The 56,941-nt window shown below is 73.0% G+C and carries 46 protein-coding genes and 1 tRNA gene (1 of these 47 only partly in view); 29 read left to right on the top strand and 18 right to left on the bottom strand.

Going from position 1 to position 56,941, the window contains the following annotated elements:
- From tesB to BMW99_RS09645, 3 genes are all read right to left on the bottom strand, one after another.
- On the bottom strand, positions 1-883 hold the 5' portion of the coding sequence (gene tesB, locus BMW99_RS09655; RefSeq protein WP_245791320.1) for an acyl-CoA thioesterase II. 20 nt of this gene lie to the left of the window's left edge; 883 of the gene's 903 nt are visible here — the first part of the coding sequence; its start codon is at positions 881-883; its stop codon lies off the left edge, out of view.
- Positions 884-946: 63 nt separating this feature from the next.
- Positions 947-2,104 (bottom strand): acyl-CoA dehydrogenase family protein, encoded by a 1,158-nt coding sequence (locus tag BMW99_RS09650; RefSeq protein WP_069463499.1) that lies wholly within the window; start codon positions 2,102-2,104, stop codon positions 947-949.
- A 65-nt stretch (positions 2,105-2,169) separates the two neighbouring features.
- Entirely contained in the window at positions 2,170-2,790 is a 621-nt protein-coding gene (locus tag BMW99_RS09645) for an SACE_7040 family transcriptional regulator (protein WP_069463500.1), read from the bottom strand.
- 84 nt (positions 2,791-2,874) lie between these two features.
- Here BMW99_RS09645 and BMW99_RS09640 point away from each other — a divergent pair, with 84 nt between their 5' ends.
- From BMW99_RS09640 to BMW99_RS09605, 8 genes are all read left to right on the top strand, one after another.
- Entirely contained in the window at positions 2,875-4,503 is a 1,629-nt protein-coding gene (locus BMW99_RS09640) for a carboxyl transferase domain-containing protein (protein WP_069463501.1), read from the top strand.
- Positions 4,504-4,541: 38 nt separating this feature from the next.
- Entirely contained in the window at positions 4,542-6,545 is a 2,004-nt protein-coding gene (locus BMW99_RS09635; RefSeq protein ID WP_069463508.1) for an acetyl/propionyl/methylcrotonyl-CoA carboxylase subunit alpha, read from the top strand.
- On the top strand, positions 6,542-7,546 hold the full coding sequence (locus tag BMW99_RS09630) for a hydroxymethylglutaryl-CoA lyase (RefSeq protein WP_069463502.1): 1,005 nt from the start codon (positions 6,542-6,544) through the stop codon (positions 7,544-7,546). The genes BMW99_RS09635 and BMW99_RS09630 overlap by 4 nt, the downstream gene beginning before the upstream one ends.
- A gap of 2 nt (positions 7,547-7,548) precedes the next feature.
- Positions 7,549-8,715 (top strand): acyl-CoA dehydrogenase family protein, encoded by a 1,167-nt coding sequence (locus BMW99_RS09625; RefSeq protein WP_069463503.1) that lies wholly within the window; start codon positions 7,549-7,551, stop codon positions 8,713-8,715.
- Between the two features lie 221 nt (positions 8,716-8,936).
- The gene (locus BMW99_RS09620; RefSeq protein WP_069463504.1) at positions 8,937-10,403 is read left to right on the top strand and encodes a pyridoxal phosphate-dependent decarboxylase family protein; all 1,467 of its coding nucleotides are present in this window, start codon (positions 8,937-8,939) and stop codon (positions 10,401-10,403) included.
- Entirely contained in the window at positions 10,387-11,682 is a 1,296-nt protein-coding gene (locus tag BMW99_RS09615) for a lysine N(6)-hydroxylase/L-ornithine N(5)-oxygenase family protein (protein WP_069463505.1), read from the top strand. Before BMW99_RS09620 ends, BMW99_RS09615 begins: the two co-directional genes overlap by 17 nt.
- Entirely contained in the window at positions 11,679-12,230 is a 552-nt protein-coding gene (locus BMW99_RS09610) for a GNAT family N-acetyltransferase (protein ID WP_075016611.1), read from the top strand. Before BMW99_RS09615 ends, BMW99_RS09610 begins: the two co-directional genes overlap by 4 nt.
- Complete coding sequence (locus tag BMW99_RS09605) at positions 12,227-14,320, top strand: IucA/IucC family protein (protein WP_075016610.1); 2,094 nt, start codon at positions 12,227-12,229, stop codon at positions 14,318-14,320. The genes BMW99_RS09610 and BMW99_RS09605 overlap by 4 nt, the downstream gene beginning before the upstream one ends.
- On the opposite strand, the gene BMW99_RS09600 is transcribed toward BMW99_RS09605, so the two are convergent.
- A complete protein-coding gene (locus tag BMW99_RS09600; protein WP_075016632.1) occupies positions 14,284-15,909 on the bottom strand; it encodes a family 20 glycosylhydrolase in 1,626 nt (541 codons plus the stop codon). The two genes, BMW99_RS09605 and BMW99_RS09600, sit on opposite strands and share 37 nt — an antisense overlap.
- 372 nt (positions 15,910-16,281) lie before the next feature.
- Between BMW99_RS09600 and BMW99_RS09595 the strand changes: the two genes are divergently transcribed.
- The gene (locus tag BMW99_RS09595) at positions 16,282-16,557 is read left to right on the top strand and encodes a hypothetical protein (protein ID WP_069465327.1); all 276 of its coding nucleotides are present in this window, start codon (positions 16,282-16,284) and stop codon (positions 16,555-16,557) included.
- Positions 16,558-16,748: 191 nt separating this feature from the next.
- Entirely contained in the window at positions 16,749-18,563 is a 1,815-nt protein-coding gene (glmS, locus tag BMW99_RS09590; RefSeq protein WP_069465328.1) for a glutamine--fructose-6-phosphate transaminase (isomerizing), read from the top strand.
- A 73-nt stretch (positions 18,564-18,636) separates the two neighbouring features.
- Here the strand turns inward: glmS and BMW99_RS09585 are convergent, their stop codons facing one another.
- Positions 18,637-19,158 (bottom strand): universal stress protein, encoded by a 522-nt coding sequence (locus BMW99_RS09585; protein WP_069465329.1) that lies wholly within the window; start codon positions 19,156-19,158, stop codon positions 18,637-18,639.
- A gap of 827 nt (positions 19,159-19,985) precedes the next feature.
- Here BMW99_RS09585 and BMW99_RS09580 point away from each other — a divergent pair.
- The 3 genes from BMW99_RS09580 (at position 19,986) to BMW99_RS09570 (ending at position 22,071) form a co-directional block, all read left to right on the top strand.
- Positions 19,986-21,275: a GlxA family transcriptional regulator gene (locus BMW99_RS09580; RefSeq protein ID WP_069465330.1), complete on the top strand. Its 1,290-nt coding sequence runs from the start codon at positions 19,986-19,988 to the stop codon at positions 21,273-21,275.
- Positions 21,276-21,280: 5 nt separating this feature from the next.
- Positions 21,281-21,916, top strand: a complete 636-nt coding sequence (orn, locus tag BMW99_RS09575; RefSeq protein ID WP_069465331.1) for an oligoribonuclease — start codon at positions 21,281-21,283, stop codon at positions 21,914-21,916.
- Between the two features lie 79 nt (positions 21,917-21,995).
- A tRNA-His gene (locus BMW99_RS09570) sits at positions 21,996-22,071 on the top strand.
- Positions 22,072-22,353: 282 nt separating this feature from the next.
- Here the strand turns inward: BMW99_RS09570 and BMW99_RS09565 are convergent.
- Positions 22,354-25,293: a glycoside hydrolase family 48 protein gene (locus BMW99_RS09565; RefSeq protein WP_075016609.1), complete on the bottom strand. Its 2,940-nt coding sequence runs from the start codon at positions 25,291-25,293 to the stop codon at positions 22,354-22,356.
- A gap of 328 nt (positions 25,294-25,621) precedes the next feature.
- Between BMW99_RS09565 and BMW99_RS09560 the strand changes: the two genes are divergently transcribed.
- The 3 genes from BMW99_RS09560 (at position 25,622) to BMW99_RS09550 (ending at position 29,778) form a co-directional block, all read left to right on the top strand.
- Complete coding sequence (locus BMW99_RS09560) at positions 25,622-27,148, top strand: cellulose binding domain-containing protein (protein ID WP_079175996.1); 1,527 nt, start codon at positions 25,622-25,624, stop codon at positions 27,146-27,148.
- A gap of 300 nt (positions 27,149-27,448) precedes the next feature.
- Positions 27,449-29,266 (top strand): discoidin domain-containing protein, encoded by a 1,818-nt coding sequence (locus BMW99_RS09555; RefSeq protein ID WP_079138748.1) that lies wholly within the window; start codon positions 27,449-27,451, stop codon positions 29,264-29,266.
- Positions 29,267-29,493: 227 nt separating this feature from the next.
- Positions 29,494-29,778 (top strand): DUF2087 domain-containing protein, encoded by a 285-nt coding sequence (locus BMW99_RS09550; RefSeq protein WP_069465594.1) that lies wholly within the window; start codon positions 29,494-29,496, stop codon positions 29,776-29,778.
- A 34-nt stretch (positions 29,779-29,812) separates the two neighbouring features.
- On the opposite strand, the gene BMW99_RS09545 is transcribed toward BMW99_RS09550, so the two are convergent.
- Positions 29,813-30,769, bottom strand: a complete 957-nt coding sequence (locus BMW99_RS09545) for an acyltransferase domain-containing protein (protein ID WP_075016608.1) — start codon at positions 30,767-30,769, stop codon at positions 29,813-29,815.
- A gap of 74 nt (positions 30,770-30,843) precedes the next feature.
- Positions 30,844-31,866, bottom strand: coding sequence for a LacI family DNA-binding transcriptional regulator (locus BMW99_RS09540; protein ID WP_069464447.1), 1,023 nt, complete (start codon positions 31,864-31,866; stop codon positions 30,844-30,846).
- 343 nt (positions 31,867-32,209) lie between these two features.
- Here BMW99_RS09540 and BMW99_RS09535 point away from each other — a divergent pair, with 343 nt between their 5' ends.
- The 4 genes from BMW99_RS09535 to BMW99_RS09520 all read left to right on the top strand — a co-directional run bounded on the left by BMW99_RS09535 (position 32,210) and on the right by BMW99_RS09520 (position 37,136).
- The gene (locus tag BMW99_RS09535) at positions 32,210-33,565 is read left to right on the top strand and encodes an ABC transporter substrate-binding protein (protein WP_069464446.1); all 1,356 of its coding nucleotides are present in this window, start codon (positions 32,210-32,212) and stop codon (positions 33,563-33,565) included.
- Positions 33,566-33,659: 94 nt separating this feature from the next.
- Positions 33,660-34,670, top strand: coding sequence for a carbohydrate ABC transporter permease (locus BMW99_RS09530; protein WP_069464445.1), 1,011 nt, complete (start codon positions 33,660-33,662; stop codon positions 34,668-34,670).
- A 2-nt stretch (positions 34,671-34,672) separates the two neighbouring features.
- Positions 34,673-35,593, top strand: a complete 921-nt coding sequence (locus tag BMW99_RS09525; RefSeq protein WP_069464444.1) for a carbohydrate ABC transporter permease — start codon at positions 34,673-34,675, stop codon at positions 35,591-35,593.
- A gap of 61 nt (positions 35,594-35,654) precedes the next feature.
- On the top strand, positions 35,655-37,136 hold the full coding sequence (locus BMW99_RS09520; RefSeq protein ID WP_075016607.1) for a GH1 family beta-glucosidase: 1,482 nt from the start codon (positions 35,655-35,657) through the stop codon (positions 37,134-37,136).
- A gap of 192 nt (positions 37,137-37,328) precedes the next feature.
- Here the strand turns inward: BMW99_RS09520 and BMW99_RS09515 are convergent, their stop codons facing one another.
- The 3 genes from BMW99_RS09515 to BMW99_RS40660 all read right to left on the bottom strand — a co-directional run bounded on the left by BMW99_RS09515 (position 37,329) and on the right by BMW99_RS40660 (position 40,688).
- Positions 37,329-38,825, bottom strand: a complete 1,497-nt coding sequence (locus BMW99_RS09515) for a cellulose binding domain-containing protein (protein WP_075016606.1) — start codon at positions 38,823-38,825, stop codon at positions 37,329-37,331.
- 155 nt (positions 38,826-38,980) lie between these two features.
- The gene (locus BMW99_RS09510) at positions 38,981-39,688 is read right to left on the bottom strand and encodes a class F sortase (protein ID WP_069462600.1); all 708 of its coding nucleotides are present in this window, start codon (positions 39,686-39,688) and stop codon (positions 38,981-38,983) included.
- A gap of 166 nt (positions 39,689-39,854) precedes the next feature.
- Positions 39,855-40,688, bottom strand: coding sequence for a hypothetical protein (locus BMW99_RS40660; RefSeq protein WP_143080523.1), 834 nt, complete (start codon positions 40,686-40,688; stop codon positions 39,855-39,857).
- A 460-nt stretch (positions 40,689-41,148) separates the two neighbouring features.
- On the opposite strand from BMW99_RS40660, the gene BMW99_RS09495 reads away from it, so the two are divergent.
- Positions 41,149-42,417, top strand: coding sequence for a multicopper oxidase domain-containing protein (locus BMW99_RS09495; protein WP_069465126.1), 1,269 nt, complete (start codon positions 41,149-41,151; stop codon positions 42,415-42,417).
- Between the two features lie 102 nt (positions 42,418-42,519).
- On the opposite strand, the gene BMW99_RS09490 is transcribed toward BMW99_RS09495, so the two are convergent.
- Positions 42,520-44,160, bottom strand: a complete 1,641-nt coding sequence (locus BMW99_RS09490) for an FAD-dependent oxidoreductase (RefSeq protein ID WP_069465127.1) — start codon at positions 44,158-44,160, stop codon at positions 42,520-42,522.
- Positions 44,161-44,488: 328 nt separating this feature from the next.
- Between BMW99_RS09490 and BMW99_RS09485 the strand changes: the two genes are divergently transcribed.
- The 7 genes from BMW99_RS09485 to BMW99_RS09455 all read left to right on the top strand — a co-directional run bounded on the left by BMW99_RS09485 (position 44,489) and on the right by BMW99_RS09455 (position 49,813).
- The gene (locus tag BMW99_RS09485; protein WP_069465128.1) at positions 44,489-45,592 is read left to right on the top strand and encodes a SchA/CurD-like domain-containing protein; all 1,104 of its coding nucleotides are present in this window, start codon (positions 44,489-44,491) and stop codon (positions 45,590-45,592) included.
- A 40-nt stretch (positions 45,593-45,632) separates the two neighbouring features.
- Positions 45,633-46,100 (top strand): cupin domain-containing protein, encoded by a 468-nt coding sequence (locus tag BMW99_RS09480; protein WP_069465129.1) that lies wholly within the window; start codon positions 45,633-45,635, stop codon positions 46,098-46,100.
- Positions 46,097-47,365, top strand: a complete 1,269-nt coding sequence (locus BMW99_RS09475; protein ID WP_069465130.1) for a beta-ketoacyl-[acyl-carrier-protein] synthase family protein — start codon at positions 46,097-46,099, stop codon at positions 47,363-47,365. Before BMW99_RS09480 ends, BMW99_RS09475 begins: the two co-directional genes overlap by 4 nt.
- A complete protein-coding gene (locus BMW99_RS09470; RefSeq protein ID WP_075016603.1) occupies positions 47,362-48,642 on the top strand; it encodes a beta-ketoacyl synthase N-terminal-like domain-containing protein in 1,281 nt (426 codons plus the stop codon). Before BMW99_RS09475 ends, BMW99_RS09470 begins: the two co-directional genes overlap by 4 nt.
- Positions 48,643-48,739: 97 nt before the next feature.
- Positions 48,740-49,000 (top strand): acyl carrier protein, encoded by a 261-nt coding sequence (locus BMW99_RS09465; RefSeq protein ID WP_069465155.1) that lies wholly within the window; start codon positions 48,740-48,742, stop codon positions 48,998-49,000.
- Between the two features lies 1 nt (position 49,001).
- A complete protein-coding gene (locus tag BMW99_RS09460; protein ID WP_069465156.1) occupies positions 49,002-49,481 on the top strand; it encodes an SRPBCC family protein in 480 nt (159 codons plus the stop codon).
- 2 nt (positions 49,482-49,483) lie between these two features.
- On the top strand, positions 49,484-49,813 hold the full coding sequence (locus BMW99_RS09455) for a TcmI family type II polyketide cyclase (protein WP_069465157.1): 330 nt from the start codon (positions 49,484-49,486) through the stop codon (positions 49,811-49,813).
- Positions 49,814-49,899: 86 nt separating this feature from the next.
- Here the strand turns inward: BMW99_RS09455 and BMW99_RS09450 are convergent, their stop codons facing one another.
- The 4 genes from BMW99_RS09450 to BMW99_RS09435 all read right to left on the bottom strand — a co-directional run bounded on the left by BMW99_RS09450 (position 49,900) and on the right by BMW99_RS09435 (position 54,669).
- Positions 49,900-51,000 (bottom strand): methyltransferase, encoded by a 1,101-nt coding sequence (locus tag BMW99_RS09450; protein WP_075016602.1) that lies wholly within the window; start codon positions 50,998-51,000, stop codon positions 49,900-49,902.
- A gap of 75 nt (positions 51,001-51,075) precedes the next feature.
- Positions 51,076-52,284 carry a right-handed parallel beta-helix repeat-containing protein gene (locus BMW99_RS09445; RefSeq protein ID WP_245791318.1) on the bottom strand — a complete coding sequence of 403 codons (1,209 nt, stop codon included), beginning with the start codon at positions 52,282-52,284 and terminating at the stop codon, positions 51,076-51,078.
- Between the two features lie 316 nt (positions 52,285-52,600).
- On the bottom strand, positions 52,601-53,947 hold the full coding sequence (locus tag BMW99_RS09440) for a HAMP domain-containing sensor histidine kinase (protein WP_075016629.1): 1,347 nt from the start codon (positions 53,945-53,947) through the stop codon (positions 52,601-52,603).
- A gap of 32 nt (positions 53,948-53,979) precedes the next feature.
- Positions 53,980-54,669, bottom strand: coding sequence for a response regulator transcription factor (locus BMW99_RS09435; RefSeq protein WP_075016601.1), 690 nt, complete (start codon positions 54,667-54,669; stop codon positions 53,980-53,982).
- 82 nt (positions 54,670-54,751) lie between these two features.
- Between BMW99_RS09435 and BMW99_RS09430 the strand changes: the two genes are divergently transcribed.
- Entirely contained in the window at positions 54,752-55,258 is a 507-nt protein-coding gene (locus tag BMW99_RS09430) for a hypothetical protein (RefSeq protein ID WP_069463178.1), read from the top strand.
- A 54-nt stretch (positions 55,259-55,312) separates the two neighbouring features.
- Here the strand turns inward: BMW99_RS09430 and BMW99_RS09425 are convergent, their stop codons facing one another.
- Together BMW99_RS09425 and BMW99_RS09420 are read right to left on the bottom strand one after the other, a co-directional pair.
- Positions 55,313-56,185 carry a spermidine synthase gene (locus tag BMW99_RS09425; RefSeq protein WP_069463173.1) on the bottom strand — a complete coding sequence of 291 codons (873 nt, stop codon included), beginning with the start codon at positions 56,183-56,185 and terminating at the stop codon, positions 55,313-55,315.
- 65 nt (positions 56,186-56,250) lie between these two features.
- A complete protein-coding gene (locus BMW99_RS09420) occupies positions 56,251-56,694 on the bottom strand; it encodes a hypothetical protein (RefSeq protein WP_075016600.1) in 444 nt (147 codons plus the stop codon).
- Positions 56,695-56,941 lie beyond the last annotated feature (247 nt).

The raw sequence follows: 56,941 nt of genomic DNA, 5'->3' as shown, positions 1-56,941 counted from the left end.
TGACCAGGCCTTCCTGGATGACGGACACGGCCAGGCGGCCGTCCCGGGTGTAGATGCGGGCGGTGCCGAGGCCGCGGCCGCCGGACGCCGACGGGCTCTGCTGGTCGTACAGCAGCCACTCGTCGGCGCGCAGCGGGCGGTGGAACCACATGGCGTGGTCGAGGCTGGCGCCGACGACGTCGCCGATGGCCCAGCCGCCGCGCCCGTGGGCGAGCAGCACGGAGTCCAGCAGCGTCATGTCGGACACGTAGGTGGCCAGGCACAGGTGCAGCATCGGGTCGTCGGCGAGCTTGCCGCGGGTGCGGAACCACACCTGGGAGCGGGGCTCGCGGGTCACGCCCGCGGTCAGGTACGGGGGGTCCTCGACGTAGCGCAGGTCGATGGCGGCGCGGACCTCGAGGAGCCGCTCCACCACGCGCGGGTCGGGGAACTTGTCGGCGTGCCGCGGGAGCAGTTCCTCGGCGCTGGGGAGCGTCTCGGGATCCGGGGCGTCCGGCATGGGCTCCTGGTGCTCCAGGCCTTCCTCGTGCGCCTGGAACGACGCTGAGAGGTGGAAGATCGGCTGGCCGTGCTGGATGGCGACGACCCGCCGGGTGGTGAAGGAGCGGCCGTCGCGGATGCGGTCGACCTCGTAGACGATGGGCGCTCCGGGGTCGCCGGGGCGCAGGAAGTAGGCGTGCAGGGAGTGCGCGGGGCGCTCCTCGGGCACGGTGCGGCCGGCGGCGACGAGGGCCTGGGCGGCGACCTGGCCGCCGAAGACCCGCGGCACCGCCGCGGGACGGCTCACCCCGCGGAAGATGTCCTGCTCGATGCGCTCCAGGTCGAGGAGGGCGAGCAGGGAGTCCAGCGGCTGCGGATCGCCGTCCGCGGGGGTGCCGTTCACGCGTGGTCCGTTCGTTGCGTCAGGAGGCGTACTCGTGGCGGGCCTGTGCGGCCTGCGCGCAGGTCACAGGCCCATCGACTTGGCGATGATCGACTTCATGACCTCGCTGGTGCCGCCGTAGATCCGGTTGACCCGGTTGTCCGCGTACAGGCGGGCGATCGGGTACTCGTTCATGTAACCGTATCCGCCGTGCAACTGCAGGCAGCGGTCGATGACGCGGGCGGCGACCTCGGTGCAGAACAGCTTGGCGGAGGCGGCGTCGGCGGCGCTCAGCTCGTGCCGGTCGTGCGCGTCCAGGGCGCGGTCGACGACCGCTTCGGCGGCGTCCACCTCGGCCTTGCAGGCGGCCAGCTCGAACTTGGTGTTCTGGAAGGAGGCGACGGTCTTGCCGAAGACGGTGCGGTCCTGGACGTAGGCCTGGGCGAAGCGGATCGCGGCGGCGGCCTGCGCGTAGGCGCCCATCGCGATGGCCAGGCGCTCCTGCGGCAGGTTCTGGCCGAGGTAGGAGAAGCCCTTGCCCTCCTCGCCGAGCAGGTCCTCGACGGGGACCTCGACGTCCGAGAAGGCCAGCTCAGCGGTGTCGGAGGTCTTCAGGCCGAGCTTGTCGAGCTTGCGGCCGACGGTGTAGCCCGGGGACTTGGTGTCGACGACGAACAGCGAGATGCCGGCCCTGCGGTCCTCGGCGGTCGCGGGCGCGGTGCGGGCGCAGACGATGACGCGGTCGGCGTGCACGCCGCCGGTGATGAAGGTCTTCGCGCCGTTGAGGACGTAGTGGGTGCCGTCCTCCGAGAGCTTCGCGGAGGTCTTCATGCCGGCCAGGTCGGAGCCGGTGCCGGGCTCGGTCATGGCGATGGCGAACATCGTCACGCCGCTGACGAAGCCGGGCAGCCAGCGCTTCTTCTGCTCGTCGGTGGCGTAGGCAGTGACGTACGGGAGGCACAGGCCGGTGTGGACGCTGCTGCCGCCGAAGCTGACGCCCGCGCGGGCGCACTCCTCGCTGACGACGGCCTGGAACTTGAAGCTCTCCTCGCCGGCGCCGCCGAACTCCTCGGGCACCTCGATGCCGAAGACTCCCAGCTCACCGAGCTTGTAGTAGAACTCGCGGGGCGCCTGCCCCGCCTCCAGCCACTGGTCGTACACCGGGACGACCTCGGCCTCGATGAAGGCGCGTATCGTCTCGCGGAACGCTTCGTGGTCCTCGTTGTACACCGTACGACGCACAGCGCGCCTCCCATCGACGAGCGAGTGGACCGACCCACACACGGATTAAGCAAGCGCTCAGTAAGTTACCCGCCGGTCCGCGGGCCTGTCCAGGGCAGCCCGTCGTCGAGGGTGCCGAGCGCGCCCAGTGCGAGGCGGCGCAGCAGGGCCGCCATGTCGCCCCGGTCGGCCGGGATGCTGCGGGCGCCGAGGTGGGGTGTGGAGTTGATCAGGCCGAAGACGGCGTGCACGGCGGCGCGCACCTCCACCTCGGGCGCGCCCGGATAGACCTGGCACACCACGTCGACCCACACCTCGACGTACTGCCGCTGCAGCTGGCGGACGAGCTTGCGGTCGGAGTCGCGCAGCCGGTCGAGCTCGCGGTCGTGCAGGGTGATCAGCGGGCGGTCGTCGATGGCGAAGTCGATGTGGCCGCGGACGAGCGCGTCGAGCGCCGCGGGCGGGTTGTCGGACTCGGCGACGCGCATCCGGCCGGCCGACAGCAGCCGGTGGCTGATCCCCACCAGCAGCTCGGCGAGCATGGCGTCCTTGCCGGCGAAATGGCGGTAGAGGCCGGGGCCGCTGATGCCGACCGCGGCGCCTATCTCGTCCACGCCGACGCCGTGGAAGCCGCGTTCGGCGAAGAGGCGTGCGGCCTCCCTGAGGATCTGCTCGCGCCTGCCGCCGGCCGTCTTCGTCGGGTTCATACGATCGAGTCTAGACAATCGAGTTAGCGGACGTTAACGTGGAGTCATCACGTTAACGCTCGCTAACATCCGGGGGGCCGAACCATGGCAGCACCCGCCCTCTCCAGCGCCGCGGACCCGGCGTCAGAGGCGTACCGCGCCAACACCCAGGCGCACACCGCGCTCAGCGCCGCGCTGCGCGAGAAGCTGGCCGCCGCACGCCTGGGTGGCGGCGAGAAGGCCCGCACGCGGCACACCTCGCGCGGCAAACTGCTGCCCCGCGACCGGGTGGACCATCTGCTCGACCCCGGCTCCCCCTTCCTCGAACTCGCACCGCTGGCCGCCGACGGCATGTACGACGGTCAGGCCCCCGCCGCCGGCGTCATCGCCGGGATCGGCCGGGTCGCCGGCCGCGAGGTGGTGGTCGTGGCCAACGACGCCACGGTCAAGGGCGGCACCTACTACCCGATGACGGTCAAGAAGCACCTGCGGGCCCAGGAGGTCGCGCTCGACAACCGCCTGCCGTGCGTCTACCTGGTGGACTCCGGCGGCGCGTTCCTGCCCCGCCAGGACGAGGTGTTCCCCGACCGCGACCACTTCGGGCGGATCTTCTACAACCAGGCGACCATGTCGGCGCGCGGCATCCCGCAGATCGCCGCGGTCCTGGGCTCGTGCACGGCAGGCGGCGCCTATGTGCCCGCGATGAGCGACGAGGCCGTGATCGTGCGCAACCAGGGCACGATCTTCCTCGGCGGCCCCCCGCTGGTGAAGGCCGCCACCGGCGAGGTCGTCACCGCGGAGGAGCTGGGCGGCGGTGAGGTGCACGCCCGCACCTCCGGCGTCACCGACCACCTCGCGGAGGACGACGCCCACGCGCTGAGCATCGTCCGCGACATCGTCGCGACCCTCCCGGCCCGCGGCACCCCGCCGTGGACCGTCCGTGCGGCCGAACCTCCCGCGGTGGACCCGGCGGGCCTCTACGGAGCGGTGCCGGTGGACTCGCGCACCCCCTACGACGTGCGGGAGGTCATCGCCCGCGTGGTCGACGGGAGCCGCTTCGCGGAGTTCAAGGCGGAGTACGGCACCACGCTGGTCACCGGTTTCGCCCACATCCAGGGCCACCCGGTGGGCATCGTCGCCAACAACGGCATCCTGTTCGCCGAGTCGGCACTGAAGGGCGCGCACTTCATCGAGCTGTGCGACCAGCGCGGCATCCCGCTGCTGTTCCTGCAGAACATCTCCGGGTTCATGGTGGGCCGCCAGTACGAGGCGGGCGGCATCGCCAAGCACGGCGCGAAGATGGTCACCGCGGTGGCCTGCGCCCGGGTGCCGAAGCTGACCGTCGTGATCGGCGGGTCCTACGGAGCCGGCAACTACTCGATGTGCGGCCGCGCCTACAGCCCCCGTTTCCTGTGGATGTGGCCCAACGCCAAGATCTCGGTGATGGGCGGCGAGCAGGCCGCCTCCGTGCTCGCCACGGTCAAGCGCGACCAGATGGCCGCGGCCGGCGAGAAATGGAGCGAGGACGAGGAGGAGGCGTTCAAGGCCCCGGTCCGCGACCAGTACGAGACCCAGGGCAACGCCTACTACGCCACCGCCCGGCTGTGGGACGACGGCATGATCGACCCGCTGGAGACCCGTACCGTCCTCGGCCTGGCCCTGACCGCCTGTGCCAACGCCCCCCTGCCCACCGCCGACCCGACCGCACCGGGCTACGGCGTCTTCCGGATGTGAGTGCCGTGACGATCACCCCAGGCGCCGCGGCGCCCGCCATGTTCGACACCGTCCTCGTCGCCAACCGCGGCGAGATCGCGGTCCGCGTCATGCGCACCCTGCGCGAGCTGGGCGTGCGCTCGGCGGCGGTGTTCACCGACGCCGACGCCGACGCCCGTCACGTCACGGAGGCCGACACCGCGGTGCGGGTGGGCAGTTACCTGTCGGCCGCCGACCTGGTGCGCGCCGCCTGGGCGGCCGGTGCGCAGGCGGTGCATCCCGGCTACGGCTTCCTCGCGGAGAACGCCGCGTTCGCCCGCGCCTGCACCGAGGCGGGGCTGGTGTTCATCGGCCCGCCGGCCGATGCGATCGAGCTGATGGGCGACAAGATCCGCGCCAAGGAGACCGTGCGGGCCGCGGGCGTGCCGGTGGTCCCCGGCAGCAGCGGCAGCGGGCTCAGCGACGCGGAACTGGCCGACGCGGCACGGGAGCTCGGCATGCCCGTGCTGCTCAAGCCGTCGGCGGGCGGCGGCGGCAAGGGCATGCGCCTGGTGCGGGACGCCGCGGCGCTGCCCGAGGAGATCGCCGCGGCCCGGCGCGAGGCGCTGGGCTCCTTCGGCGACGACACGCTGCTGGTGGAGCGGTGGATCGACCGCCCGCGGCACATCGAGATCCAGGTCCTGGCCGACGGACACGGCACCGTGATGCACCTGGGCGAGCGCGAGTGCTCCCTGCAACGGCGGCACCAGAAGGTCATCGAGGAGGCCCCCTCGGTGCTGCTGGACCCGCGGACGCGGGCCGCGATGGGCGAGGCCGCGGTGCAGGCCGCCCGCTCCTGCGGCTACACGGGCGCGGGCACCGTGGAGTTCATCGTGCCGGGAGCCGACCCGAGCGCCTACTACTTCATGGAGATGAACACCCGGCTGCAGGTCGAGCACCCCGTGACCGAACTGGTCACCGGCCTGGACCTGGTGGCCTGGCAGGTACGGGTCGCCTGCGGGCAGCCGCTGGACTTCGGCCAGCAGGACGTCACCCTGACCGGGCACGCGATAGAGGCACGGATCTGCGCGGAGACCGCGCGGCCCGGCGACGGACGGGTGGACTTCCTGCCCTCGGCCGGCACCGTGCTGGACCTGCACGACCCGCAGGGGCCCGGCGTGCGGGTGGACTCCGGGCTGGCGCGCGGTACGGAGGTCGGCACCGCGTACGACCCGATGCTGGCCAAGGTCATCGCGCACGGGCCGGACCGGGCGACCGCGCTGCGCCGGCTCCGGGCCGCGCTCGCCGGCACGGTGGTGCTCGGCGTGGACACCAACACCGGCTTCCTGCGCCGGCTGCTGGCCCACCCGGCGGTCGTCTCGGGCGACCTCGACACCGGCCTGATCGACCGGGACGCGGCCACGCTGCTGCCGCCGCGGGTGCCCGCGGAGGTCTACGCCGCCGCGGCCCTGCTGCGGCAGCGGGCCCTCGAACCGGGCCCCGGCCCGGACGGCTGGACCGACCCCTTCTCGGTGCCCAGCGGCTTCCGCCTCGGCGGCGAGCCGGCATGGACCGTGCACCACCTGCGGGTACCCGGGCAGGACCCGGTGGCCGTGCGGGTGCGCGACGGGCTGGTGCGCATCGGTGACGGCGAGCCGTTCGAGGCGTCGCTGTCCCCCGCCACCGAGGGCCCCGGCGGCGGGCCGGTGCGGCTGCACACCGGCGGGACGGTGACCGCCTTCCACCACGCGGGCGAGTGGCTGGGCCGCGAGGGAGACAGCTGGCGTGTGCAGGCGTACGACCCGGTGGCGGCCGCGCTGCGCGGCGCGGCCGCGGGTGCGGGGGCCGACACGCTGACGGCCCCCATGCCGGGGACCGTCACGGTGGTCAAGGCCGCCAAGGGCGACGAGGTCACGGCGGGTCAGAGCCTGCTGGTGGTCGAGGCGATGAAGATGGAGCACGTGATCACCGCACCGCACGACGGGACGGTCACCGAGATCGACGTCGTGGCCGGGGCCACCGTCGCCATGGACCAGATCCTGGCGGTCGTCACGCCCACGGCACGTCCCGAGGAGGCGTCATGACGGACTCCCGCGTGTCGTCGGCGCTGCCCGCGGGACTGCCCATGGCCGTACCTTCGGCCGGGCTGCCCGAGCAGGTCCGCATCCACGAGGTGGGGGTGCGCGACGGCCTGCAGAACGAGAAGGCCACCGTCCCCACCGAGGTGAAGGCCGAGTTCGTGCACCGGCTGGCCGACGCGGGGCTGACCACCATCGAGGCGACCAGCTTCGTCCACCCCGGCTGGGTCCCCCAGCTGGCCGACGCCGACACGCTGTTGCCGCTGCTCGCCGACCTCGCCGGACGCGACCCCGCCGTGCGGCTGCCGGTGCTCGTGCCGAACGAACGCGGACTCGAACGCGCCCTCGGCCTGGGCGCGACGGAGGTCGCGGTGTTCGTCAGCGCCACCGAGTCCTTCGCGCGGGCCAACCTCAACCGCACGCTGGACGAGGCCCTGGAGATGGCCGCGCCGGTGGTGGCACGGGCCCGGCAGGCCGGCGCGCGGGTGCGCGGCTACCTGTCGATGTGCTTCGGCGACCCCTGGGAGGGCCCGGTGCCCATCGGCCAGGTCGCGGCCACCGCCCGCCGCCTGTACGCGATGGGCTGCGACGAGCTCAGCCTCGGCGACACCATCGGAGTGGCCACCCCCGGCCACGTCACGGCCCTGCTCGACGCCCTGACCGGCCGCGACAGCGACACCGGCAGCGGTGCCGCTGTGCCCGTCGAGCACCTGGCCGTCCACTTCCACGACACCTACGGGCAGGCGCTGGCCAACACCCTGGCGGCCCTGCGGTGCGGCGTCACGGTCGTGGACGCCTCCGCCGGAGGCCTCGGCGGCTGCCCGTACGCCAAGAGCGCCACCGGCAACCTCGCCACGGAAGACCTGGTCTGGATGCTGAACGGGCTCGGCATCCGCACCGGCGTCGACCTCGACCGCCTCAGCGCCACAAGCGTCTGGATGGCGGAACACCTGGGACGGCCCAGCCCGTCCCGTACCGTCCGCGCCCTGACCCACCGGGAGCAGTAGCCATGTCGATCGATCACCGTCTGTCCGGCGAGCACGAGGAACTTCGCGCCACTGTCGCGGAGTTCGCCCGCGACGTCGTCGCTCCGAAGATCGGCCAGTTCTACGAGCAGGAGGAGTTCCCGTACGAGATCGTGCGGGAGATGGGGCGGATGGGCCTGTTCGGGCTGCCGTTCCCCGAGGAGTACGGCGGCATGGGCGGCGACTACCTCGCGCTCGGGCTGGCCCTGGAGGAGCTGGCCAGGGTCGACTCCTCGGTGGCGATCACGCTGGAGGCCGGGGTGTCGCTGGGCGCCATGCCGGTGTTCCGGTTCGGCACGGAGGAGCAGAAGCGCACCTGGCTGCCGAAGCTGTGCTCGGGCGAGATGCTCGGCGCGTTCGGGCTGACCGAGCCGGACTGCGGTTCGGACGCCGGCGGCACCCGCACCACCGCACGGCGCGACGAGGCGACCGGCGAGTGGGTGATCAACGGGACCAAGTGCTTCATCACCAACTCCGGCACCGACATCACCGGCCTGGTCACGGTGACCGCGGTGACCGGCCGCAGCCCCGAGGGCCGGCCGCGGATCTCGTCGATCATCGTGCCGTCCGGCACGCCGGGCTTCACCGTGTCGAAGAAGTACAGCAAGGTCGGCTGGAACGCCTCCGACACCCGGGAGCTGTCCTTCATCGACTGCCGGGTGCCGGCGGAGAACCTGCTGGGTGAGGAGGGCCGCGGCTACGCGCAGTTCCTCCGGATCCTGGACGAGGGCCGGATCGCGATCTCCGCGCTGGCCACCGGCCTGGCGCAGGGCTGCGTGGACGAGTCGCTGAGGTACGCCAAGGAGCGCGAGGCGTTCGGCCGGTCGATCGGCGCCAACCAGGCGATCCAGTTCAAGATCGCGGACATGGAGATGCGCGCCCACACCGCGCGGCTGGCCTGGCGGGACGCCGCGTCCCGCCTGGTGCACGGTGAGCCGTTCAAGAAGGAGGCGGCGCTGGCCAAGCTGTACTCCTCGGAGATCGCGGTGACCAACGCCCGCGAGGCCACCCAGATCCACGGCGGCTACGGATTCATGAACGAGTACCCCGTGGCTCGGATGTGGCGCGACTCCAAGATCCTGGAGATCGGCGAGGGCACCAGCGAGGTCCAGCGGATGCTGATCGCCCGGGAGTTGGGCATGGAGGCCTGATCCCTGATCCCGGCCCCGCCTCCGGCCCCGGGGGCAGCCCCGGGCCCGGGGCGGGGCTCGCACGGCGGGGACTGCGGGCGGCGGCGCGCCCGCACGGCACACCACAACTGAACATCGCGACGAGCGTGGCGGGCGGGACCATTGAGCCGGTCTAGTTAGGTTAGGCTAACCTAACTAGACCGAGCTCGACCGAGCTCGCCTGACCGACGAGGGGCCCGCTCATGCGCTCACACCTGCTCAACGGCACCACGGCGGAGCACTATCGACGCTCCGTCACCCTGGGAGTCGAGCGGGTGGCGGCCACCGTCGCCGCGACCGACCGGCCGTTCACCGGCGTCAGCCCGCAGGCACTCGCGCCCCGGATCGACGCGATCGACCTCGACCGGCCGCTGGGCGACACCGCCGCCGCCCTGGACGAGCTGGACGGGGTGTACCTGCGCGACGCCGTGTACTTCCACCACCCCCGCTACCTCGCCCACCTCAACTGCCCCGTGGTGATTCCCGCGGTGGCCGCCGAGGCGGTGCTCAGCGCCGTCAACTCCTCCCTCGACACCTGGGACCAGAGCGCGGGCGCGACCCTCATCGAACGGCGGCTGATCGACTGGACGGCCGCCCGCCTGGGCCTGGGCCCGCGCGCGGACGGCGTGTTCACCAGCGGCGGCACCCAGTCCAATCTGCAGGCCCTGCTGCTGGCCCGGGAGGAGGCGCTGGCCGGCGGCGCGGACCCGGCCCGGCTACGCGTGCTGGCGAGCAAGTGCGGGCACTTCAGCGTCCAGAAGTCCGCCTCGCTCCTCGGGCTGCCGGCCGACGCCGTCATCACCGTCCCCTGCGACGCGGAACGGCGGATGCGGCCCGACGCGCTCGCCCGCGAACTGGAGCGGTGCGTCCGCACCGGGCTGGTGCCGATGGCCGTCGTCGCGACCGCCGGCACCACCGACTTCGGGTCCGTCGACCCGCTGCCCGACGTCGCCGCGCTGTGCGCCCGCCACCGGGCCTGGCTGCACGTGGACGCCGCGTACGGCTGCGGGCTGCTGGTCTCGCGCACCCGCCGCCACCTGCTGCGCGGCATCGAGCACGCCGACTCGGTGACCGTGGACTTCCACAAGTCCTTCTTCCAGCCGGTCAGTTCCAGCGCGGTCGTGGTGCGGGACGCCGCCGTGCTGCGTCATGCCACTCACCACTCCGACTACCTCAACCCGCGCCGGGCCGTGACCGAGCGCATCCCCAACCAGGTGGACAAGTCCCTGCAGACCACCCGCCGCTTCGACGCCCTCAAGCTGTGGATGACGCTGCGTGTGATGGGCGCCGACGGGGTGGGCGAGCTGTTCGACGAGGTGCTGGACCTCGCCGGGCAGGCGTGGCTGCTGCTGGACGCCGACCCGCGGTTCGAGGTCGTCACCCGCCCCACCCTGTCGACGCTGGTGTTCCGCTGGGTGCCGCCGGAGGGCTCCGGCGGTGCGTTCGGCCCGGCCGACGTGGACCGTGCCAACCTCCACGCCCGCAAGGAGCTGTCCGCCTCCGGTGAGGCCGTCGTCGCGGGCACCACCGTGAACGGCCGCCACTACCTGAAGTTCACCCTGCTCAACCCGCTGACCACGCCCGCCGACATCGCGGCCGTACTCGACCTGCTCGCCGGGCACGCCGGCCGCTGCCTGACCCTGGGAGAGACCCTTGCCCACGCCTCGTGACGCCGCCGCCCGCGACGTACCGGACTTCATCGGGATCGGCCTGGGACCGTTCAACCTGGGTCTGGCCTGCCTCACGGAGCCGCTCGACGACCTCCACGGCGTGTTCCTGGAGAGCAAGCCGGACTTCGACTGGCACTCGGGGATGTTCCTGGAGGGCGCGACCCTGCAGACCCCGTTCCTGTCCGACCTGGTGACCCTGGCCGACCCCACCTCGCCGTTCGGCTTCCTCAACTACCTCAAGGAATCAGGGCGGTTGTACTCCTTCTACATCCGCGAGAGCTTCTATCCGCTGCGCGAGGAGTTCAACGACTACTGCCGCTGGGCCGCCGCCCGGCTGCGCTCGGTCCGCTTCGGCAGGACCGTCACCGAGGTCGCCTACGACGAGGCCGACGGCCGGTACACGGTGCGCACGAGCAGCGGCGAGGAGTACCGCGCGCCCCGGCTCGTCCTGGGCACCGGCACCCCGCCCTACGTGCCGCCGGCCGCCGAGGGCCTGGGCGGGGACGCGGTCCACGCCGGCAACTACCTCACGGCGCGTGAGGAGTTGCGGCGCAAGCGCAGCGTCACCGTCGTCGGCAGCGGCCAGAGCGCCGCCGAGATCTACCACGACCTGCTCCAGGACATCGACTCCCGCGGCTCCGCCCTGAACTGGGTGACGCGCTCCCCGCGGTTCTTCCCCCTCGAATACACCAAGCTCACCCTGGAGATGACGTCCCCGGAGTACGTGGACCACTTCCACGGGCTCCCACCCGAGGTGCGCGACCGCCTCGGCGCCTCGCAGAAGAACCTCTACAAGGGCATCAACACCGAACTGATCAACGCCGTGTTCGACCTGCTGTACGCCAAGAACCGCAAGGGCAAGGTGCCGACCCGGCTGCTCACCAACACCTCGCTGGACAGCGTCCGCCACGACCCGGCCGCCGGCACGTACACGCTGGGGCTGCGGCAGGTGGAGCAGGGCCGCGACCACACCCTGACCACCGAGGGCCTGGTGCTGGCCACCGGGTACCGCTACCGCGTGCCGGAGTTCCTGGCCCCGGTCCGCGACCGCATCCGCTGGGACGCGAAGGGCCGCTACGACGTGACCCGCGACTACGCCATCGACGTGACCGGCCACGGCATCTACGTGCAGAACGCCGAGCTGCACACCCACGGTTTCGCCGCACCCGACCTCGGCATGGCCGCGTACCGCAACTCGCGCATCATCCGCGCACTGCTGGGCGGCCGCGAGCCGTACCGCGTCGAAACGGCCATCGCCTTCCAGGAGTTCACCGCATGACCGCCACCCCCACGACCCTCCTGCCCCCCGGCCGGTTCGCCTTCCGCCCCGTGCGGCCCGCCGCTGACGCCGTGCTGCTGCACCGCTGGGTGACCCATCCCAAGGCGGTGTTCTGGCTGATGGGCGACGCGAACGTGTACGACGTCGAGCGCGCGTACGCCGACATCGCGCAGGCCCCGCATCAGGACGCGTTCGTCGGACTGTACGACGGCGCCCCGGCGTTCCTGATGGAGCGCTACGACCCGGCGCAGGTCGAACTCGCGGGCCTGTACCGCGCGGAGCCGGGCGACGTCGGCATGCACTTCCTGGTCGCCCCGGCGGACCGGCCCGTGCACGGCTTCACGCGCGCCGTGATCGGCGCGGTGATGGCGGAGCTGTTCGCCGACCCCGCGACCCGCCGCGTCGTGGTCGAGCCGGACGTCCGCAACACCGCCGTCCACGACCTCAACCGCACCGTCGGGTTCGAGCCGCACGCGCGGATCACCACACCGCACAAGCAGGCCCTGCTCAGCTTCTGCACCCGCGCACGGTTCGAGGCCACCCGATGACCCACGCCACCTCGCCGTCGCCCGGCAACTCCGCGCTTCCGCCCGGCAACTCCGCCCCCTCGCACGACGGCGCCGCTCCGGCGCGCGACGACGCGACCGCGCACCTGACGCCCGAGCGGTGGGAGCGGGCCACCCGCCACCTGGTGCGCAAGGCGCTCGCCGAGTTCGCGCACGAGCGCCTGCTCACGCCCACCCCGCTGGGCCCGGCGCCGAGCAGGCCCGGAGGGCGCCGGCGGTACGGCGTCACCAGCGACGACGGCCGCACCACGTACCGTTTCACCGCGGAACTGCTCGCCCTGGACCACTGGCACATCGACCCGGCCTCCCTCACCCGGCACCGCCGCGACCCCGGCCCCCACGGCGCGGGCGGCGACGGGGACCGCGACAGGGACCACAACGGGAACGGCAACGGAGACCTCGGCCAGGAGCCGGGCACCGAACTGCCGCTGGACGCGCTGGCGTTCTTCACCGAGTTGCGCGTCACCCTGGGCCTCGGCGAGCGGGTCCTGCCGCTGTACCTGGAGGAGATCACCTCGACGCTCTCCTCGCTGGCGTTCAAGGACGCCCGGCAGCGGCCGAGCGCCGGAGAGCTGGCCGCGGCGGGCTTCCAGGCGGTGGAGGCCGGCATGACCGAGGGCCACCCGTGCTTCGTCGCGAACAGCGGCCGTATCGGCTTCGGCGCCCACGACCTGCTGCGCTACGCGCCGGAGGCGGCCGCCCCGGTCCGGCTCGTCTGGGTGGCCGGCCGCCGCGACGTGGCGGACTTCCACGCGGGCGCCGGGCTGGACTACGAGACGCTGATCGCCGGCGAGTTGGGGCCGGAGACCCGCGAGCGGTTCGCGGCCGTGCTGGCCGGCCGGGGCCTGGACCCGGACGGCTACCTGCTGATCCCGGTCCACCCCTGGCAGTGGGAGCACCGCCTCGCGGTGACGTTCGCGGGTGAACTCGCCCAGGAGCGCCTGGTGCTGCTGGGCGAGGGCGACGACCCCTACCGCGCCCAGCAGTCGGTGCGCACGTTCTTCAACACCGGTCGCCCCGAGCGCCCTTACGTCAAGACCGCGCTGTCCGTGCTCAACATGGGCTTCCTGCGCGGCCTGTCCGCCGCGTACATGGCGGCCACACCGGCGATCAACGACTGGCTCGCGGAGCTGGTCGCGGCCGATCCGACGCTGGCCGCCGCGCGGTTCTCGATCCTGCGCGAGCGGGCCGCCGTGGGCTACCGCCACCTGCCGTTCGAGGAGGCCACGCAGAAGGGCTCGCCGTACCGGAAGATGCTGGCCGCGCTGTGGCGCGAGAGCCCCGTCCCCGCCCTGGAGCCCGGCCGCTCGGTCGTGACGATGGCCGCGCTCCTCCACGTGGACGACGACGGCGGCTCGCTGGCGGCCGCGCTGGTCGCGCGCTCGGGCCTGCCGGCCGGACACTGGCTGCGCGGCTACCTCGACGCCTATCTGGTGCCGGTGCTGCACAGCCTGTTCGCCTACGACCTGGCGTACATGCCGCACGGCGAGAACGTCATCCTGGTCCTCGGAGAGGACGGCGGCACCGTGGAGCGCGCGGTGTTCAAGGACATCGCCGAGGAGATCGTGGTGATGGACCCGGACGCCCGGCTTCCCCCGGAAGTCGCCCGGATCAAGGCCCAGGTGCCCGAGGAGCTGCGCGCGCTGTCGGTCTTCACCGACGTCTTCGACTGCTTCCTGCGCTTCCTCGGCGCGATCCTGCACAGCAGCGGGGTCCTGGACGAGACCGCGTTCTGGCGGACGGTCGCCGCGTGCACCGCGGACTACCAGGCCGCGCACCCGGAACTGGCGCCCGCGTTCGCCCGCTACGACCTGTTCGCGCCGCGGTTCGCGCTGTCCTGCCTCAACCGGCTCCAACTGCGGGACAACCAGCAGATGGTGGACCTCGGCGACCCTTCGGCCGCGCTGCAGTTCGCCGGCACGCTCGCCAACCCGCTGGCCGCGCACCGCCCGCCGAACCACGGCCCGTCGAACCACGGCCCGTCGGACCGGGAACCGTCCCGACGGGAGCCCTCACGCTCCCGCCGGGCCACGCCTCAGGACGCCGGCCAGTCCACCTGCGGCGAGCGGTAGAAGGCGACGCCCAGTTCCTGCCAGCGCGGGCCCTGGGCGGCCAGGCGCGCCCGGAAGCCGTCCCAGCCGTGCGTGGCCGCCGGGGACCAGCCGAGTTCGGCGATCCCCGGCAGCCGCGGGAAGGCCAGGTAGTCGATGTCGGCGCTGGTGGTGACCGTCTCGGTCCACAGCGCCGCCTCCACGCCGTACACCGCGCTCGCCGGGACGCCCGCGACGACGGCGGCCGGGTCCCAGTCGTAGGCGGTGCGCGCCTCGACGTACCCGGCCCAGTGCTGGCCGACGGGGCTGGCCGGGGTGTACTTCATGTCGAGGTACGCGCGATCGGCAGGGGACATGATGACCCGGGTGCCCGCCTTGGCCGCGGTCGCGACCTCCGTCTCGTCGCCCTTGGTGCCCCAGTACTGGACGAGGGCGCCGGGCGCGGGGTGCGCCGCGTCGAGCTGGTGCCAGCCGATGACGGTCTTGCCCTGGCGGGCGACGATCGGCTGCACCTTGTCCATGAAGGCGACGTAGTCCGCGGCGCTCGTGGAGTGGGCCTCGTCGCCGCCGATGTGCAGGTACGGGCCCGGGGTGAGCGCCGCGACCTCGCTGATGACCTCGTCCAGGAAGGCGTACGTCGCGGCCTTGGGCACGCACAGCGAGCTGAAGCCGACCTTGGTCCCGGTGTACAGCGGCGGGGCCTTGCCGTCGCAGTTGAGCTCCGGGTACGAGGCGAGGGCCGCGGTGGTGTGGCCGGGGCCGTCGATCTCGGGGACGACGGTCAGGAACCGGCTCGCGGCGTAGCGGACGATCTCCCGGTAGTCGGCCTGGGTGTAGGAGCCGCCGGGGCCGCCGCCGACCTCGGTGCTGCCGCCGTAGGAGGCGAGGCGCGGCAGGGAGGTGACGGCGATCCGCCAGCCCTGGTCGTCGGTGAGGTGCAGGTGCAGGGTGTTGACCTTGTAGAGCGCCAGCTCGTCGATGTAGCGCTCGACCTGCGCGACGGTGAAGAAGTGCCGGGCGACGTCGAGCATCGCGCCGCGGTAGGCGTAGCGCGGCACGTCGCGGATGTCGGCGTCGGGCACCGTCCAGTCCGTGCCGGTCACGGGGGTGCGGCTCTCCACACGGGCGGGGAGCAGCTGGCGCAGGGTCTGCACGCCGTGGAAGAGGCCGGCCGGGGTGCGGGCGCTGATCACCACCGAGCGGGCGCCGGTGCGCAGCCGGTAGCCCTCCTCGCCCAGGCCCCGGTCGGGGTCGCCGAGCGCGAGCACGATGCCGGTGGCGGAGCCCGGCCCGGCGCCGGTGGCCGTGGTCGCGCCCGTGTCGGACACCGCTCCCGTGCCCGCGCCGGCGGGCGCGGCCACCACGCGCAGGGGGAAGCCGGTGGAGGGCCGCAGCAGCGCCGCCGCGTAGGCGGCGACCGGCGCGGCGCCCGCCGACCCGCGGGCCACCTCGACGGACGTGCCGCGGGTGATCCGGAACGCGCCGCCGCCGGCCCGCACGGCGGCCGGCACGGGCACCACGCGGGCGGCGACGGTCGCGGCCGCCGAGGCGCCCGCGGGCTCGGAGGACGCGGTCCTGGCGCCGGCCGCGCTCGCGCCCGCGGCGAGCATCAGCGCGCACAGGACCCGCGGCAGCGCGCCGCGGGCGCTCGGGGCCCGCCCGGCCGTGCCCGAGCCGCCGGACCCACCTGCCCGGCCTGACCCGCCCGCACGGCCGTCGCGGCCCGCACCGTCGGCGTGGCCGGCCTGGCCCGCCCGGTCGGTCCGGTCTGCGGCGGTGCGGTGGCTCCCGGCGTCGAGTCGTGTCACGGCACCACGACTAACCCCCGACGTCCCGAGCGGTCAAGACGGCCCGCACCGCGGACGCGCCCGCCACCCGCGTGCCGACCCGTTGTCACCCCTTTGGCCGCCCTTGCACTGCTTCCCTGCCCGAAATCGGGCAGGATTCTTGCAAACCGAAGAGCGTGACACCAGTATCGTCGGGTGCTCGAACGCCGGACCCCTTACGAGGACCTGATCGACCACCTGGTGCGCACCACGTCGCTGCACCGCGGCGAGGCGAATCGGGTGGTCCTGGACGTCCTGGCGTACTTCGACGAGACGACCGAGGAGTTCGTCCGCCGCAGACACCGCGAGCTCCAGGCCAAGGGCCTGGTGAACACGGAGATCTTCGAGCGGATCGGCGAGGAGCTGCCGCACCGGGCCGTGGCCCCGGCGGCGCTCTCGCAGCGCCAGCTCCGCCGGATCGTCTACGGCTGAGCCGTCCCCGCCGGGCAGCGCCCGGAGCGGACGGCCCGCGCACCCGCAGACGCACCGCGGCCGCGGGCACCCACCCGGTGCCCGCGGCCACCCGGTCCGCCGACCCACCCGGTCCGGCGGACCGACCCGGTCCCGGTTCCCCGGGACGCACACGACGCAAGGCGACGCAGGACGACGGAGAGGGACGGCACATGTGCGGAATCGTCGGATACATCGGCAGGCGCGACGTCGCGCCGCTGCTGCTGGAGGGTCTGCAGCGGCTGGAGTACCGGGGCTACGACTCGGCCGGCGTCGTCATCAGCGGGAAGTCCGGCGATCTGCGCACGGTCAAGGCCAAGGGCCGGGTGCGGGAGCTGGAGTCGCGCATCCCCAAGCGCTTCGCGGGGACGACCGGCATCGCGCACACCCGCTGGGCCACCCACGGCGCGCCGAGTGACGAGAACGCGCACCCGCACCTGGACACCGCGGGCACCGTCGCGGTCGTCCACAACGGCATCATCGACAACGCCTCCGAGCTGCGGGCCAAGCTGACCGCGGACGGCGTCGTGTTCGCCTCCGAGACCGACACCGAGGTGCTGGCCCACCTGATCGGCCGTTCCGACGCCGAGACGCTGGAGAAGAGGGTCAGCGAGGCGCTGCGGGCGGTCGAGGGCACCTACGGCATCGCCGTGATGCACAAGGAGTTCCCGGACCGGATCGTCGTGGCGCGCAACGGCTCCCCGGTCGTGCTGGGCATCGGCGAGAAGGAGATGTTCGTCGCCTCCGACGTCGCCGCGCTCGTCACCCACACGCGCCAGGTGGTGACCCTCGGCGACGGCGAGATGGCCACCCTCAAGGCGGACGACTTCCGCACGTACACCACCGAGGGCTCCCTGACGACGGCCACGCCCACCACCGTGGAGTGGGAGGCCGAGTCGTACGACATGGGCGGCCACGACACGTACATGCACAAGGAGATCGTCGAGCAGGTCGAGGCCGTGGACCGCGTGCTGCGCGGCCGGATCGACGACCGGTTCGCCACGGTCCACCTCGGCGGCCTGAACCTGGACCCGGGCGAGGCCCGCCGGGTCCGCCGGATCAAGATCCTCGGCTGCGGCACCAGCTACCACGCGGGCCAGATCGGCGCGCAGCTGATCGAGGAGCTGGCCCGCATCCCCGCGGACGCCGAGCCGGCCTCGGAGTTCCGCTACCGCAACCCGGTCGTGGACCCCGACACGCTGTACGTGGCGGTCTCGCAGTCCGGCGAGACCTACGACGTGCTGGCCGCGGTGCAGGAGCTCAAGCGCAAGGGCGCCCGGGTGCTGGGCATCGTCAACGTGGTGGGTTCGGCGATCGCCCGCGAGGCGGACGGCGGCACCTACGTGCACGCCGGGCCCGAGGTGTGCGTGGTGTCCACCAAGTGCTTCACCAACACCGTGGTGGCCTTCGCGCTGCTCGCGCTGCACTTGGGCCGGATCCGCGACCTGTCGGTGGCGGACGGCAAGCGGATCATCGAGGGCCTGCGCCGGCTGCCCGGGCAGATCGACGAGATCCTCAAGACCGAGCCGGAGATCAAGCAGCTGGCCAAGCAGTACGCGGACGCCCGCTCCATGCTCTTCATCGGCCGGGTGCGCGGCTACCCGGTGGCCCGCGAGGCGTCGCTGAAGCTCAAGGAGGTCAGCTACATCCACGCCGAGGCGTACCCGGCGTCCGAGCTCAAGCACGGCCCGCTGGCACTGATCGAGCCCGCGATGCCGACGGTGGCGATCGTCCCCGACGACGACCTGCTGGAGAAGAACCGGGCGGCGCTGGAGGAGATCAAGGCCCGCAGCGGCCGGATCCTGGCGGTGGCCCACCAGCCGCAGGAGAAGGCGGACCACACGATCGTGGTACCGAAGAACGAGGACGAGCTCGACCCCATCCTGATGGGCATCCCGCTCCAGCTCTTCGCATACCACACCGCGCTGGCCCTCGGCCGGGACATCGACAAGCCGCGGAACCTGGCGAAATCCGTCACCGTCGAGTAGCCGCTCGCCGCGCACGGTACGGCGCGGGCCCCGCCGGATCGGCGGGGCCCGTCCGTTCGCATGCGCAGGACGGCTACGGAATGACGACCACGGGACGCTGGGCGCGGCGGGCCAGGCGGCCCGCCACCGAGCCGAAGATGCGGCCCACGAGGCCGTGGGTGCCGCCGACGACGATCGCGTCCGCCTCGTACTCGCGGCCGACCTCCTCCAGTTCGTGGCAGATGTCGCCGCCGCGCTCCACCAGCACCCAGGAGATCTCCGTGAGGTGGTCGGCGCAGGCCAGTTCCAGGCCCAGCACCTCGGTGCGGTGGTCGGGGACGTCGACGAAGACCGGGGGCTCGCAGCCCGCCCACACCGTGGCCGGCAGGCGGTTGGCGACGTGCACGATCACCAGCGCGGAGCCGGTTCTGCGGGCCATGCCGATGGCGTAGGACAGCGCGCGTTCGCTGGAGACGGAACCGTCGAAGCCGACGACGATGCCGTGCCGGAAGGCGGGATCGCATGCGTGGTGGAGCGCGGGGGCCGCTTCGGGCAGCGCCGCCGACTCGGCGAGCGGCCTGCCGTCGGCAGGCTCGGGGAACTCATGACCGGCCATGATGCGGATTCTCGGCGAAGGCGGCGCTGACGCGCCGAGCAGCGGACAGGACGGTTCGTGCGGGGCGGGCCGCCGCAGCAGCCGGTTTCGGCCAGTTCGCCACTTCCCGTCCCACTCTCTCCAGAGTACGGCCGTGGGGACCGCCTGCACAGGCTCAGCGGGTCCCCCACAAGGACTCCCGTACCCGGAGTTCCCAGGAGAATGCCGGAGCACGGCCGCGAGCGCAACGCCATCGCGCCAACCCGTGGCACGGTTCGGCGCACCGGCGCACCGCGGGGGCGCGTCCCGGTCGCCCGCCCCGGCGGATCCCGTGCGAGGTCAGACCGCCGGCGGCGGCACCGCGGCGGCCGGCCGGGCGGGGGCGGACGACGCCGCTGGCCGAGCGTGGATCGGCGTCCGGAGCACCTGGCGGGCAACTGCCCGCCGCGGCCCGGCGCACCGCCTCCTCCAGCGTGCGCCCCTCCACGGCCATGGCGACGATTTTCGGCCAACTTCCTTGCGCCGCGGCCCTCTTGGAAGACGGGCCGGCTAACACCTCTGCCACCTGCGGTTCTACGATGCTCGTCGGCTCGGAACGACGCGTCGCGCGCCCGACGGGGCTCGTGTGACGGGAGGCGTACTTCCCAGCGGGCTCCGTGAGTGAAACGCTTCGTGATCGAATGCTTTACGCCACGTTGTCTTGTCGACTTAGCGTCAGATGTGGAAGTTGTCACTAACGCCCCACCTGACACAGTAGATTTGATCATGAGGCGGCTGCGCCCAATTGACGGGGGAGCACGTGCAGGACCGAGGGGACGACGCGTCGATACGAGGGGGGCTAGAGCTCCATGAGCCAGGAGTCCGGTTCCGGTACGGCGACGGACACTTCGTCGCAAGCACCATCCGCATCGCCTCGCGCCATCCGTAAACTCTCCGCGCGGCGCCGGCCCGAGGTCGTGGCGGTGCTGCTCTTCAGCGGTGGCCCGATATTCGAGAGCTCCATACCGCTGTCGGTCTTCGGCATCGACCGCCAGGACGCCGGGGTGCCCCGCTACCGGCTGCTGGTGTGCGCCGGCGAGGAGGGGCCGCTGCGGACCACCGGCGGCCTGGAGCTGACCGCCCCGTACGGCCTGGAGGCGCTGTCGCGGGCCGGCACGGTCGTCGTGCCGACCTGGCGCTCGATCTCGCAGGCGCCGCCACCCGACGCGCTGGACGCGATCCGCCGCGCCCACGAGGAGGGCGCCCGGATCATCGGCCTGTGCACCGGCGCGTTCGTGCTGGCCGCCGCCGGCCTGCTGGACGGCCGCCCGGCCACCACGCACTGGATGTACGCGCCCACCCTCGCCAAGCGCTACCCGTCGGTGCACGTCGACCCGCGGGAGCTGTTCGTGGACGACGGCGACGTGCTGACGTCCGCGGGCACCGCCGCCGGCATCGACCTGTGCCTGCACGTCGTGCGGACCGACCACGGCACGGACGCGGCGGCCGCGCTGGCCCGCCGGCTGGTCGTGCCGCCGCGGCGCTCCGACTGGCAGACCGGGCAGCGGCACCTGGACCGGTCTTTACCGGAGGAGATCGGCGCCGACCCGCTGGCCGAGGTCGTCGCCTGGGCGCTGGAGCACCTCCACGAGCAGTTCGACGTGGAGGCGCTGGCCGCGCGCGCGTACATGAGCCGGCGCACCTTCGACCGCCGGTTCAGGTCGCTGACGGGCAGCGCGCCGCTCCAGTGGCTGATCACCCAGCGGGTGCTGCAGGCCCAGCGGCTGCTGGAGACCTCCGACTACTCGGTGGACGAGGTCGCCGGGCGCTGCGGGTTCCGCTCCCCGGTGGCGCTGCGCGGCCACTTCCGGCGCCAGCTGGGGTCCTCCCCCGCCTCGTACCGGGCCGCGTACCGGGCCAGGCGGCCCCAGGACGAGCCGGAGCGGTCCCTGCCGACCCCGGAGCTGCCCGCCCTGCGGCGCGGCCCCGTGGCGCAGATCCTGGCCGCGCCCGGCAAGGGGGACGGCGAGCCGTTCGTGCGGGTGCCGGACCAGTCCGGGCGGTCCGACGTGGCCGAGGGTCCCGGGCGCACCCGGCTGAGGACCGCGCGCGGCCTGGGTGCCGCGCTGCCCGGCCCGCGTGATCGACCCGTAGGGTGAGACACATGAACGACCGGATGGTGTGGATCGACTGTGAGATGACCGGGCTGTCTCTGGCGCACGACGCGCTGATCGAGGTTGCCGCGCTCGTCACCGACTCCGAGCTGAACATCCTCGGCGAGGGGGTGGACATCGTGATCCGCCCGCCCGCCGAGGCGCTGGAGTCGATGCCGGAGATCGTCCGGCAGATGCACACCTCCTCCGGACTGCTGGACGAGCTGGCCGGCGGCGTCACGATGGCCGAGGCGGAGAAGCTCGTGCTGGACTACGTGCGCGAGCACGTCGCCGAGCCCCGCAAGGCGCCGCTGTGCGGGAACTCCGTCTCCACCGACCGCGGCTTCCTCGCCCGCGACATGCCCACGCTCGAGCAGCACCTGCACTACCGGATCGTCGACGTCTCCTCGGTCAAGGAGCTGGCCCGCCGCTGGTACCCGCGGGCGTACTTCAACAGCCCCGAGAAGAACGGCAACCACCGGGCGCTGGCCGACATCCGCGAGTCCATCGCCGAGCTGCGGTACTACCGCGAGGCCGTCTTCGTGCCGGCGCCGGGCCCGGACACGGACACCGCCCGCGCGATCGCCGCGAAGCACGTGGTCCCCGCGGAGAAGCCCGCCGGCGCGGCGGCGGACACCCCGGAATAACGAGGGCGCGACCACCCCTCGCCACCCTGTACACTTTTGCATGCGGCGCCACCCCGGACCGGGGACAGCGCCGCTGATGGTGGGTGTAGCTCAGCTGGTAGAGCACCTGGTTGTGGTCCAGGATGCCGCGGGTTCGAGTCCCGTCACTCACCCCACCGCAAAGGGCGCCGTCGCGGCAACGCGACGGCGCCCTTTCGCATACGCACGCCCGCCGAGTCCGCCCCCCCGGCCCGGACCGGCGGAGCCGCGCGCAACCGCGGCGCGCCCCCGGCGGGGCGCGCCGCAGGCCCGCCCGCGCACTCTCCGCGGGGGCGGGCCTGCGGGCCCGGGAAGGGGTGGGCGGCGGGCCGGGGGCCTGGCAGGGCCGCCCGGGTCATCGTCCCGCCGCCGCCCGTTCCCGGGGCCGGGGCTGCCGGTCGGTCGCGCGGGCGTGAGCCCTACGCGTTGAACAGCAGCGCGTACGCTCCCATGGCCATGGCGATGTCCGCCTCGGCCCAGAAGCGGTGGTAGGTGAAGGACGGGACCGCGCCTCCGGCGAGGTAGGCCTGCACCTTCGACCAGTTGGGGTCGTTCTTGTAGAAGGAACGCAGCTCGATGAAGGTCGAGTTGCTGTCGATCTTGTCGCCGTTCGGCATCGTGCCCGTCCAGCCGGACGGGACGTAGACCGGGTCGTCGAACCGGGTGTAGTCGGCCCGGGTCTCCGGCGTCGCGATGCCCAGCGGGTCCTGGTAGTGGGTCCACATGCCGTCCAGCAGTTGCTTGGCCATCGTCTTGGCCGCGGTGCTGCCGGACTTGGCGGCGTAGTACGCCAGCGTCTTGGCGTAGGCCGCCGTGACACCGAGGTCGTCGCCGTAGGCGGAGACCGTCACGTGCAGACCGGCGTTGGAGCCGGGGCTGGACGGGTTCCAGGTGTCGGGCTGGCCGGACCACTGCAGGTCGGACGGGATCTTGAAGGTGCCGTCCGCGTTGATGGTGGTCTGCGACATGGCCCAGGTCGTCCACTTGTCGAGGATGGCCTTGGCCGTGGTGTCTCCGGTCTGCTGGTAGTACTCGGCGACGCGCTCCATCGACCAGGCCTGCATGCCGAACCACTGGTTCGACGGCGGGTCGTGGTAGACGGGCTCCCAGTCGTACGCCATCCCGTAGAAGGTCGACGTGCCGGCCGGGGGCTGCTCGTAGGCGCCGTTCCAGCTGTTGGTGGCACCGCCGGCGATCGCGCCCTCGCTCGACTGCAGCCAGCGGTAGAACTCCAGCTGCCGGCCGAGGCTGGTGGTCCAGTCCGCCTTGCCGGTGGCGGACTTGGGGGCCATCGCGGTGTCGGTGGTCAACGCGTAGGCCGCCAGCGGGTTCTGGTAGCCGAAGTGCGACGCGCCGTCGCCGATGCGCCAGGCCCAGCCGCCGCCGGAGCCCTCCGAGCCGCCCCAGGCGTAGTACCAGGACAGCAGGTAGTGCTCGCTGTCCTTGCCCGTGCCGGCCGCGCAGGTGCTCGGGCTGGTGCAGTTCCCGATCTTCTTGAAGTACTTGTCGAAGAAGGAGTACCGCAGGTAGTCGCCCATCTTGCCGGCCTTGGCGACGGTGGCCGCCACGTCCGCGCTCCTGCCCTGCGCCTTGGCCCAGGTGTCCGCCCAGTAGGCGGCCTGGATCGCGCGCGCGTCGGCGTCCGGTGCGTCGGTGTACTTCCACTGCTGCGCGTAACTGGAGTCGCCGGTGAACAGGTCCAGGTACCCGTTCTTGCCGCCGTACTTGAACGCGTCGCAGGTCGGCTGCGGCACCGTCTCCCACACCGACTCCTGCGCGCCACGCTGGAAGGTGTTGATGTACGACGGGCCGGAGGCCGTCGGGCCGAGCTCGCAGCCGCCGCCCGGGGTGTCGCCGTAGCCGTAGACGTTGTCGACGTCCTCGAGCCAGTGCATGCCGTAGATGTCGTCGGTGCCGTACGCCGACTTCAGCTCGCCGGCGATCGGGTCGACGCCCGACTTGACGCTGCTGTCGAGCTTGGACGGGTAGTCCGAGGGCAGCGGGTGCTCGGGGGCGTACGTGGCCGGCGAGCTCGCGTTGTAGTACGCGTTCGTCGGCTGGTCCGCGTGCTGCGGGATCATGTACGTCTCCATGGTCCCCCAGGCCGCGTTGAACTTGCTCCAGTCCTGGGTGACCTCGCCGTACATGGCCTGCAGCCAGATCATGTACGAGTACGCCTCGGAGGTCGTCTCGTGGCCGTAGTCCGGCGCCTCGACGATCAGCGTCTCCACCGAGTGGTACGGGATGCCCTGCGGTGAGAAGTAGCCGTTCGCCGGGTCGGTGATCTTCCCGTAGAGCGACAGGAAGCGCGCGTTGTAGTCGCTGGTCGCGCCGATCTCGGTGGCCGTGACGTCGGCCTTGGCGTAACCGGTGGCGGTGGCCGAGAAGGTCGCCGTGCCGGTGCCGGACGCGTCGGCGGCCACCGTGACGTTCTGCGCGGTGCTCCAGTTGGCCGGCGTGAACGTCAGGCTCGCGCCGGACTGCACGCTCAGGCCGGTGTTGCCGGAGCTGCGGGCCACCGCGACCGTCACGTTCGACGCCGGCGCGCCGGACAGCTTCACCGCGAACGTGCCCGTCTTGCCCTGCTGGACGGAGAGTTGGGCCGGTGAGGCGACGATCGACGGCCCGGCGGCCACGTGCACGCCGACCGGGGTGGACTCGCCGGTCGCGCCGAGGCTGTCGTACGCCTTGGCGTAGACCGAGTAGTCACCCGCCGGGACGGCCGACCAGTCGAGGCTGTACGGCGCGGTGGTGTCGGTCCCCAGCAGCGTGGTGTCGCTGTAGAACTCCACCTTGCTGATGGTCGCGTTGTCGGCGGCGACCGCGGTCGCGGCCAGCGGGATGGTGGCGCCCGCGGTGTAGGTGGCGCCGGACGCCGGGCTGGTCAGCACCGGCAGCGGCGGCTGGTGGGCGCCGCCGCAGACGGTGCCGTTGACCGCGAAGCCGGTCGGCGCCGCGTTGGTGCCGCTGTAGTTGAAGTTGGCGCTGGTGGACGCGTTGCCGCCGGCCGGGATGGTCTTGCCCCAGTCGGGCGCGACCACGGTGACGTTCTTCCCGGACTGCGACCAGGTGCCGTTCCAGCCGCTCGTCAGCGTCTGGTTGCCGGCGTACGCGTAGGTGAGCGTCCAGCCGTCGATGGCCGAGCTGCCGAGGTTGGTGATCTTGGCGGTGGCGGTGAAGCCCGAACCCCAGTCGTTCGTCGAGTAGTCGACGCTGCACTGGAGGGACGCCGCATGGGCGACGGGCCCGCCGCCGGCGGCGGTCATGGCCAGCGGGACGGCCAGCGCCGCGGCGAACGCGGTCACCAGTCGTCCCAGCCGCGGTCGCAGCCGTGTACCGAACGGTCTTCCTCTGGGCATGCGAGAGGTCCTCCTCGCGGTTCTCGGTGGGGGGATGCCAGAACGTGCGCAACTGAACCAGTGGGAGCGCTCCCACAATCGAGGCGGACCGAAAGACTGTCAAGAGCCCGGTCTCAACCGCATGTTCATGACGTGTTCGCACCTCCTCGGCCCCACCCGTCACCGGCTACTCCGCCACCCCACGCGCGTTCGGAAGGCGAACGGACGGCGCGGGCCCCCTACCGGGCCTGTCCGTTGGCCGCTAGGGTCTGCCGCGGACCAGTGGGAGCGCGTCCACTTCTCACATGCACTCGACCTCTCGATCCCCCCACCTCACGAGGAGTCGCACATGCGACCACCCACGCGCACCGCGGTGTTCGCCACGGCCGCGGTGACCACCGCCGCGGCCGCGGCCGCACTGCTCCCCGCCCTCGGCGCCACCGCCTCCGGTGCCGCACCCGCCTGCTCGGTCGCGTACTCCGTGACCAACCAGTGGGACACGGGCTTCCAGGGCAACGTGGTCATCACCAACAACGCCGCACCCACGTCCAGTTGGAACCTGACCTTCGCCTTCCCGGGCGGCCAGAAGGTGACCCAGGGCTGGAACGGCACCTGGACGCAGTCCGGCAGCACCGTGTCGGTGGCGTCCATGTCGTACAACGGGACCCTCGGCACGGGTGCCAGCGTCAGCGCCGGCTTCCTGGCCAGCTGGTCGGGCGCCAACCCGGCGCCCACCACGTTCACCCTCAACGGCACGACCTGCAACACGGACGGCACCACACCCCCCACGACGCCGCCCACCACTCCCCCGACCACACCGCCGACCACGCCCCCGACGACACCGCCCGGCGGCGGCGACGCCCCGCCGCCCAAGCTGCACGTCTCGGGCAACGAGCTGGTGGACTCCACCGGCAAGCAGGTGGTCCTGCACGGGGTCAACCGCTCGGGCACCGAGTTCGCCTGCGCGCAGGGCAACGGCATCTTCAACGGGCCGGTCGACGACACCGCGATCGACGCCATCCAGAGCTGGAAGGGCGTCGCGGCGGTCCGCGTCCCGCTCAACGAGGACTGCTGGGAGGGCCTGTCGTACGTGCCCGCCGCGGACGGCGGCGCGAACTACGTCGCCGCGGTCACCGACTGGGTCAACCGCCTGGTGGCGCACGGCATCACGCCGATCGTCGAGCTGCACTGGACGCACGGCACGTACACCGGCAACTCGGCGGGCTGCTCGGACGTCAACGCGACCTGCCAGAAGCCGATGCCGGACGCGCAGTACGCGATCCCGTTCTGGACGAGCGTCGCGAACACCTTCAAGAACGACACCTCGGTCGTCTTCGAGATGTTCAACGAGCCCTACCCGGACCGGGCCACCTCGACCACCGACCAGGCCTGGGCCTGCTGGCGCGACGGCGGCACCTGCCCGGGCATCGGCTACCAGGTGGCCGGAATGCAGAACCTGGTCGACGCGGTGCGCGGCACCGGCGCGCAGAACGTGATCCTGCTCGGCGGGCTCGCGTACTCCAACGACCTCACCGGGTGGCTGGCCCACGAGCCGACCGACCCGACCGGCAACCTGGGCGCGGTCGTCCACGTCTACAACTTCAACACGTGCTCGTCCTCGTCCTGCTGGGACTCCCAACTCGCCCCGGTCGCGGCCAAGGTGCCGCTGCTGGCCACCGAGATCGGCGAGAACGACTGCGCGCACGGATTCATCGACACGTTCATGAACTGGCTGGACACGCACCAACTGGGCTACCTGGGCTGGACCTGGAACAACTGGGACTGCAGTTCCGGCCCGTCGCTGGTCTCGGACTGGAACGGGACCCCGACCAACTACGGCATCGGCTTCAAGAACCATCTGGCGGGCCTGAGTTGAGGTGACGCGCGCCCGGCGGCGGCCGGGCACCCGCGAACCGGGGCGGTCCCGTGCATGGATGGCGTGCACGGGGCCGCCCCCTCGCGCGGGGCCTGTGAGCTGCGGCGGTCGCCGGCCGCCCGGGGACCGGCACTCGTTCGGGACTCGAAACGATCGAGGGGCGAACGGGCCAGTATGGAACAACTTATTGACGGGGATGTACGGCGCTTGTAAACATCACCTCGCCAGAGAGCGCTCTCACCATGCTCGCGGTGCTCTCCGTACCTCCATCACGGACCCCCACCCGGTTGAGGAGTACACATGTCAGGCAGCACGTCCCCGGTGGTGCGCCGCCGGTATGCCGGGAGCGGCGGCAGCGCCGACCGGTCGCGGCCGTATCTGATCCTCGCTCTGCTCTGCGCGCTGCTGGCCGGCGTCGCGCTCACGGTGACCGCGCAGTCCCCGGCCGGCGCGGCCGGGACGCTGCTGTCCCAGGGCAAGCCGGCCACCGCCTCCTCCGCCGAGAACGCCACCTTCCCGGCGTCCGCGGCGGTCGACGGCAACACCGGCACCCGCTGGTCCAGCGCCTTCAGCGACCCCCAGTGGCTCCAGGTCGACCTCGGCTCGACCCAGACCGTCTCCCAGGTGACGCTCAACTGGGAGGCGGCGTACGCCACGTCGTTCAAGATCCAGGTGTCCGACAACGCCTCGACGTGGACCGACGTCTACTCCACGACGACCGCCACCGGCGGCGTGCAGAACCTGGCCGTAAACGGTTCCGGCCGCTACGTCAGGTTCTACGGCACCGCCCGCGCCACCGCCTACGGCTACTCGCTGTGGGAGTTCCAGGTCTACGGCGGGTCCGGCCCCACGCAGTCCGCCTGCGGCACCGACGACGCGGCACAGGGCCGCCCGGCGACCGCCTCCTCCACCGAGAACGCCGGCACCCCGGCGTCCGCGGCGGTCGACGGGGACACCGGCACCCGCTGGTCCAGCGCCTTCAGCGACCCCCAGTGGCTCCAGGTCGACCTCGGAGCCTCCGTCCCGGTCTGCGGGGTCGGTCTCAACTGGGAGGCCGCGTACGCCAGTTCCTTCAAGATCCAGGTCTCGGACAACGGCACGGCGTGGACCGACGTCTACTCCACGACGACCGGCACCGGCGGCGTCCAGAACCTGACGGTGTCCGGCACGGGCCGCTATGTGCGCGTCTACGGCACCGCGCGGGCCACCGCCTACGGCTACTCGCTGTGGGAGTTCCAGGTGCACGTGCCCACCGGCACCACCACCCCGCCGACCACGCCGCCCACCTCTCCGCCCCCGGACTCCTTCTGGGGTGACACCAGCAAGATCCCGGCCGCCCAGAACGTGATGGAGGTCGCGGTCCTCAACCGCACCAACGGCCAGTACCCGGACAGCCAGGTGTACTGGAGCTTCAACGGCCAGACGCACTCCATCGCCGACCAGCCGTACTTCGACATGCCGGCCAACTCCTCCGGCCGGATGTACTTCTACCTGGGCTCGGCGGCGAGCCAGTACTACGACTTCATCGAGTTCACCATCGGCCCGGCCGTCTTCAACGGCAACACCACGCGGGTCGACGCGTGGGGCCTGCCGCTGGCCGTCCGGCTGCACTCGCACTCCGGCCAGGACGTGCAACTCGGCGACAGCCAGGACCTGTTCACCAGCACTCGCGACCAGGTGTTCCAGCAGTTCCAGAACGCCGTGCCGCAGCAGTTCAAGGTGCTCGCCCAGACCCAGGCGCCGTACCGCATCATCGCGCCCGGCAGCGACCCCAGCTTCCGGGCCGGCGGCGCCAACGCGAACTACTACACCTCCTACGCCAGTTCGGTGGGCATCAACGAGCCGACGTCGAACATCTTCGGCTGCGCCGGGAGCCTGGCGGGGAACCCCTCGATGTGCGCGGCGCTCAACCGCCACACCGCGACGCTCCCCTCCGACCAGCAGCAGGACCCGTCGAAGTTCTACTCCGGCGACCCCGCCAACTGGTACGCCAAGTTCTGGCACGACCACGCGATCAACAACCTGGCGTACGGGTTCCCGTACGACGACGTGGCCGGCCAGGCCGCGTACACCTCGATGCAGAACCCGCAGTGGATGGAGGTCGCGGTCGGCTGGTGAGCCCGCCGCGGCAGCACTGAGCCATCTCCTTCCCCCCACCGGCCGCCGGGACACGGGACCAGCCAGGTCCCGGCCCCGGCGGCCGTCTTCCGTCGCGGGGCCGGCCGCGCGAGCGGTGTGCGGCGTGCGTCCGGCGAGCGGTGTGCGGCGTGCGGCGTGCGTTCGCCCCGCGCCCGGCGTCGCGGAAATGCGTTGCCGGGCCCCGGCGGCCGGGGCAGGGTGGCCCGATGAGCACCGACGACGACGAAGCCCGGCAGGCGGCCCACGGCGTGACCGACCTGTTCTCGCACGGTCGGCTGACCGCCGTGCCGCGCCGCCCCGCCCGCCGCGAGCAGCTCCTCGGCTACCTTGCCGCGCGCCTGTTCACCGGCGGCCGCGTCTACACCGAGCGCGAGGTCAACGAGGCGCTGGCCACGGTCCACGAGGACACGTCGGCGCTGCGGCGCTATCTGGTCGAGGGCGGCTTCCTCGGCCGCACCAGGGACGGCGCGGTCTACCAGCGCCTGCGCTGAGCGGGCCCGCCCGCGCCGGGCCGTACGGCGCCCGCTACGCCGCTCCGGGCGGCAGCGGCAGCCAGCCCGTGCCACCGGTCCAGTGCCGGCCGGCCGCCAGGTGGGCCAGCACGGCCCGCTCCAGCGCGCTGCGCGCCACGAGCGCGGAGGGGTCCGCCGCGGGGTCGCCGAAGACGAACCCGAGGGTGGTCGCGTCGTCCGGCTCCGGGCCGGCCCACACCGCGGTGAAACGGCGCTGGAACGCGAGGATGCGGGAGTCCCGGGGGAGGTACTCCGCGAGCTGCGGGTCCAGCAGCCAGGAGTGGCAGGTGACGATCGCGGCGGGCTCGTCCGGGTGGTGGCGCGCGAAGAACGCGCGGGCCCGGTCGAACGAGGCGTCGCACGCGGCGGGATCCAGCGGGCCGGTGAAGTCGGGGATGTGCAGGCCGAGCGCGCGGGTGCCGGGGCCCGCCGCGACCCCGGCGGCGGCGAGCGCGGTCCCGGTCCTGCCGCCGAGGCGGGTCCGCTCGAACTGGAGCCGGCCGAGTTGGACGAGCACGCCGCGGAAGTGCCGTGCCAGCCATGAGGTGTTGGCGAGGCCGGGCGTGCCGTGGCGGCGCGCGTGGACGGCCATGTGGCGGCCCACGTCGGCCAGCGTCCTGCGGGTGACCTCCTCCGGCACGCCCAGCGCGCGGTGGTACGCGGCGGTGTGCGGGCGGGTCGCGGCCAGCACCAGCAGCGCGAACCACGGCCCGGGGGCGGCGCCCGCCCGCGCGGCGCGCGCGTCCAGGTCGGGCCCGAGGGCCGGCCCGCCCCCGGGGCCGCCGCCGACCTCCCCCATGTCGCGAATGAACTCCTGCACAGCGCCGACCAGTTGCCCGTGCGCGGTGGCGTCCCCGGCGACCCTCTCGGCGGCCGCGAGCACCCCGTTCGTCGCCGCGTAGGGCACGCCCAGGTCGAGCAGCGTCTCGGCCAGCCCCACCCCGCGCGGCACCCTCACCTCGTCGCTCATCCCGCCACCCTAGGGCCGCGGCTCCGCGCCCGGGCACCACGCGGGCGGGCGGCCGTTTCCGCTGCGGGCGGGCGTCAGACGGAGTCGCGCTGGACGAGTTCGGTGGCCAGGACCACGTGGCGCCGGACGGAGGCGCGTTCGGCGATCTCCTCCAGCAGGACGCGGGCCATGGTGCGGCCCATCTCCTCGGTGGGCTGGCGGACGCTGGTGAGCGCAGGGTCCATGTGGCGGGCGATCGCGGAGTCCTCGAAGCCGATCAGGGCGACGTCGTCCGGCACCTGGCGGCCCTCCTCGCGCAGCACCGCGCGGGCGCCCGCCGCCATGAGGTCGGACGCGGCGAACACGCCGTCGACGTCGGGGCGGCGGGCCAGCAGCTCGCGCATGGCCCGGCGGCCGCCCTCCTCGGTGAAGTCGCCGCCGGCGACCAGGCCGTCGTCGACGCCGAGGCCGGCCGCCTCGACCGCCTGCCGGTAGCCGTCGAGCCGGCAGCGCGCCACGTACATGTCGGTCGGCCCGGTGATGGTGGCGACCCGGCGGCGGCCGCGGGCCAGCAGATGGGAGACCGCGGCCCGGGCGCCGCCGACGTTGTCCGCGTCGACGTACGACACCGACTCCAGGTCGCTGCGGCGGCCGTTGAGCACCGCGGGCATCTCCAGCTGCTCCAGCAGGTCGGGCAGCGGGTCGTCCTCGTGGACGGAGACCAGCAGCACGCCGTCGACGCGGTGCGCGGCGAGGTACTGGGCGAAGCGCGAGCGCTCCTTGGGCGTGCGGATCAGGGTGAGCAGCAACTGCATGTCGGTGTCGGCGAGTTCGGCGCCGATCCCGCGGATGATGTCCGAGAAGTACGGCTCGGCGAAGAGCCGGGTCTCGGGTTCGGGGATGACGAGCGCGATGGCGTCGGTACGGTTGCCGGCCAGCGCCCGGGCGGCCCGGTTGGGCACGTAGCCGAGCTCGGCGATGGCGGCCTCGACGGCGGCCTTGGCCCGATCGCTCACCCGGGGTGAGCCGTTGATGACGCGCGAGACGGTGCCCCGCCCGACCCCGGCGCGCACGGCCACCTCCTCCAGGGTGGGCCGTCCGCTGTGCCGCCCGTTCATGGCCACTTCCGCCTCCCGCTGCTTCCCGCTGCGCGCCACCTTAGCGCCCGCTTCTTCCCGCGTCAGAGAGCGCGTGAGAGCGCTCCCACCGTACAAGTCCCAGGCAGGCCGGTCGGCCCGCGGTTTCCCCGGCGTTCGTTCAAGAAGTAACGCCCGCCCCGCCCCGGACACGTTCCGGCAACGAAATGGACTTCACATCTTGACACTGACCCCTCCCAGGCGTGAATGTTCCGGAAAGCCTACGTGGGAGCGCTCCCACACACGCCCTTCACAGGGCACCCGCGAGCACGTACCCGGGGACCGCACCACCCGCACGCCGACCCACCCTGACAAGGAGAGTGGAATGCGCACTTCAGGCAGAACCCGCAAGGCCGCTGTCATCGCGGTCGCGGGTCTCGCGACCTGCGCGACGCTGATCACCGGCTGCAGCAGCAGTGACAACAACGGCTCCAAGGGCGGGAAGTCGTCCTCCTCGGAGCAGATCACGCTGCACATCGGTGACTTCAACGAGTTCGGATACAACGACAAGACGGGGGCGAAGCTCTTCTCGGAGTACGAGGCCCTGCACCCGAACATCAAGATCGTCGAGGACAACGTCACCGACGGCCAGCAGTACTGGGACTCCCTCAAGCTGCACCTGCAGCAGAACAGCGGCCTCGACGACATCCAGGCGATCGAGGTCGGCTACATCGCCGAGGCGATCCAGCCCGCGCTGGCCTCGAAGTTCCTCGACTTCAAGACGGTCAAGGGCTTCAGCGCCGACGACTGGGTCTCCTACAAGGAGAAGCAGGCCACCACCGCCTCCGGCCAGGTCATCGGCGTGGGCACGGACATCGGCCCGACGGCGATCTGCTACCGGTCCGACTTCTTCAAGCAGGCCGGCCTGCCGACCGACCCGGACCAGGTCGCGGCGCTGTGGAACGGTGACTGGTCGAAGTTCGTCCAGGTCGGCGAGCAGTTCAAGGCGAAGGCGCCGAGCGGCGTGGCCTTCACCGACTCGGCCGGCGGCCTGTTCAACGCGGTCCTGTCCAGCCAGCCGACGCAGTACTCCGACCAGGACGGCAAGCTGGTCTACGACTCCAGCCCGGGCGTCAAGACCGCCTGGGACCTGTCCGCCCAGGCGGTCAAGGAGGGTCTGACGGCCAAGCTCCAGCAGTTCGACTCGAACAACACCTGGTCGGCCGCCTTCAAGACCGGCAAGTTCGCCACCGTCGCCTGCCCGAGCTGGATGGTCGGCCTCGTGCAGACCAACTCCGGCCCGGCGAACAAGGGCAAGTGGGACATCGCGCAGCCGCCGCAGGCGGGCAACTGGGGCGGTTCGTTCCTCGCGGTGACCAAGGCCAGCAAGCACCCGGCCGAGGCCGCGGCGCTGGCGCAGTGGCTGACCGGCGCCGCGCAGGAGGTCAAGATCTTCCAGAAGTTCGGCAACATCCCGTCGAACAAGGGCGGTCTGTCCGACCCGGCGGTGCAGAACACCACGAACGACTACTTCGGCGCCCCCGGCAAGCCGGCGCCGACCGGCAAGATCTTCGCCACCACCGCGCAGAGCATCCAGCCCGCGCCCATCGGCCCGGACGACGGCACGGTGAAGGACATCATCACCAAGAACGGCCTGCTGGACATGGAGCAGCGCGGCACCTCCGCCGACAAGGCCTGGTCCAACGTCAAGGCCCAGGTGAAGGACAAGATCGGCGAGTAGTCCCGCTCGGGGCCGCCCGGCAGTGACTCCCACCTGCCGGGCGGCCCGCACCCTCTCGCGCACCCCGCCGAACCCCTACGGGAAGGACGCCCTCGTGGCCACCTCCGTCAGGGCGACGTCCGACGGCAGCCCCCCGTCGTCCAGGCCCGCCCCCAGCACGTCCCGCCGCGGCGACCCCGGCGCTCCGGGCGGCTGGCGTACCCGGCTCTACCGGTTTGACACCAAGGCCTCGCCGTACGCCTACATCGCCCCCTTCTTCCTCGTCTTCGCCGCCTTCGGCCTGTTCCCGCTGATCTACACCGGCTGGCTCTCGCTGCACAACGTGCAGCTGGGTGAGAGCGGGTCGGGCAGCTGGGTGGGCTTCGACAACTACACCAACCTGTGGGACAACCAGTTCTTCTGGAAGGCGCTGCGCAACACCTTCACCCTCGGGGTGATCTCCACGGTGCCGCAGCTCCTGATGGCCCTCGGCCTGGCCCACCTGCTCAACTTCAAGCTCCGCGGCCGCGGTTTCTTCCGGGTCGCCATCCTGGCCCCGTACGCCACCTCGATCGCCGCGGCGGCCCTGGTCTTCGTGCAGCTGTTCAACCCCGACTACGGGATGATCAACCAGCTCCTCGGCCACTTCGGTGTCGACGGCATCCGCTGGGACTCCTCCAAGTGGCCCGCGCAGATAGCCATCTCGTCCATCGTGACGTGGCGCTGGACGGGCTACAACGCGCTGATCTACCTGGCCGCCATGCAGGCGGTCCCCGCCGACCTCTACGAGGCAGCGGCCCTGGACGGGGCGTCGCGCTGGCGGCAGTTCATCAGCGTCACGATCCCCTCGATCCGTCCCACGATCTTCTTCACCATCATCGTCTCGACGATCGGCGCCACCCAGCTCTTCGGTGAGCCGCTGATCTACGGCGGCGGCGTCGGCCCGACGGGCGGCACCGACCACCAGTACCAGACGCTGAGCCTGTACATGTACGACAAGGGCTGGCAGGTCGGGCAACTCGGCCAGGCGTCCGCGGTCGCCTGGGTCATGCTGCTGATCCTGCTGCTCATCGGCGCCGTCCAGCTGCTCTTCGTACGCAGCAACCGCCGGAAGCTTGGGGGCTGACCATGGCACAACTCACCGAGCCGGTCCGGTCCTCCGGAGCCCGGCACTCCTCGGCCGCGCCCCGGCGGGCACGGCGCCGGCTGCGCGTGGGCGGTGCGGGCAAGCAGCAGAACGGCGGCCCGATCGCGTATGCGTTCCTGATCATCGCCACGCTGGTCTCGCTGTTCCCGCTCTACTGGACGGTCGTCGCGGCGTCGCACACCGACACCGACATCGTCACGCCGCCCACGCCGCTGCTGCCCGGCAGCCACCTGATCGACAACCTGAAGATCGTCTGGGACCAGGTCGACATGACCACGGCCCTGATCAACTCGACGATCGTGGCGGGCACCGTCGCGTTCAGCACGGTGCTGTTCGCCACCCTGGCCGGATTCGCCTTCGCCAAGCTGGAGTTCCGCGGCCGCAACGCGCTGCTGACCGTGGTGGTCGCCACGATGACGGTCCCGCCGCAGCTCACCGTGATCCCGCTGTACCAGATCATCACCAAGGCGGGCTGGGTCGGACACCTGCAGTCGGTGATCCTGCCGTCGCTGGTCGCGGCGTTCGGCGTGTTCTTCATGCGGCAGTTCCTCGCCGAGGCGCTGCCCATCGAACTCGTCGAGGCGGCCCGCGTGGACGGTGCGCACAGCCTGCGGATCATCTGGCACGTGGTGTTCCCGATCGCCCGGCCGGCCATGGCGGTGCTGGGCATGCTGGTGTTCGTCCAGTCCTGGAACGACTTCTTCTGGCCGTTCATCGCCCTCAGCCAGCAGAACCCGACGGTCCAGGTCGCGCTGGCCGGCGTCGGGGCCGGCAACCACTCGATCGACCACGCCGTGGTGGTCTGCGCCGCGCTGGTCTCCACGCTGCCCCTGCTGCTGGTCTTCGCCGTGCTGGGCCGGCAGATCGTCAGCGGCATCACGGCGGGTGCCGTGAAGAGCTGAGCCCGCGCGCCCGCGCTCCCCCACTCCTCCCGACGACCCCCTGATTCCGTGGAGTCCCCGCATGACAGCTGTCCGTTCCGAGAGTCCCGAGCTCTCGCAGAGCCCGGCCTCGTACCGCTTCCCCCCCGGCTTCGTCTGGGGGGCGGCCACTGCCGCCTACCAGATCGAGGGCGCCGCGGCCGAGGACGGCCGCACCCCCTCGATCTGGGACACCTTCAGCCACACGCCCGGCCGCGTCCACAACGGGGACACGGGTGACATCGCGGCCGACCACTACCACCGCTTCCGTGACGACGTCGCCCTGATGGCGGACCTGAACCTGGCCGCGTACCGCTTCTCGGTGTCCTGGTCGCGGGTGCAGCCCACCGGCCGGGGCCCGGCCGTGCAGCGCGGCCTGGACTTCTACCGGCAGCTGGTCGACGAGCTGCTGGAGAAGGGCATCACGCCGGTCGCCACCCTCTACCACTGGGACCTGCCGCAGGACCTGGAGGACATCGGCGGCTGGACGGTCCGGGACACCCCCGAGCGGTTCGCCGAGTACGCCGAGATCGTGGCGTCGGCGCTGGGCGACCGGGTGCCGTTCTGGACGACGCTCAACGAGCCCTGGTGCTCGGCGTATCTGGGCTACGGCTCCGGCGTGCACGCGCCGGGCCGCACCGACCCGGAGGCCGCGCTGAAGGCGGTGCACCACCTCAACCTGGCCCACGGCCGGGCCATCGGGGCGCTGCGCTCGCTGCTCCCGTCGACGGCCCAGACGTCGATCACCCTCAACCTCCACCAGATCCGGCCGCTCAGCACCTCCCCGGCCGACCTGGACGCCGCGCGCCGGATCGACGCGGTCGGCAACCGGGTGTGGCTCGGGCCGATCCTCGACGGCGCCTACCCGGCGGACGTGATGGCCGACACCGGCCACATCGTCGACTGGGACCGGCTGGTCAAGGACGGCGACCTGGCGGAGATCTCCCGCCCCATCGACCTGCTGGGCATCAACTACTACACGCCGACGCTGGTCTCGGACGGCAGGGCGCACGTGGACGGTGCCGGGCTCCCGCGCAACGACGGGCACGGCGCCAGCGACCACTCGCCGTGGCCCGGCTCGGAGCACGTGGCGTTCCACCTGGCGCCCGGCGAGACGACCGCGATGCGCTGGGCGGTGGACGCCAGCGGCCTGTACGACCTGCTGATGCGGATCCACCGGGAGCACCCGGGGCTGCCGATGATGGTCACGGAGAACGGCGCCGCGTACGACGACTACATCTCGCCCGAGGGCACCGTCAACGACCCGGACCGGATCGCGTACCTGCGCGGCCACCTGTCGGCGGTGCACCGGGCGCTGGCCGACGGCGCGGACGTGCGCGGCTACTTCCTGTGGTCCCTGATGGACAACTTCGAGTGGGCGTACGGGTACAGCAAGCGGTTCGGCGCGGTCTACGTCGACTTCGGCACGCAGCGCCGGATTCCCAAGCAGAGCGCCCACTGGTACGCGGCGGTGGCGCGCGACAACGTCCTTCCGGACAGCCCGGAGGAGGACGGGACGTCCTGAAGGAACGGTGAGGGGAGCGGTGCGGCAGTTCGAGGGTGCTGCCGTACCGCTCCTTTTCCTTGCCCTCCGCGCCCGCCCGGGGACCTGCACCCGAACGCGGGCGCCCGCGGCGCTCCTCTCCCGTGGGGGTGGGAGAGGAACACCGCGGGCGGACCGGCGTCCGGCCGGAGGGGATGTCCGGCCGGAGGGGGGTCAGCCGGTGTAGGCGGCGAACGCCTGGGAGAAGGCGCCGGCGCTCTGGACGACGGAGCTGCAGGTCGGGTCGGCCCAGCTCTGGGCGCCGCCCGCGCACTGCCTGTCACGGGACGCGGACCACATCGACAGCCAGGCCATGCCCTTGCTCCGGGCGAAGTTCACCAGCTTGGTGGCGTCCGCGACGGTGAACGTCTCGCTGCTCACGTCGTTGACGCCGATCATCGGGGTGACCGCGATCTTCTGCCAGGCTGCCGTGTCGGACAGCCCGAGCACGCTCTTGACCTGGGCCTGCGTGGCGGTGGCGCCGTCGATGGCGTACTGGCCCATGTCGCCGCCGAAGGACGAGCCGTAGTCCATCGCCATGATGTCGACCGCGTGCACGTCCACGCCGTTGGCCTTGGCGTTCGACAGCAGGTCGATGCCGTCCTGGGTGAGACCGGTGGGCATCGCCGGGAGGGTGTACGAGACCTGCAGGCCGCTGTGGGTCCGCTGGAGCTGGGCCACGGCCTGGGCGCGCCGGGTGTTGCTCGCGGTGTCGGGGAGCGCGCCGCCCTCGACGTCGAAGTCGACCTTCGTCAGCTTGTACTGGTCGACGACCTTGCCGTACGCGGCCGCGAGGTCGGCCGCGGAGGAGCAGGCGGCGGCCAGTTCGGTGCCGTTGGCGCCGCCGAAGGAGACCCGGACGTCGCCGCCGGCCGCGCGGACCGCGCCGATCTGCGCGGCGACCGCGTCGCTGCCGAGGTCGGTGACACCGCCCCACTTCGGGGTGCAGCCGCCGCCGGAGACGACGAAGGCCAGGTTGAACTGCTTGACGCCGTTGGCCTTCATCGCGCCGGTCAGGTCGTACGCCGGGTACAGCGAGGTGTCGACGTAGGGGGCGAAGCCGCCGCCGGAGGTGGAGCCGCCGCCGGTGCCCGCGGTCGGCGTGGGGGTGGGGGTGGGCGCCGTGGTCGCGGTGCGGGTCGGCGTCGGCGTGGGCGTCGCGGTCGCGGTGCGGGTCGGCGTCGCGGTGGCCGTCGCCGTACGGGTGGGACGGCCGGTCGGGGTGGGCGCCGGGCTGTCGTCGACGGAGCACTTGGCGTTGTCGATCAGGCAGTCGACGGGGTCGGCGGCGTGCGCGGCGGCCTTGGTGACGAAGCCGACCTCGACGGACGCGCCGGGCGCGACGGTGGCGTTCCAGCCGGCCGGCTTCACCGTGACGGTCTGCCCCGAGACGGTGTAGTCGCCGTTCCACAGCGAGCTGACGGCGGTGCCGGCGGGCAGGTCGAACCTCAGCGTCCAGCCGTCGAGGGCACTGCCCGTGGAGTTGGTGATGGTGTATTGCCCGGTGTAGCCGGTCGACCAGTCGCTGGTCCTGGCGTAGGCGGCGCCGACCGTCGCGGCGCTCGCGGAGCCGGCGAGGGCGAAGGCCCCGCCGGCTGCCGCGGCCGCGGCGGTGGCGGCGCCGATCAGCTGCACCGTGCGGCTGGGACGGCGGCGGTGAGTGGTTGCCATGTGCTGCCTGCCTCGGAATGGGGGGACCCGGGGGTACCGGGGTGCGGTGGCGCGGGCAGCACGCTAGCGGTCACGGATCGGACGAAAGCCCAGTTGAGGGCCGTCGCCCGGGTTCTTATGACGGGCTTAAGGATGGCCAAGGGACGGCATAAGACTCAGCTCTTGGACGACACCAGATGGGCGAAGACCACCACGTTGTCCTGGTAGTCCTGCTTGGTCCGGTCGAAGGTGCCGCCGCAGGTGATGATCCGCAGCTCGGGGTCCTGGGTGTCGCCGTACACCTTCTGGTCGGGGAACGAGGACTTGGAGAAGGTCTGCACGGAGTCGACCTTGAACGTGGCCGTCGAGCTGTCGGCGCGGCTGACGGACACCGTGGCGCCCGGCTTGACCAGCGACAGCAGCAGGAACACCGCGGGCCCGGTCTTGGTGTCGACGTGCCCGGCGACGATCGCGTCGCCCTTCTCGCCCGGGGTGGGCCCGCCGGCGTAGTAGCCGACGACGTTGGGGGTACTCATCGGCGGCGGCGTCAGCGTGCCGTCGGAGCCGAGCGTCAGCGGCACGAACGGGGCGTCGACGCCGATGGAGGGGATCGACAGCTTGGTGGGCACCGAGGGGCTCATCCCGGGTTCCGTGCTGCCGGGGGCGGAGGGCGCACCCGCGGAGGTGGCCGCGGAGCCGGTGGAGACCGGTGGCACGGGGACCCCGTTGGCGGTGTCGGAGGACGACGGGTTCAGGGAGTTGTAGACCAGGAGGGTGCCGAGGAGTGCCGCGGCGGCGGCCCAGCGCAGGACGCGGGATCCGCTGTCGCGCGCCGGTGCGGGATCCGGCGCCGGCCCGCCGGTCGGCGGATGCTGCACGGCCATGAGGCGCTGCCTTTCAACGGCCCGCCCGGGCGGGCGGGAACGGGTGGTGCGGGTGCTGCCCGGGGTCCGGGCCGGGGTCCGGGGCCGGGAACAGGACGGGCGTGGCCACCGCCGCGGGGGCGGTGGCCACGCCGTTCAGGGCGTGCGACTGCCGGTCAGGACCGGATCAGGCCATCGTGGCGCCGGCGCCACGGCGACGGCGCAGCACGACCGCGCCCGCGCCGAGGCCGCCGAGCAGCAGCACGGAGCCGGCCGCCAGGCCGCCGCCGGAGGCCAGCGACATGCCGCCGCCACCGGTGTGCATGCCGCCGTGCGGGCGCTCGCCGCCACCCCAGCTGGAGGAGCCGGACTGGTCGCCGCCACCCCAGCTGGAGGAGTCGGAGCCGGAGCCGGAGCCGCTCGGGTCGTAGGCGCCGATCGCGCGGGCCATCGCGCCGCCGCCGGTGTCCATGCCGCCGTGCGGGCGGTGGTCACCGTGGTGGTCGCCGTGCGGGTCCGAGGAGGACGCCGAGCTGTCCGACGAGCTGCTGTCGGACGAGCTGTTCGACGACGCGCTGCTGTCGGACGAGCTGGAGGAGCTGTCGGTGCCCGCGGACGGACGGCCGTTCGGGTGGTTGTTCGGGTCGTACGCGCCCGGGGCCAGGGCCGTCGCGCCGCCGCCGGTGTCCATGCCGCCGTGCGGGCGGTGGTCACCGTGGTGGTCGCCGTGCGGGTCCGACGAGGACGCCGAGCTGTCCGACGAGCTGCTGTCGGACGAGCTGTTCGACGACGCGCTGTGGTCGGACGACGCGGGCCGGTGCGACGTCGAGGACGACGAGGACGACTGCGACGACTGCGACGACGTGGACGACTGGGACGACTGGGGGTCGCTGGAGGACGACTGGCCGTGGCTGTTGGGGTCGTAGGCGTTGACGGCGCCCGTGGCGTGGGCGGCCGGCGCGGCGATGGCCAGGCACGCGGTGAGCGCGGCACCAGCCAGAACGGTGCGAGCAGTACGCATGGAGAAGGTTCCTTCCGTCGACACGTACACCGGTCGGCTTCATGCCGGCCCTGGAAAGTGCAGTGGCGACGTGATCACCGTCAGTCGCATTCCGGATCCCTGCCACTCGGAAGAGCCGCCAGGGTGGGTCGGCTCCGCTCTTCGGGTGGCGGTGCGTCAGACCCGGTGTTCGTCGATCCGTCAGGAACTGTGTCCGTCGATCCGTCAGACCTCGCCAACTCGGCTTGGGGAGTTGGCTGACGACGGGACGTCAGCGGGGAGCGCCGGGGGCGGCCGGAGCGGCACCCGTCCGGGGAGGTCACCCGCCCGGCGGGACCGGGCGGCGGGGCGGGCCGGGTAGTGACGACTGTGGCGGGTGGGAGACCGCCGCGCCCGGACCCGGCAGGGCCGGACCGGCGCCGTCCCCCTGCCCGCCCGGGGACTCCGCCCCGCACCCGCATTCGCACCCCGAGAGGACGCCATGGCTTCGGACCCCGCGTCGGACCCGGCTTCAGCCCCGGTTCCGGCCCCCGCTTCCGCACCGGCAGATGACCCGCGCCCCGGCAGCGGCCGCCGGAACCTCCTGCGCGCACTGACCGGCGGCGGCGCCCTGGCGGCGCTGAGCCTGACCGCGGCGCCGCAGGCGTCCGCCGCGGCCCGCCCCGCGCCCACGCGGCCGGCGGGCCGGCCCGCCGCCGACCCGTTCACCCTCGACCGGTTCGCGCCCACCGGCCGGCTGCGCGAGTACTGGGTCCAGGCCGACTCGTTCCCGCACAACGCGGTGCCCAACGGCCACGACATGATGACCGGGGCGAAGTTCACCGCCGACCAGACGACGTTCCAGGCGATCGGGTTCCGCGCCTACAGCCCCGGCTGGGGCAGCCCGCTGCCGGCCGACTTCGGCCCGGAGGGCATCGGCGCGAACTCCGGCATCCCGGGGCCGGTGCTGCGCGGCCACGTCGGCGACACGATCCGCGTGCACTTCCGGAACAACGACGCCCACTACAAGTGGCCGCACAGCATGCACCCGCACGGCGTGCGCTACTCCCCCGGCAGCGACGGCGGGTGGATGGCCGACACCCCCGACAAGCCCGGAACGGCCGTTCCCTACAAGGGCAGTTACACCTACACCTGGCAGTGCACCCCGGGATCCGTGGGGAGTTGGCCCTACCACGACCACTCGACGCCGCAGGCGCCGCCGCGCCCGTCCGGCGGCGGCAGCCCGCAGGGCGCACAGGGCGCACAGAGTACGCAGGGCACGAAGGACGCGCACGGCGCGCCCCCGGGCGGGGACGCGCAGGCCGCGCCGGGCGGCGCGGTGGCGGAGATCGGCGCGACGCTCGGCCTGTTCGGGATGATCGCCGTCACCGACGACCGGACCCCGCAGGTGGACCGGGAGTTCGTGCTGTTCTTCCACGACGTGTCGCCCGGCGAGGCGCCGTCGGTGAAGGGCGAGCTGTCGCTGTGCAACGGCGGCGCGTTCGTCGGCAACGCGCCCACGTACACCGCGAGGACCGGTGAGCGGGTGCGCTGGCGGGTGGGGACGCTCGGCAACTCCTTCCACGTCTTCCACATCCACGGCCACCGCTGGCTGTCCGCCGCCGGATGGGTGGACTCGCAGGTGCTCGGCCCGGCGACGACGCTGACCGTGGAGTACACCGAGGACAACCCGGGCGACTGGCTCTACCACTGCCACCTGCCCGGCCACATGTCCCGCGGCATGGCGGGCGGCTACACGGTGACCGGCTGACCGGCCGGTCCCTCCCGTTCGTGCTCGCGCCGCGGGGCCGTACGTGATCCGCGTACGGCCCCGCGGCGCGGGTGCGCCGGATGCGTCCGGCGCACGGTGCCGTCAGCCGCGGCGGAACACCCGCTCCAGCACCTCCTCCAGCGTCCGCTCGTAGTCCTCGTCCGGGCCCTTGGTGATCCAGGCGGTGAACCCGTCGGGCCTGACCAGCACCGCACCCTCGTCGGTGGTGGCGTGCAGCCGCGCCCAGTCCGGGGCCTCGTCGCCGCCGCCCTCGGGCACCAGGTCCTCGCCCATGCGGTAGCACTCCATCGGGATGCCGGTGCGCTCGGCGACCCGCAGGCCCGCCCGGTGCCACTCCCCGCCGTCGGGGCCGCTGAGCAGCACCGGTACCCGCTCGTACAGGTCGTGCGTGGACATCCGCCGCCCGTCCTGGCGCACCCACATGTGCGGGGCGCGGCCGCCGGGTTCGGTGACGGGACGGAAGTCCTCGGGGATCACCGGCGCGTCCGCGTCGGCACCCTGCACCGCGCCCGCCCGGTAGCGGTAGCCGAGCACGACCGCGAGCATCCCGGCCTGCGGCCCGCCGCTGGGGGCGACGTCGTAGCCGGGGTGGCTGTGCTCGGCGGAGCGGGCGGAGGCCCGGGCGCCGGTGGCCAGCGCGACGGCGCGCCGTTCGGTGTCGTAGGTCTCCAGCAAGGCGGGCCCGGCCCAGCCGTGCAGCACCGCGGCGAGCTTCCAGGCCAGGTTGTGGGCGTCCTGGATGCCGGTGTTGGAGCCGAACGCGCCGGTCGGCGACATCTCGTGCGCGGAGTCCCCGGCCAGGAAGATCCGGCCGCGGCCGTAGCGGGCGGCGGTGCGCTCCGCGGCGTGCCAGGGCGCCTTCCCGGTGATCTCCACCCGCAGGTCCGGCACTCCGGTGGCGGTACGGATCAGCCGCGCGCAGCGCTCGTCGTCGAAGTCCTCCAGCGTCTCGCCGGTGTCGGGCTTCCAGGGGGCGTGGAAGACCCAGGCCTCCTCGTTGTCGACGGGCAGCAGCGCGCCGGGGCTGTCGGGGTTGGTGAGGTAGCAGACGATGAACCGGCGGTCGCCGACGGCCTCGGCCAGGCCGGGGGCCCGGAAGGTGATGCTGACGTTGTGGAACAGGTCGCCGGGCCCGTTCATGGGAATGCCCAGCCGCTCGCGGACCGGGCTGCGCGGCCCGTCGGCGGCGATCAGGTAGTCGGCGACCACGGTGGTGTCGCGGCCGGTCCCGCGGTCGCGGACGACGGCGGTCACCCCGTCGGCGTCCTGCTCGGCGGAGATCAGCTCGGTGCCGAACCGGATGTCGCCGCCGAGGTCGCGGGCGCAGTCGAGCAGCACCGGCTCGAGGTCGTTCTGGCTGCACAGACACCAGCCGGACGGGCTGATCCTGGCCAGCCGGCCGCCGGGGTCGATCTGCTTGAAAAGCCACTCCTGGGCGCCGCCCGTCAGGGTGTGCGCCTGGAGGATGCCGTGGTTGCCGGCCAGGACGGACGCGGCCTCGCGGATGGCGGGCTCGATGCCGGCGGCGCGGAACAGCTCCATCGTCCGGACGTTGTTGCCGCGGCCGCGCGGGTGGTGGGAGGTGCGGGCGTGCCGCTCGACGACGGTGTGCCGGATGCCGAGGCGGCCGAGGAACAGCGATGCCGACAGCCCCACCAGGGAGCCGCCGGCGATCAGGACGGGGACGCGCTCGCCGGCGCGGGAATCGGTGGTGGACGTCATGTGGTCTCTCCCGTGGGGAGTGGGACGGGTGACGGCCGCCCGGGTGGAGTGCCGCGGTCTGCGGCCACGCCGGTCGGCCTGCTCCTGCTCCCTTCCCTGCGGGCCCGCGGCCCGGAGCACGTTGCCCGGGTCTTCACTCGCCCGCCTCACGCGCCGTGCGGGATGAGCCGCTTCACGTGAGAGTGACGTTAGTCGGTCGAGCCGCTCGCATATGCAGAGGGCAAGGCCGGTTGCAGGCGGCCGGACTCCGTCCGCCGCCACGTCACCGGCGGCCGCCCGCACCGGCGGGGGCCGGGCCGCCCCGCACACTCTCCGAGAGGAAGACTCCGTGACGACTCTGGACGAGCGGCGCACCGCGCCCTCCCCCGCCGAGGCCGAGCAGTCCACCCGGCTGCGCGTGGTCCTGCTGCTGGACGTGCTCGACGGCAAGGAGCAGCAGTTCCTGAAGGCGTACGAGCAGATCCGCCACCAGGTGGCGGCGGTGCCCGGCCACATCAGCGACCAGCTGTGCCAGTCGCTGGGCAACTCCTCGCAGTGGCTGATCACCTCGGAGTGGGAGAGCAGCGAGCCCTTCCTGGAGTGGGTGGAGAGCGCCGCGCACCGCAAGATGGTCGAGCCGCTGCACGGATGCGTGCGCGACACCACCTCGCTGCGGTTCGTCATCGCGCGGGAGACGCCCGACCCGGCGCTCGGCGAGCCCCGCAAGACCGCCCGGGCGGCCACCGCCGGGAAGGCCGCCGGGAAGGCAGCCGGCTCCGTGGCCGAGCGGGTGGCGGCCGTCGACCCGCTGGCCTCGCCGCCGCTGTGCACCAACGGGGTGGTGCGGCACGCGATCACCTTCACCGTCAGGCCCGGCAGCGAGGAGAAGGTGGCCAAGCTGCTGGCGGACTACGAGTCGCCGCGCGCGCAGGTCGACGACACCACCCGTCTGCTGCGGACGTCGCTGTACATGCACGGCAACCGGGTGGTGCGCGCGGTGGAGGTCACCGGCGACCTCGGCAACGCGCTGCGCCACGTGGCCCAGCAGCCCGAGGTGCGGGCCGTGGAGGAGGCGATCAACCCGTATCTGGAGGAGGACCGGGACCTGACCGACCCCGCGTCGGCCCGGGCCTTCTTCGCCCGTGCGGCGCTGCCCGCGGTCGAGCACGCCACGTCCGACCCGAAGCCCGGAGACGTCACGAGGGTGGCGTACCTGCACCCGATCGACGCCCAGCAGGGTCCGGCCGAGGCGCGCCGGCTGGCCGGCCTCGACGCGGCGGACTGCATCGACCCGAGCCACGCGCTGGCCGCGGCCACCGTGTTCCAGCGCGGTGACGTGCTGGTGCGCGTGCTGGACGTCAACGGCCAGGCGCAGTCCGGCGACCCGCACGGCCTGGCCCGCGGCGGCCGGCGGATGGATTTGGTCACCGACCGGTCCTCGCACGAGGCCTGACCGTCCCGCGCACCCCCACCCACCACCTTGAGGAGCGGTCATGACCGACCGGAATGCACGTATCGTCCACCTCGACGACACCAGTCCCAACACGCGCCGCGGCGGTGACCTGCGGGCCGTCCTCACCCCGACGTCGGTCGGCGCCACCAGTGGCTTCATGGGCCTGGCGATCATCAAGCCCGGCGACCGGATCGGCGAGCACTACCACCCGTACTCCGAGGAGTTCGTGTACGTGGTCAGCGGCGAGCTGGAGGTCGACCTCGACGGCGTCACCCACGCGCTGCGCCCCGACCAGGGCCTGATGATCCCGGTCGACCAGCGGCACCGGTTCCGCAACGTCGGCACCACCGAGGCGCGGATGGTCTTCCACCTGGGCCCGCTGGCGCCGCGGCCGGAACTCGGCCACGTGGACACGGAGGACGGCCAGTGCACAGCGGCCGCCGGTGCCGCCGGGGCGGCGACCGCGGTCCACGCGGCTCCCCCCGACCCGGCGGGAGCGCACGCGTGAACCGGCGGGTGGCGGTCACCGGCCTCGGGGTGGTGGCCCCCGGCGGCATAGGCGTGCCGGCGTTCTGGGACCTGCTGACCGCCGGCAGGACCGCGACCCGGGGGATCACCCTGTTCAACCCCGAGGGGTTCAGGTCGCGGATAGCCGCCGAGTGCGACTTCGACCCGCGGTCCGCCGGGATATCCCAGGAGCTGGCCGAACGCACCGACCGGTACGTCCAGTTCGCGCTGACCGCGGCCCGCGAGGCGGTACGCGACAGCGGGCTGGACCTGGCCGCCGAGGACCCCTGGCGGATCGGCACGTCGCTGGGTTCCGCGGTCGGCGGCACCACGCGCCTGGAGCACGACTACGTCGCGGTCAGCGAGCGCGGCAGCCGCTGGGACGTGGCGCACGAACCGGCCGGTGCGCACCTGCACCGGGCGTTCCAGCCCAGCGCGCTGGCCTCCGAGGTCGCCGAGGACCTCGGCGCCCGCGGACCGGTGCAGACGGTGTCCACCGGCTGCACCTCGGGGCTCGACGCCGTCGGCCACGCGTTCCACCTGGTCCAGGAGGGCCGGGCGGACGTGATCGTGGCCGGTGCCGCGGACTCCCCCATCTCCCCCATCACCGTCGCCTGCTTCGACGCCATCAAGGCGACCTCCACCCGGAACGACGACCCCGCGCACGCGTCCCGGCCGTTCGACGCCGACCGCGACGGGTTCGTGCTCGGCGAGGGCGCGGCGGTGCTGCTGCTGGAGGAGTGGGAGCACGCCCGCGCCAGGGGCGCGGTCATCCACTGCGAGCTGCGCGGCTTCGCCACGTACGGCAACGCGTACCACATGACCGGACTGACGGCCGAGGGCCGGGAGATGTCCGAGGCCATCGACCACGCGCTGGCCGAGGCGAGGATCGAACGCGACGGCGTGGACTACGTCAACGCCCACGGATCCGGCACCAAGCAGAACGACCGGCACGAGACCGCGGCGGTCAAGCGCTCGCTCGGCGAGCACGCCCGGAAGGTGCCGATGAGCTCGATCAAGTCGATGGTCGGGCACTCGCTCGGCGCCATCGGTGCCATCGAACTCGCCGCCTGCGCGCTGGCGCTGAAGCACGGCGTGGTCCCGCCGACCGCCAACTACGAGACGCCCGACCCGGACTGCGACCTGGACTACGTGCCGCGCGAGGCCCGCCAGGCACCGCTGCGGTCGGTGCTGTCGGTCGGCAGCGGCTTCGGCGGTTTCCAGTCCGCGGTGGTGCTGGCGCACCCGGAGAGGAGCACGTCATGAGCCAGGCGATATCCGCATCCACCCCCTCGCGTTCCGCCCGCAGCCGGCCGCGGCCGCCGGTGGTCACCGGCGTCGGCGTCGTCGCGCCGAACGGGCAGGGAACGGAGCGCTTCTGGAAGGCCGTGCAGCAGGGCACGTCGGTGCTCGGCCCGGTCACCCGGGACGGCTGCACGCACCTGCCGCTGAAGGTGGCCGGCGAGATCGACGGGTTCGACCCGTCGGCCCTGATCGACGGCCGCTTCCTGGTGCAGACCGACCGCTTCACGCACTTCGCCATGGCGGCCGCCGAGATGGCCGTGCAGGACGCCCGGCTGACGGCCGATCCGGAGAACCCCTTCGGCATCGGCGTGGTGACCGCGGCCGGTTCCGGCGGTGGCGAGTTCGGCCAGGGCGAACTGCAGCAGCTGTGGGGCAAGGGCCCGTCGTTCGTGGGCCCCTACCAGTCCATCGCCTGGTTCTACGCCGCCAGCACCGGCCAGATATCGATCCGCGGCGGGTTCCGCGGACCGTGCGGGGTGCTGGCCAACGACGAGGCCGGCGGCCTGGACGCGCTGGCCCACGCGGCCCGCACGATCCGCCGCGGCACCGACGCGGTGGTGGTCGGCGCGACCGAGGCGCCACTCGCCCCCTACTCGGTGGTGTGCCAGCTGGGCTACCCCGAACTGAGCCTGTCCGACGATCCGCAGCACGCCTACCTGCCGTTCACCACCGACGCCTGCGGGTTCGCGCCCGGCGAGGGCGGTGCGATGTTCGTGCTGGAGGACCCCGAGGCCGCGCGGCGGCGCGGGGCCAGGGCGCGGGCGGTCATCGCCGGGCACGCCTCCAACTTCACCGGCACGGACGGCTGGAGCCAGTCCCGTCAGGGACTGGCCCGGGCCATCCGGGACGCACTGGACGAGGCCCAGTGCTCCGCTCGCGAGGTGGACGTGGTCTTCGCCGACGCCATGGGCGTCGCGGAGGCCGACCAGGCCGAAGCGCTGGCGATCGCCGACGCGCTCGGCCCGAGGGCCGCGACGGTTCCCGTCACCGCCCCGAAAACCGGCTTCGGCCGCGCCTATTCCGCCTCCTCGGCGCTCGACGTCGCAACAGCCGTGCTGGCCCTGGAACACGGCGTCGTTCCCCCCACCCCGAATGTCACCGGGGTGCGGCACGACCTCGATGTCGTCACCGGGGAGGCTCGTACCGCCTCCTTGCACACCGCGCTCGTCCTCAGCCGCGGGCTGATGGGCTGCAACTCGGCCCTGGTGCTCCGAAGCGCCCACGGCGACGAGCGCTGACCCCCGCACGGGCGCCCGCCCCCGCTCACGGACGGGCGCCCGTGGTCCCGTGACCGCCGGAGATCCCCCCGGCGGTCCCGAAAGAAGGAGAAGCACGATGAACGGACCTGTCACCTTCGACGAACTCGCCGCCCTGATGAAGGCCCGCGCCGGACTGTCGGTCGACCCGCGCGAGATGGAGCGCCGCCCCGACGCGACGTTCGCCGAGTTCGACCTCGACTCGCTCGGCCTGCTCGGCATCGTCGCCGAGCTGGAGAAGCGCTACGGCAGCCCGCTCGGCAACGAGGCGGAGGGCTGCAAGAACCCGCACGCCTTCCTCGAGAACGTCAACAACCAGCTCACCGCGGCAGGAGTCTGACATGGCAGGGCACACCGACAACCGGATCGTCATCGCCGCGCCCCTCGACGTGACGTGGGACATCACCAACGACCTGGAGCGCTGGCCGACGCTGTTCAGCGAGTACGCGGCGGTCGAGGTGCTGGAGCGCAAGGGTGACGCCGTCACCTTCCGCCTCACGATGCACCCCGACGAGAACGGCACCGTCTGGAGCTGGGTCTCCGAGCGGACCGCCGACCGCGCGACGTACACGGTCAAGGCCCACCGGGTGGAGACCGGCCCGTTCGAGTTCATGAACATCCGCTGGGAGTACGGCCAGGTGCCCGGCGGCACCGAGATGCGGTGGCTGCAGGAGTTCGCGATGAAGCCGACCGCCCCGGTCGACGACGCCGGCATGACCGACCACATCAACCGCAACTCCGTCATCCAGATGGAGCGCATCCGCGAGCAGGTCGAGCAGGCGGCCGCCGCCATGGCGCCCGCCACCGGCGGGAGGGCCTGACGATGCACCGCTCGCTGATCGTCGCCCGGATGAAGCCGGAGGCGGCCGACGACATCGCGCGGGCCTTCGCCGAGTCCGACCGCGGCGAGCTGCCCGGCCTGATCGGCGTCACCGGCCGCAGCCTGTTCCAGTTCGGCGACGTGTACCTGCATCTGATCGAGGCCGACCGCCCGCCGGGCCCGGAGGTCGCGCGGATGAAGGACCACCCGCAGTTCCGGGACATCAGCCGCACGCTGGAGGCGTACGTGCAGGCGTACGACCCGGCGACCTGGCGCGAGCCCAAGGACGCCATGGCCCGCGAGTTCTACCGCTGGGACGGCTCCGGCACCTGACCGGCACCTGACCGCGAGCCGTCCGCGCACGGCAGTCCGCCCGTACCCCCCGGAAGGGGTACGGGCGGACTGCCGTGCGCGGTGCGCTACTTGGCGACGACCGACTCGAAGGCGTGCAGGTACGGGTTGACCGGGCGGATCTCGCCGACGGTCAGCCCGGCCTCGGTCATCAGCGTGGACAGGCTGCGCATCGTGTGCTTCGCCCCTCCCACGTTGAGCAGCAGGAGCAGGTCCATGGCCGTGGTGAACTTCATCGACGGGCTGTCGTCGACGAGGTTCTCGATGACCAGCACCCGGGCGCCGGGCTCGGCCGCCGCCACGACGTTCGCCAGCGTCGCGCGGGTGCTGGCGTCGTCCCACTCCAGGATGTTCTTGATGACGTACAGGTCGGCGCGCACCGGGATGGCGTCCCGGCAGTCGCCCGGCACCAGCGTGACCCGGTCGGCGAGGGCGCCGCCGTCCCGCAGCCGCGGGTCGGCGCCGGCCACCACCGACGGGAGGTCCAGCAAGGTGCCGCTCACGGTGGGGTTCGCCTCCAGCAGCGCGGCCAGCACCAGGCCCTGGCCGCCGCCGATGTCCGCGACGCTGCGGATGCCGGTCAGGTCGACGTAGTCGGCCATGTCGCGGGCCGCCTGCCGGCTGGACGCCGACATCGCCCGGTCGAACACCCGGGCCGACTCGCCGCCCTCGCTGTGCAGGTACTCGAAGAAGCTCTTGCCGTACAGGTCGGGGAAGACGCCCTCCCCGGTGCGCACGGCATCGCCGAGGCGCGGCCAGGCCTGCCACGTCCACGGCTCGGTGCACCACAGGGCGATGTGGCGCAGGCTGCCCGCGGTGTCCTCGCGGAGCAGCCGGGACATGTCGGTGTGGACGAACCTGCCGTCCTCGGTCTCGGCGAACACGCCGTGGCTGGCCAGGGCCAGCAGCAGCCGGCGCAGGGCGCGCGGCTGGGTGCCGGTGGCGCTCGCCAGTTCCTCCGCGGTCGCGGGGGTCTCGCCTAGGGCGTCGGCCAGCTGCAGGCCGGCCGCGGTGCGGACGGCCGCGGCGGGGGCGGCGCCGAAGACGATCTCGCGCAGCCGCATCGAGGCGTGGGGGTCGGGGGCGTTCCCGGCCGCGGGGGGCGCCGCCTGTGCGGCGGAGCCGGCCGGGGCCCGGGAGGTGGTCGGGTTGGGTGGCGCGGTGGTCATGGGCGCCGCCTTTCACTCGGGGATCGGGGGGACTGCTGAGCCGGTGGGACGTCGGGCTCTCGTGGCGCCGGGCCGTCAGCAGCGGCCGGCGGGCTGCGAGATGCTGCAGGAGTTGCCCGTGAAGGTGTTGTCCTTGCCCGCGGTGTCGCGGTCGGCGAGGTCGGCCGGGGCGTTGCCGGACAGCATGTTGTCGCGGACGGTGTTGCCGGTGTTCGGGACGCCGACGAAGCTCTTGAAGAGGACGACGCCGCCGGACATCTGCGACGTGCCGACGTTGCCCTCGATGCGGTTGCGCTCCACGACGGTGTTCTCCACGCCCGTCAGCACGATGCCCGCGCCCTGCACGAACGGCAGGTGGCTGTTGGGCGCGCAGTACTTGGTGTTCGCGGACACCTCGTTGTCACGGATCGTCAGGTCGCCGCCCCGCGGGGTGTTCTCGTCGCCGATGACGAACATCCCGGCGCAGTTGCCGGTCACCGAGTTGCGCAGCACGTCCATGTCGCGCACGCGGCGCAGCACGACGCCCATCGTGTTGCCGGTCAGCACGTTGCCGGAGACGCGGGCGCCGTCCAGGTCGAGGGCGCCGGCCTCCTCCTGCGTGGTGTTGGCCAGGAAGATGCCGGCCTCGCCGTTGTCCGCGGCGTGGTTGCGGACGAACACCGCGCGCACCGACTTCTGCTCGCCGATGCCGTACAGCTTGTTGCCGGAGGCGTTCACACCGGCGACGACCAGGTGGTCGGTCTCGGTGGCGGCCACGCCGTAGGTCGCGAAGCCGGTGACGGTCAGGCCCTGGATGCGGACGCCCTTGAGGCGGTGCCCCTCGGTACCGGCCACGCAGATGCCGGTGCCGGTCGTGAAACACGGGTTGGCGGTGGTCGCGGGGGTGACGTCGGCGGCGTTGTCCGCGGTGGAGGGGGTGTCGGGGGTGGAGGCGGCGCCGGCGGTGGAGGGGGTGTCGGGGGTGGACGCCTTGGGCGCGCCGCCCTGCGCGGTGGCGGCGGCCGGCGGCTTGAGGATCACCCGCTGCGCGCCGGCGCCCTGGATCGTCAGGCGCGGGACGTTGACCAGGACGCTCTCCTGGTACGTGCCCGGCATGATCTGGACGATGTCGCCCGGCCGCGAGGCGTCGACCGCCTGCTGGATCGACTGCCCGGGGGTGACGACGTGGACCGACGCGGCGTGGGCGGTGGGTGCCGCCACCAGTGCGGCGCCGGCGGTGGCGGCCGCCAGCACTCCCGCTCCCGCGAGGCGGCCCTGCCGCCGAGACCCGAAACGCATGCTCATGTGCGCAACCCGCTTTCGAGGATGACCCCGTGACGCCACCTCGGGCCGGGGGTCGGTGGATGTCAGAGGGCACAGCGCGGTGTCGGCTGCGCCTGCCGCCTCGAAGCTATGAGCCCTGCCGGGCCCTCGCCACACGTGATCCCCCGCCCGGGTCTCGCCTCACCCGCGCGGCCCCGCGCCCGCGGCCGGCCGAGCGCAAGGGAGCCCCACACCCCGGATGGTGGCCCTCCGCCCGCACAGGCCGGCCCCCGCCGGGACGGCGAAGGCGTGACCCGGGGTGGGGGTGCGGGAGGAGAGGGGCCGTCCGGCGGATCGGCTAACGGCGGTGGGTGGGGCGGGAGCGCGGGGAGGGGACGAGGGCGGCGCGGGCGAGGTAGACACGGATCTCCGCTCCCCCGAGCACGCTGCGGCCGATCGCCACGTCCCCGCCGGTGGACTCTGCGACGCGCCGGACGATGTCCAGGCCGAGCCCCGTCGACCCCTGCCCGCCGTCGCCGTGCCCGCGCCGCACCGCCGCCGCGGGGTCCGCGACGCCCGGCCCGGCGTCCGACACCAGCACGATCACCGCGTCGTCGGAGCTGTGCACGTCCACCGCGAACGCGGTCCCCTCCGGGGTGTGCCGGAACACGTTGCCGAGCATCGCGTCCAGCGCCGCCACCAGCTCCGTCCGCGCCACCGGCACCCTCGCCGGCCGGTCCGCGCCCGCGGTCCGCACCTCGCGCCGCTCGTCCTCGGCGAGCGCGGACCAGAAGGCCATCCGCTCGCGGATCACCTCCGCCGCGTCGCAGCCGGCGGGCAGCGCCGACGGCGTGCGGTGCTCCCGTGCGGTGCGGATGACCTGGTCGACCTCCCGCTCCAGCTGCGCGACCGCGGCCCGCGTCTGGTCGGCGGCCGGGCCGTCGCCGAGGGACGCGGTGTTGAGCCGCAGCACCGTCAGCGGGGTCCGCAGCCGGTGCGACAGATCGGCGGCCAGCTCCCGCTCGCCGGCGAGGAGCTGCACCACCCGGTCGGCCATCGCGTTGAACGCCGCGGCCGCCGCCCGCAGTTCGCCGGGCCCGTCCTCGGGGACGCGGACCGCGAGGTCGCCCTCGCCGAGCCGGTGCGCCGCGCCGGCCAGCCGCACCGCCGGCTTGATCATGCGGGCGCCGAGCCGGTCGGCGATCGCCACCGACACGATCAACAGCGCGACACCGACCCCGGCGAGCACCAGCCACGCCCCGGCCACCCCGCGGGTGACGTCGCCCACCGGCACGAACACCTCGACGACCGCGACCGTGCCGGAGCCGACCGCGGTCGGCCGCAGCAGCGCGTACCCGCCGGGCACCCGGACCGTCGCGGCGCGGCCCTGCGCGGAGGCCGTGGCCAGGTCGGCGCGCGGCGCCCGGTGGCGGCCGAGGTCGACCGCCGGACTGCCCGCCGTCGCGGGCACGGTGACCGCGATCCGGTCCTCCGCGCCGGCCTGGGTGGTGGCCAGTGCCCAGGCGAGCTGCGTGCGGTCGGTGGTGATCGCGAGCGCCGGTGCGACCGCCGCGGCCTGCCGTTCCGCGTTGGTGAGCGCCCGGTCGCGGGCCAGCTCCTTGACCACGAGCCCGAGCGGCACGGCGAAGGCGATGACGACCATGGCGGTGACCGCCAGCGACACCCGGATCAGCGCCCACCGCATGCCCGGCCGGTGCTCCGGCGCGGCCGTACCGGTCACGCCGGCGGCTCCAGTTTGACGCCCACGCCGCGCAGGGTGTGCAGGTAGCGCGGACGGGCCGCGGTCTCGCCGAGCTTGCGGCGCAGCCACGACAGGTGCACGTCGATCGTCTGGTCGTCGCCGTAGGACTGCTGCCAGACCTCGGCGAGCAGTTCGCGGCGGGCGACCACCACGCCGGGCCGCGAGGCGAGGAACGTGAGCAGGTCGAACTCGCGCCGCGTCAGGTCCAGGGCCGTGCCGTCCAGCACGGCCTGGCGCCGCCGCACGTCGATCCGCAGCCCGCCGACGTGGATGAGGGCGTCGCCGCCGGGCGCGCCGGACCGGCCGCGGGCGCGGCGCAGCACCGCGGCGAGCCGCGCCGACAGGTGCTCGACGGAGAACGGTTTCACCAGGTAGTCGTCCGCGCCGGCGTTGAGCAGCCGGACGATCTCCGACTCGTCGTCCCGCGCGGTGGCCACGATCACCGGCACGTCGCTGAGCCCGCGCAGCATCTTCAGCGCCTCCGACCCGTCGAGGTCGGGCAGCCCCAGGTCGAGGATCACCACGTCGAACCCGACCTGGGCGACCTCGCGCAGCGCCTCCAGGGCGGTGCCGACGCTGCGCACGGTGTGTGCGGCGTCGGTCAGGTGCCGGATCAGCGCCGACCGTACGAACTGGTCGTCCTCGACGACGAGCACACTTGCCATGCGCGGCAACCTAGCGGCTCCGGGCCGGCCGCGGCACTGCCCCCGGGTGCCCGGCGGCTTCCGGCGGTGGCAGTATGGCGCGGTGCGCAGAGGGGTCCTGCACGTCGGAGCGTGGGCGCTGGCCACCGCGGCCGCGGTCACGCTGTCGTGGTTCGGGGTGCGCTCGGTGCTGCGCGGCACCGCCTACGACCCGCCGCGGGCGGTGCCGATCCTGGCGGCGGCGAGCCGCCCGCCGCAGATCTCGGCGACGCACCGGCCGCGGCCCACGACGTCGCCGCCGTCCCGTACTCCGGCGTCACCGGTGCCGCCGCAGCGTCCGCCGGGCACCCCGAAGCCCTCGGCCGCCGCCGGCACGGGCTCCGGCTCCGTCCGCGCCTACACCGTGCTCGGCGGACGCGTCGTCCTCGACCTCGGCGCCACGTCGGCGTCCCTGGTGTCCGCGACACCGAACACCGGCTGGCAGATGAGGGTCTGGACCCAGGACGGCTGGCTCCGCGTCACGTTCACCTCGTCCTCCGGCTCGGCGGCGTCCTCGGTCTTCTGCACATGGAACGGTCACCCGCCCGCGGTCCAGAGGTACGAGAACTAGGGCCGGTCCGACGGACCGCGCCGCGCCGACGCGGCGGGCAGGCCATGGCGGCCGTCACTCGAACGTGCGGGACGGCGGTTGCGGCGACGGCGTCGCGGTGGCGTCGGTGACGACGGGGGCGCCGGCGGCGAAGTCGGTGAGGGCGCGGCCGTGCTCGACGCGGCCGGGGTGCGGGTCGGTGGCCACCCGGCGGGTGAGTTCGGCGACGGGCAGCGGGCCGTCCGCGGCGACCAGGACGGCGTTCCCGAAGCGGCGACCCCGCAGCACCGCGGGGTCCGCGGCGAGCGCGGCCTCCGCGAACGCGGCCCGGACGGTGGCGATCTGGCCGCGCAGGAAGGTCAGCGGGCCGCCGTCGGTGAGGTTGGCCGCGTACCAGCCGCCGGGGGCCAGCGCGCGGCGGACGTCGGCCAGGAACTCGGCGGTCGTCAGGTGCGCGGGGGTGCGGGCGCCGGCGAAGACGTCGGCGATGACCAGGTCGGCCCAGCCGTCGGGGACCTTCGCGAGGCCGGCGCGGGCGTCGCCGCCGCGGACCTTGATCCGCCAGGTGCGGTCCCAGGGCAGGTGGGCGCGGACCAGCTCGGTGAGCGCGGTGTCCGCCTCGACGGCCTGCTGGGTGGAGCGGGGCCGGGTGTGCGCGGTGTAGCGCGCGAGGGTCAGCGCCCCTCCCCCGAGGTGGACCGCCCGCAGGGGCCGCCCGGCGGGGGCCGCGAGGTCGATGACGTGGCCGAGCGTGCGCTGGTACGCGAAGTCGAGGTGGGCCGGGTCGGCCAGGTCGACGTGCGACTGCGGAGCGCCGTCGACGAGCAGCGTCCAGCCCTGCGGGCGGTCGCGGTCGGGCCGCAGCTCCGCCCGGCCGCCGTCCACGTCCGCGGTGATCGCCTCGCGGTCCCGTGTCCTGCCGCCGCTCGCCTGCCGTCTGCCCGCCATGTCCCGATTATCGCCGGGCCGCGGGGGCGCCGACGACCGGTGCCGACGACCCGTGCCGGCGGCGGTCAGGCCGGCTGGGCGTCCTCGGGTCCGGCGGGGTACAGGCCGTCGGCGAGTTCGATGGTGCGAGCCGCCTCGCCGAGGGCCGCGCGCAGCACCACCGGGTCGGTGACCGTGGTCCCGGCGGGCGGCGGCACCAGCCAGCCGGTGTCGCGCACCGGCGGCAGCCCGTCCAGGACGACGCCGCGCCCGTCGGTGCTGGTGCACGAACTGCCGGGCATGTCCCAGCAGTCGGCGGTGCCGTGCGGGACGAGGAAGCCGAGGCTGGTGCCCGTGCTGTCGTGCAGCACCGGGCCGAGGCCGGTGCTCAGCCGCAGGATGTCGACGGCTTCGAGACCCTGCCGGGACGGCACGGTCACCAGGTCGCACGGCGGCGACAGTTCGCTGTCCGCGCTGGAACGGGGTTTCTGCGACCCGCTGATGTCCGACAAGGCAGACCCTCCTCGCATGGGAATGGGCGCGGCGTGCGGCGCGGGGTGTGCCGTGCGCCATACCACTACAACGCCGAAACCCGTCAACGGCTACGTCCCGGGCGGTTCTTCAGGGGTGGCGTTTCCTGGCGTATTACGGATGGGCCATCCCGTTCGCATGCGCTTTCGACGCGTGCCGGACGGATATGCCGGAGCCCCCGGGGTCGGTGTGGTCCGCGCGGGGCCGGGTGCGAACGGCCGTACCGCGACGCCGAAGTGACCGCGA

Source organism: Actinacidiphila rubida, from assembly GCF_900110255.1.
GTDB classification, from domain to species: Bacteria; Actinomycetota; Actinomycetes; order Streptomycetales; family Streptomycetaceae; genus Actinacidiphila; species Actinacidiphila rubida.
This window is presented reverse-complemented; position numbering and strand designations above follow the sequence as displayed.

What these genes read in the sequence shown, in the direction of transcription:
- BMW99_RS09510 (WP_069462600.1), bottom strand. Translation starts at nt 39,688, where the DNA reads ATGGCCGTGCAGCATCCGCCGACCGGCGGGCCGGCGCCGGATCCCGCA.
- BMW99_RS09460 (WP_069465156.1), top strand. Translation starts at nt 49,002, where the DNA reads ATGGCAGGGCACACCGACAACCGGATCGTCATCGCCGCGCCCCTCGAC.
- BMW99_RS09470 (WP_075016603.1), top strand. Translation starts at nt 47,362, where the DNA reads ATGAGCCAGGCGATATCCGCATCCACCCCCTCGCGTTCCGCCCGCAGC.
- BMW99_RS09630 (WP_069463502.1), top strand. Translation starts at nt 6,542, where the DNA reads ATGACGGACTCCCGCGTGTCGTCGGCGCTGCCCGCGGGACTGCCCATG.
- BMW99_RS09620 (WP_069463504.1), top strand. Translation starts at nt 8,937, where the DNA reads ATGCGCTCACACCTGCTCAACGGCACCACGGCGGAGCACTATCGACGC.
- BMW99_RS09425 (WP_069463173.1), bottom strand. Translation starts at nt 56,185, where the DNA reads ATGGCGGGCAGACGGCAGGCGAGCGGCGGCAGGACACGGGACCGCGAG.
- BMW99_RS09600 (WP_075016632.1), bottom strand. Translation starts at nt 15,909, where the DNA reads ATGCTCGCCGCGGGCGCGAGCGCGGCCGGCGCCAGGACCGCGTCCTCC.
- BMW99_RS09450 (WP_075016602.1), bottom strand. Translation starts at nt 51,000, where the DNA reads ATGACCACCGCGCCACCCAACCCGACCACCTCCCGGGCCCCGGCCGGC.
- orn (WP_069465331.1), top strand. Translation starts at nt 21,281, where the DNA reads ATGAACGACCGGATGGTGTGGATCGACTGTGAGATGACCGGGCTGTCT.
- BMW99_RS09465 (WP_069465155.1), top strand. Translation starts at nt 48,740, where the DNA reads ATGAACGGACCTGTCACCTTCGACGAACTCGCCGCCCTGATGAAGGCC.
- BMW99_RS09515 (WP_075016606.1), bottom strand. Translation starts at nt 38,825, where the DNA reads ATGGCAACCACTCACCGCCGCCGTCCCAGCCGCACGGTGCAGCTGATC.
- BMW99_RS09435 (WP_075016601.1), bottom strand. Translation starts at nt 54,669, where the DNA reads ATGGCAAGTGTGCTCGTCGTCGAGGACGACCAGTTCGTACGGTCGGCG.
- BMW99_RS09525 (WP_069464444.1), top strand. Translation starts at nt 34,673, where the DNA reads ATGGCACAACTCACCGAGCCGGTCCGGTCCTCCGGAGCCCGGCACTCC.
- BMW99_RS09495 (WP_069465126.1), top strand. Translation starts at nt 41,149, where the DNA reads ATGGCTTCGGACCCCGCGTCGGACCCGGCTTCAGCCCCGGTTCCGGCC.
- BMW99_RS09565 (WP_075016609.1), bottom strand. Translation starts at nt 25,293, where the DNA reads ATGCCCAGAGGAAGACCGTTCGGTACACGGCTGCGACCGCGGCTGGGA.
- BMW99_RS09535 (WP_069464446.1), top strand. Translation starts at nt 32,210, where the DNA reads ATGCGCACTTCAGGCAGAACCCGCAAGGCCGCTGTCATCGCGGTCGCG.
- BMW99_RS09550 (WP_069465594.1), top strand. Translation starts at nt 29,494, where the DNA reads ATGAGCACCGACGACGACGAAGCCCGGCAGGCGGCCCACGGCGTGACC.
- BMW99_RS09580 (WP_069465330.1), top strand. Translation starts at nt 19,986, where the DNA reads ATGAGCCAGGAGTCCGGTTCCGGTACGGCGACGGACACTTCGTCGCAA.
- BMW99_RS09605 (WP_075016610.1), top strand. Translation starts at nt 12,227, where the DNA reads ATGACCCACGCCACCTCGCCGTCGCCCGGCAACTCCGCGCTTCCGCCC.
- BMW99_RS09635 (WP_069463508.1), top strand. Translation starts at nt 4,542, where the DNA reads ATGTTCGACACCGTCCTCGTCGCCAACCGCGGCGAGATCGCGGTCCGC.
- BMW99_RS09445 (WP_245791318.1), bottom strand. Translation starts at nt 52,284, where the DNA reads ATGAGCATGCGTTTCGGGTCTCGGCGGCAGGGCCGCCTCGCGGGAGCG.
- BMW99_RS09490 (WP_069465127.1), bottom strand. Translation starts at nt 44,160, where the DNA reads ATGACGTCCACCACCGATTCCCGCGCCGGCGAGCGCGTCCCCGTCCTG.
- BMW99_RS09610 (WP_075016611.1), top strand. Translation starts at nt 11,679, where the DNA reads ATGACCGCCACCCCCACGACCCTCCTGCCCCCCGGCCGGTTCGCCTTC.
- BMW99_RS09625 (WP_069463503.1), top strand. Translation starts at nt 7,549, where the DNA reads ATGTCGATCGATCACCGTCTGTCCGGCGAGCACGAGGAACTTCGCGCC.
- BMW99_RS09455 (WP_069465157.1), top strand. Translation starts at nt 49,484, where the DNA reads ATGCACCGCTCGCTGATCGTCGCCCGGATGAAGCCGGAGGCGGCCGAC.
- BMW99_RS09520 (WP_075016607.1), top strand. Translation starts at nt 35,655, where the DNA reads ATGACAGCTGTCCGTTCCGAGAGTCCCGAGCTCTCGCAGAGCCCGGCC.
- BMW99_RS09645 (WP_069463500.1), bottom strand. Translation starts at nt 2,790, where the DNA reads ATGAACCCGACGAAGACGGCCGGCGGCAGGCGCGAGCAGATCCTCAGG.
- BMW99_RS09640 (WP_069463501.1), top strand. Translation starts at nt 2,875, where the DNA reads ATGGCAGCACCCGCCCTCTCCAGCGCCGCGGACCCGGCGTCAGAGGCG.
- BMW99_RS40660 (WP_143080523.1), bottom strand. Translation starts at nt 40,688, where the DNA reads ATGCGTACTGCTCGCACCGTTCTGGCTGGTGCCGCGCTCACCGCGTGC.
- glmS (WP_069465328.1), top strand. Translation starts at nt 16,749, where the DNA reads ATGTGCGGAATCGTCGGATACATCGGCAGGCGCGACGTCGCGCCGCTG.
- BMW99_RS09440 (WP_075016629.1), bottom strand. Translation starts at nt 53,947, where the DNA reads ATGCGGTGGGCGCTGATCCGGGTGTCGCTGGCGGTCACCGCCATGGTC.
- BMW99_RS09420 (WP_075016600.1), bottom strand. Translation starts at nt 56,694, where the DNA reads ATGCGAGGAGGGTCTGCCTTGTCGGACATCAGCGGGTCGCAGAAACCC.
- BMW99_RS09545 (WP_075016608.1), bottom strand. Translation starts at nt 30,769, where the DNA reads ATGAGCGACGAGGTGAGGGTGCCGCGCGGGGTGGGGCTGGCCGAGACG.
- BMW99_RS09555 (WP_079138748.1), top strand. Translation starts at nt 27,449, where the DNA reads ATGTCAGGCAGCACGTCCCCGGTGGTGCGCCGCCGGTATGCCGGGAGC.
- BMW99_RS09560 (WP_079175996.1), top strand. Translation starts at nt 25,622, where the DNA reads ATGCGACCACCCACGCGCACCGCGGTGTTCGCCACGGCCGCGGTGACC.
- BMW99_RS09540 (WP_069464447.1), bottom strand. Translation starts at nt 31,866, where the DNA reads ATGAACGGGCGGCACAGCGGACGGCCCACCCTGGAGGAGGTGGCCGTG.
- BMW99_RS09480 (WP_069465129.1), top strand. Translation starts at nt 45,633, where the DNA reads ATGACCGACCGGAATGCACGTATCGTCCACCTCGACGACACCAGTCCC.
- BMW99_RS09585 (WP_069465329.1), bottom strand. Translation starts at nt 19,158, where the DNA reads ATGGCCGGTCATGAGTTCCCCGAGCCTGCCGACGGCAGGCCGCTCGCC.